The 53,601-nt window shown below is 68.8% G+C and carries 62 protein-coding genes, 1 tRNA gene and 1 other annotated feature (1 of these 64 only partly in view); of the genes, 34 read left to right on the top strand and 29 right to left on the bottom strand.

Annotation, left to right across the window (positions count from 1 at the left end; all coding sequences use genetic code 11):
- Together ACTJI6_RS16640 and ACTJI6_RS16635 are read right to left on the bottom strand one after the other, a co-directional pair.
- Positions 1–711, bottom strand: partial view of a COG4223 family protein gene (locus tag ACTJI6_RS16640; RefSeq protein ID WP_440802208.1) — the 5' portion only. It extends 627 nt beyond the left edge of the window; the window shows 711 of its 1,338 coding nt (coding positions 1–711); its start codon is at positions 709–711; its stop codon lies beyond the left edge, outside the window.
- Positions 712–798: 87 nt separating this feature from the next.
- Complete coding sequence (locus ACTJI6_RS16635; RefSeq protein ID WP_440802207.1) at positions 799–1,461, bottom strand: uroporphyrinogen-III synthase; 663 nt, start codon at positions 1,459–1,461, stop codon at positions 799–801.
- 65 nt (positions 1,462–1,526) lie between these two features.
- On the opposite strand from ACTJI6_RS16635, the gene tsaD reads away from it, so the two are divergent.
- From tsaD to truA, 9 genes are all read left to right on the top strand, one after another.
- Positions 1,527–2,597 (top strand): tRNA (adenosine(37)-N6)-threonylcarbamoyltransferase complex transferase subunit TsaD, encoded by a 1,071-nt coding sequence (gene tsaD, locus ACTJI6_RS16630; RefSeq protein WP_440802205.1) that lies wholly within the window; start codon positions 1,527–1,529, stop codon positions 2,595–2,597.
- On the top strand, positions 2,594–3,535 hold the full coding sequence (locus tag ACTJI6_RS16625) for an NAD(P)H-dependent glycerol-3-phosphate dehydrogenase (protein WP_440802204.1): 942 nt from the start codon (positions 2,594–2,596) through the stop codon (positions 3,533–3,535). The genes tsaD and ACTJI6_RS16625 overlap by 4 nt, the downstream gene beginning before the upstream one ends.
- A complete protein-coding gene (locus tag ACTJI6_RS16620) occupies positions 3,532–3,807 on the top strand; it encodes a YciI family protein (protein WP_440802202.1) in 276 nt (91 codons plus the stop codon). The genes ACTJI6_RS16625 and ACTJI6_RS16620 overlap by 4 nt, the downstream gene beginning before the upstream one ends.
- Positions 3,807–4,220: an EVE domain-containing protein gene (locus ACTJI6_RS16615; protein ID WP_440802223.1), complete on the top strand. Its 414-nt coding sequence runs from the start codon at positions 3,807–3,809 to the stop codon at positions 4,218–4,220. Before ACTJI6_RS16620 ends, ACTJI6_RS16615 begins: the two co-directional genes overlap by 1 nt.
- Positions 4,221–4,346: 126 nt before the next feature.
- A complete protein-coding gene (locus tag ACTJI6_RS16610) occupies positions 4,347–4,598 on the top strand; it encodes a DUF4170 domain-containing protein (RefSeq protein ID WP_126152891.1) in 252 nt (83 codons plus the stop codon).
- Positions 4,599–4,630: 32 nt separating this feature from the next.
- On the top strand, positions 4,631–5,788 hold the full coding sequence (locus ACTJI6_RS16605) for a 3-deoxy-D-manno-octulosonic acid transferase (RefSeq protein ID WP_440802199.1): 1,158 nt from the start codon (positions 4,631–4,633) through the stop codon (positions 5,786–5,788).
- On the top strand, positions 5,785–6,768 hold the full coding sequence (gene lpxK, locus ACTJI6_RS16600; protein WP_440802196.1) for a tetraacyldisaccharide 4'-kinase: 984 nt from the start codon (positions 5,785–5,787) through the stop codon (positions 6,766–6,768). Before ACTJI6_RS16605 ends, lpxK begins: the two co-directional genes overlap by 4 nt.
- A gap of 159 nt (positions 6,769–6,927) precedes the next feature.
- Complete coding sequence (locus ACTJI6_RS16595) at positions 6,928–7,902, top strand: 5-bromo-4-chloroindolyl phosphate hydrolysis family protein (RefSeq protein WP_440802195.1); 975 nt, start codon at positions 6,928–6,930, stop codon at positions 7,900–7,902.
- 7 nt (positions 7,903–7,909) lie between these two features.
- The gene (gene truA, locus ACTJI6_RS16590) at positions 7,910–8,689 is read left to right on the top strand and encodes a tRNA pseudouridine(38-40) synthase TruA (RefSeq protein WP_440802194.1); all 780 of its coding nucleotides are present in this window, start codon (positions 7,910–7,912) and stop codon (positions 8,687–8,689) included.
- Here truA and ACTJI6_RS16585 read toward each other — a convergent pair.
- Positions 8,686–9,429, bottom strand: a complete 744-nt coding sequence (locus ACTJI6_RS16585; RefSeq protein ID WP_440802193.1) for a sugar transferase — start codon at positions 9,427–9,429, stop codon at positions 8,686–8,688. The genes truA and ACTJI6_RS16585 overlap by 4 nt on opposite strands.
- Positions 9,430–9,594: 165 nt before the next feature.
- Here ACTJI6_RS16585 and ACTJI6_RS16580 point away from each other — a divergent pair, with 165 nt between their 5' ends.
- The 10 genes from ACTJI6_RS16580 to ACTJI6_RS16535 all read left to right on the top strand — a co-directional run bounded on the left by ACTJI6_RS16580 (position 9,595) and on the right by ACTJI6_RS16535 (position 17,877).
- Positions 9,595–10,050, top strand: a complete 456-nt coding sequence (locus tag ACTJI6_RS16580; RefSeq protein ID WP_440802191.1) for a universal stress protein — start codon at positions 9,595–9,597, stop codon at positions 10,048–10,050.
- A 64-nt stretch (positions 10,051–10,114) separates the two neighbouring features.
- Complete coding sequence (locus tag ACTJI6_RS16575; RefSeq protein ID WP_440802189.1) at positions 10,115–10,672, top strand: NifU family protein; 558 nt, start codon at positions 10,115–10,117, stop codon at positions 10,670–10,672.
- Complete coding sequence (gene tsaB, locus ACTJI6_RS16570) at positions 10,665–11,255, top strand: tRNA (adenosine(37)-N6)-threonylcarbamoyltransferase complex dimerization subunit type 1 TsaB (protein ID WP_440802187.1); 591 nt, start codon at positions 10,665–10,667, stop codon at positions 11,253–11,255. Before ACTJI6_RS16575 ends, tsaB begins: the two co-directional genes overlap by 8 nt.
- Positions 11,252–11,671, top strand: a complete 420-nt coding sequence (gene rimI / locus ACTJI6_RS16565) for a ribosomal protein S18-alanine N-acetyltransferase (protein WP_440802184.1) — start codon at positions 11,252–11,254, stop codon at positions 11,669–11,671. Before tsaB ends, rimI begins: the two co-directional genes overlap by 4 nt.
- 81 nt (positions 11,672–11,752) lie before the next feature.
- The gene (locus tag ACTJI6_RS16560; protein WP_126152899.1) at positions 11,753–12,736 is read left to right on the top strand and encodes a BMP family lipoprotein; all 984 of its coding nucleotides are present in this window, start codon (positions 11,753–11,755) and stop codon (positions 12,734–12,736) included.
- Complete coding sequence (locus ACTJI6_RS16555) at positions 12,737–14,383, top strand: ABC transporter ATP-binding protein (RefSeq protein WP_440802182.1); 1,647 nt, start codon at positions 12,737–12,739, stop codon at positions 14,381–14,383. It abuts the gene before it with no gap.
- Positions 14,384–14,461: 78 nt separating this feature from the next.
- Positions 14,462–14,941: a hypothetical protein gene (locus ACTJI6_RS16550; RefSeq protein WP_440802179.1), complete on the top strand. Its 480-nt coding sequence runs from the start codon at positions 14,462–14,464 to the stop codon at positions 14,939–14,941.
- 2 nt (positions 14,942–14,943) lie between these two features.
- On the top strand, positions 14,944–16,038 hold the full coding sequence (locus ACTJI6_RS16545) for an ABC transporter permease (RefSeq protein ID WP_440802177.1): 1,095 nt from the start codon (positions 14,944–14,946) through the stop codon (positions 16,036–16,038).
- Positions 16,038–17,090 carry an ABC transporter permease gene (locus tag ACTJI6_RS16540; protein ID WP_440802176.1) on the top strand — a complete coding sequence of 351 codons (1,053 nt, stop codon included), beginning with the start codon at positions 16,038–16,040 and terminating at the stop codon, positions 17,088–17,090. Before ACTJI6_RS16545 ends, ACTJI6_RS16540 begins: the two co-directional genes overlap by 1 nt.
- Positions 17,074–17,877: a purine-nucleoside phosphorylase gene (locus tag ACTJI6_RS16535; RefSeq protein ID WP_440802175.1), complete on the top strand. Its 804-nt coding sequence runs from the start codon at positions 17,074–17,076 to the stop codon at positions 17,875–17,877. The genes ACTJI6_RS16540 and ACTJI6_RS16535 overlap by 17 nt, the downstream gene beginning before the upstream one ends.
- Before the next feature lie 18 nt (positions 17,878–17,895).
- Here ACTJI6_RS16535 and ACTJI6_RS16530 read toward each other — a convergent pair whose 3' ends face one another.
- From ACTJI6_RS16530 to ACTJI6_RS16520, 3 genes are all read right to left on the bottom strand, one after another.
- Entirely contained in the window at positions 17,896–19,386 is a 1,491-nt protein-coding gene (locus tag ACTJI6_RS16530) for a SulP family inorganic anion transporter (protein ID WP_440802173.1), read from the bottom strand.
- Positions 19,387–19,442: 56 nt separating this feature from the next.
- Positions 19,443–19,500: a sequence feature (sul1 is cis-regulatory element that is thought to sense ions involved in sulfur or methionine metabolism; They are found in Alphaproteobacteria), on the bottom strand.
- A gap of 57 nt (positions 19,501–19,557) precedes the next feature.
- On the bottom strand, positions 19,558–20,610 hold the full coding sequence (gene mnmH, locus ACTJI6_RS16525) for a tRNA 2-selenouridine(34) synthase MnmH (RefSeq protein ID WP_440802172.1): 1,053 nt from the start codon (positions 20,608–20,610) through the stop codon (positions 19,558–19,560).
- Position 20,611: 1 nt separating this feature from the next.
- Positions 20,612–21,175 (bottom strand): L,D-transpeptidase, encoded by a 564-nt coding sequence (locus ACTJI6_RS16520; protein WP_440802171.1) that lies wholly within the window; start codon positions 21,173–21,175, stop codon positions 20,612–20,614.
- A gap of 389 nt (positions 21,176–21,564) precedes the next feature.
- Here ACTJI6_RS16520 and ACTJI6_RS16515 point away from each other — a divergent pair, with 389 nt between their 5' ends.
- On the top strand, positions 21,565–23,823 hold the full coding sequence (locus ACTJI6_RS16515; protein ID WP_440802170.1) for a heavy metal translocating P-type ATPase: 2,259 nt from the start codon (positions 21,565–21,567) through the stop codon (positions 23,821–23,823).
- Between the two features lie 55 nt (positions 23,824–23,878).
- Here ACTJI6_RS16515 and ACTJI6_RS16510 read toward each other — a convergent pair whose 3' ends face one another.
- The 5 genes from ACTJI6_RS16510 to meaB form a co-directional block, all read right to left on the bottom strand.
- The gene (locus ACTJI6_RS16510) at positions 23,879–24,337 is read right to left on the bottom strand and encodes a copper chaperone PCu(A)C (RefSeq protein ID WP_126152910.1); all 459 of its coding nucleotides are present in this window, start codon (positions 24,335–24,337) and stop codon (positions 23,879–23,881) included.
- A 15-nt stretch (positions 24,338–24,352) separates the two neighbouring features.
- Positions 24,353–24,703 (bottom strand): hypothetical protein, encoded by a 351-nt coding sequence (locus ACTJI6_RS16505; protein WP_440802168.1) that lies wholly within the window; start codon positions 24,701–24,703, stop codon positions 24,353–24,355.
- A gap of 100 nt (positions 24,704–24,803) precedes the next feature.
- Entirely contained in the window at positions 24,804–25,094 is a 291-nt protein-coding gene (rpmB, locus tag ACTJI6_RS16500) for a 50S ribosomal protein L28 (RefSeq protein ID WP_126152912.1), read from the bottom strand.
- Positions 25,095–25,314: 220 nt separating this feature from the next.
- Positions 25,315–26,379, bottom strand: coding sequence for a bifunctional transcriptional activator/DNA repair enzyme AdaA (locus tag ACTJI6_RS16495; protein ID WP_440802165.1), 1,065 nt, complete (start codon positions 26,377–26,379; stop codon positions 25,315–25,317).
- A gap of 51 nt (positions 26,380–26,430) precedes the next feature.
- The gene (gene meaB, locus ACTJI6_RS16490; RefSeq protein WP_126153001.1) at positions 26,431–27,399 is read right to left on the bottom strand and encodes a methylmalonyl Co-A mutase-associated GTPase MeaB; all 969 of its coding nucleotides are present in this window, start codon (positions 27,397–27,399) and stop codon (positions 26,431–26,433) included.
- Between the two features lie 64 nt (positions 27,400–27,463).
- Between meaB and ACTJI6_RS16485 the strand changes: the two genes are divergently transcribed.
- From ACTJI6_RS16485 to ACTJI6_RS16475, 3 genes are all read left to right on the top strand, one after another.
- The gene (locus ACTJI6_RS16485) at positions 27,464–27,811 is read left to right on the top strand and encodes a SoxS protein (RefSeq protein ID WP_440802163.1); all 348 of its coding nucleotides are present in this window, start codon (positions 27,464–27,466) and stop codon (positions 27,809–27,811) included.
- Positions 27,812–27,879: 68 nt separating this feature from the next.
- Positions 27,880–29,172 carry a serine--tRNA ligase gene (gene serS / locus ACTJI6_RS16480; RefSeq protein ID WP_440802162.1) on the top strand — a complete coding sequence of 431 codons (1,293 nt, stop codon included), beginning with the start codon at positions 27,880–27,882 and terminating at the stop codon, positions 29,170–29,172.
- Between the two features lie 53 nt (positions 29,173–29,225).
- Complete coding sequence (locus ACTJI6_RS16475; RefSeq protein ID WP_440802160.1) at positions 29,226–29,981, top strand: hypothetical protein; 756 nt, start codon at positions 29,226–29,228, stop codon at positions 29,979–29,981.
- Here the strand turns inward: ACTJI6_RS16475 and der are convergent.
- From der to ACTJI6_RS16450, 5 genes are all read right to left on the bottom strand, one after another.
- Positions 29,978–31,462 carry a ribosome biogenesis GTPase Der gene (der, locus tag ACTJI6_RS16470; RefSeq protein WP_440802158.1) on the bottom strand — a complete coding sequence of 495 codons (1,485 nt, stop codon included), beginning with the start codon at positions 31,460–31,462 and terminating at the stop codon, positions 29,978–29,980. The two genes, ACTJI6_RS16475 and der, sit on opposite strands and share 4 nt — an antisense overlap.
- Entirely contained in the window at positions 31,459–32,784 is a 1,326-nt protein-coding gene (locus tag ACTJI6_RS16465; protein ID WP_440802157.1) for an outer membrane protein assembly factor BamB family protein, read from the bottom strand. Before ACTJI6_RS16465 ends, der begins: the two co-directional genes overlap by 4 nt.
- 38 nt (positions 32,785–32,822) lie before the next feature.
- On the bottom strand, positions 32,823–33,491 hold the full coding sequence (locus ACTJI6_RS16460; RefSeq protein WP_126152918.1) for a tetratricopeptide repeat protein: 669 nt from the start codon (positions 33,489–33,491) through the stop codon (positions 32,823–32,825).
- 123 nt (positions 33,492–33,614) lie between these two features.
- The gene (locus tag ACTJI6_RS16455; RefSeq protein WP_440802154.1) at positions 33,615–34,214 is read right to left on the bottom strand and encodes a superoxide dismutase; all 600 of its coding nucleotides are present in this window, start codon (positions 34,212–34,214) and stop codon (positions 33,615–33,617) included.
- Between the two features lie 177 nt (positions 34,215–34,391).
- Positions 34,392–34,610 carry a hypothetical protein gene (locus ACTJI6_RS16450; protein WP_126152920.1) on the bottom strand — a complete coding sequence of 73 codons (219 nt, stop codon included), beginning with the start codon at positions 34,608–34,610 and terminating at the stop codon, positions 34,392–34,394.
- Positions 34,611–34,812: 202 nt separating this feature from the next.
- On the opposite strand from ACTJI6_RS16450, the gene ccmI reads away from it, so the two are divergent.
- The 6 genes from ccmI (at position 34,813) to plsY (ending at position 39,598) form a co-directional block, all read left to right on the top strand.
- Positions 34,813–36,024, top strand: a complete 1,212-nt coding sequence (gene ccmI / locus ACTJI6_RS16445; protein ID WP_440802152.1) for a c-type cytochrome biogenesis protein CcmI — start codon at positions 34,813–34,815, stop codon at positions 36,022–36,024.
- Positions 36,021–36,491, top strand: coding sequence for a Holliday junction resolvase RuvX (gene ruvX, locus ACTJI6_RS16440; protein WP_440802151.1), 471 nt, complete (start codon positions 36,021–36,023; stop codon positions 36,489–36,491). Before ccmI ends, ruvX begins: the two co-directional genes overlap by 4 nt.
- On the top strand, positions 36,488–36,655 hold the full coding sequence (locus ACTJI6_RS16435; RefSeq protein WP_440802150.1) for a DUF1289 domain-containing protein: 168 nt from the start codon (positions 36,488–36,490) through the stop codon (positions 36,653–36,655). The genes ruvX and ACTJI6_RS16435 overlap by 4 nt, the downstream gene beginning before the upstream one ends.
- 131 nt (positions 36,656–36,786) lie before the next feature.
- Complete coding sequence (locus tag ACTJI6_RS16430; RefSeq protein ID WP_440802148.1) at positions 36,787–37,749, top strand: aspartate carbamoyltransferase catalytic subunit; 963 nt, start codon at positions 36,787–36,789, stop codon at positions 37,747–37,749.
- Entirely contained in the window at positions 37,746–39,020 is a 1,275-nt protein-coding gene (pyrC, locus tag ACTJI6_RS16425) for a dihydroorotase (protein ID WP_440802146.1), read from the top strand. The genes ACTJI6_RS16430 and pyrC overlap by 4 nt, the downstream gene beginning before the upstream one ends.
- A complete protein-coding gene (gene plsY, locus ACTJI6_RS16420; protein ID WP_440802144.1) occupies positions 39,017–39,598 on the top strand; it encodes a glycerol-3-phosphate 1-O-acyltransferase PlsY in 582 nt (193 codons plus the stop codon). The genes pyrC and plsY overlap by 4 nt, the downstream gene beginning before the upstream one ends.
- Here plsY and ACTJI6_RS16415 read toward each other — a convergent pair.
- Positions 39,595–39,984, bottom strand: a complete 390-nt coding sequence (locus tag ACTJI6_RS16415) for a hypothetical protein (protein ID WP_440802143.1) — start codon at positions 39,982–39,984, stop codon at positions 39,595–39,597. The genes plsY and ACTJI6_RS16415 overlap by 4 nt on opposite strands.
- 223 nt (positions 39,985–40,207) lie before the next feature.
- Here ACTJI6_RS16415 and ACTJI6_RS16410 point away from each other — a divergent pair, with 223 nt between their 5' ends.
- From ACTJI6_RS16410 to ACTJI6_RS16400, 3 genes are all read left to right on the top strand, one after another.
- On the top strand, positions 40,208–41,272 hold the full coding sequence (locus ACTJI6_RS16410) for a glycerophosphodiester phosphodiesterase family protein (RefSeq protein WP_440802140.1): 1,065 nt from the start codon (positions 40,208–40,210) through the stop codon (positions 41,270–41,272).
- A 159-nt stretch (positions 41,273–41,431) separates the two neighbouring features.
- The gene (locus tag ACTJI6_RS16405; RefSeq protein WP_440802138.1) at positions 41,432–42,895 is read left to right on the top strand and encodes an amidohydrolase family protein; all 1,464 of its coding nucleotides are present in this window, start codon (positions 41,432–41,434) and stop codon (positions 42,893–42,895) included.
- Entirely contained in the window at positions 42,892–43,608 is a 717-nt protein-coding gene (locus ACTJI6_RS16400) for a hypothetical protein (RefSeq protein ID WP_440802136.1), read from the top strand. The genes ACTJI6_RS16405 and ACTJI6_RS16400 overlap by 4 nt, the downstream gene beginning before the upstream one ends.
- Before the next feature lie 28 nt (positions 43,609–43,636).
- On the opposite strand, the gene ACTJI6_RS16395 is transcribed toward ACTJI6_RS16400, so the two are convergent.
- The 10 genes from ACTJI6_RS16395 to ACTJI6_RS16350 all read right to left on the bottom strand — a co-directional run bounded on the left by ACTJI6_RS16395 (position 43,637) and on the right by ACTJI6_RS16350 (position 51,815).
- Positions 43,637–45,007, bottom strand: coding sequence for a glutamate--cysteine ligase (locus ACTJI6_RS16395; protein WP_440802134.1), 1,371 nt, complete (start codon positions 45,005–45,007; stop codon positions 43,637–43,639).
- A 66-nt stretch (positions 45,008–45,073) separates the two neighbouring features.
- On the bottom strand, positions 45,074–45,580 hold the full coding sequence (locus ACTJI6_RS16390) for a hypothetical protein (RefSeq protein WP_126152933.1): 507 nt from the start codon (positions 45,578–45,580) through the stop codon (positions 45,074–45,076).
- Positions 45,567–46,055 carry a molybdenum cofactor biosynthesis protein MoaE gene (locus tag ACTJI6_RS16385; RefSeq protein ID WP_440802133.1) on the bottom strand — a complete coding sequence of 163 codons (489 nt, stop codon included), beginning with the start codon at positions 46,053–46,055 and terminating at the stop codon, positions 45,567–45,569. Before ACTJI6_RS16385 ends, ACTJI6_RS16390 begins: the two co-directional genes overlap by 14 nt.
- Before the next feature lie 4 nt (positions 46,056–46,059).
- Entirely contained in the window at positions 46,060–46,311 is a 252-nt protein-coding gene (gene moaD, locus ACTJI6_RS16380) for a molybdopterin converting factor subunit 1 (RefSeq protein WP_440802132.1), read from the bottom strand.
- Positions 46,301–46,936, bottom strand: a complete 636-nt coding sequence (gene pgsA / locus ACTJI6_RS16375; RefSeq protein ID WP_440802131.1) for a CDP-diacylglycerol--glycerol-3-phosphate 3-phosphatidyltransferase — start codon at positions 46,934–46,936, stop codon at positions 46,301–46,303. The genes moaD and pgsA overlap by 11 nt, the downstream gene beginning before the upstream one ends.
- A gap of 79 nt (positions 46,937–47,015) precedes the next feature.
- The gene (locus ACTJI6_RS16370) at positions 47,016–47,393 is read right to left on the bottom strand and encodes a hypothetical protein (protein WP_126152937.1); all 378 of its coding nucleotides are present in this window, start codon (positions 47,391–47,393) and stop codon (positions 47,016–47,018) included.
- A 260-nt stretch (positions 47,394–47,653) separates the two neighbouring features.
- Positions 47,654–49,516 carry an excinuclease ABC subunit UvrC gene (uvrC, locus tag ACTJI6_RS16365; RefSeq protein ID WP_440802220.1) on the bottom strand — a complete coding sequence of 621 codons (1,863 nt, stop codon included), beginning with the start codon at positions 49,514–49,516 and terminating at the stop codon, positions 47,654–47,656.
- 287 nt (positions 49,517–49,803) lie between these two features.
- Complete coding sequence (locus ACTJI6_RS16360; RefSeq protein WP_440802128.1) at positions 49,804–49,935, bottom strand: hypothetical protein; 132 nt, start codon at positions 49,933–49,935, stop codon at positions 49,804–49,806.
- Positions 49,932–50,759: a S49 family peptidase gene (locus tag ACTJI6_RS16355; protein ID WP_440802126.1), complete on the bottom strand. Its 828-nt coding sequence runs from the start codon at positions 50,757–50,759 to the stop codon at positions 49,932–49,934. Before ACTJI6_RS16355 ends, ACTJI6_RS16360 begins: the two co-directional genes overlap by 4 nt.
- A 36-nt stretch (positions 50,760–50,795) precedes the next feature.
- Positions 50,796–51,815: a LacI family DNA-binding transcriptional regulator gene (locus tag ACTJI6_RS16350; RefSeq protein WP_440802124.1), complete on the bottom strand. Its 1,020-nt coding sequence runs from the start codon at positions 51,813–51,815 to the stop codon at positions 50,796–50,798.
- A 100-nt stretch (positions 51,816–51,915) separates the two neighbouring features.
- Here ACTJI6_RS16350 and ACTJI6_RS16345 point away from each other — a divergent pair.
- Positions 51,916–51,992: transfer RNA gene (locus tag ACTJI6_RS16345), tRNA-Arg, on the top strand.
- A 16-nt stretch (positions 51,993–52,008) separates the two neighbouring features.
- Here ACTJI6_RS16345 and ACTJI6_RS16340 read toward each other — a convergent pair.
- Positions 52,009–52,179, bottom strand: coding sequence for a hypothetical protein (locus ACTJI6_RS16340; protein ID WP_440802122.1), 171 nt, complete (start codon positions 52,177–52,179; stop codon positions 52,009–52,011).
- Between the two features lie 33 nt (positions 52,180–52,212).
- On the bottom strand, positions 52,213–52,908 hold the full coding sequence (locus ACTJI6_RS16335; RefSeq protein WP_440802121.1) for a hypothetical protein: 696 nt from the start codon (positions 52,906–52,908) through the stop codon (positions 52,213–52,215).
- 5 nt (positions 52,909–52,913) lie between these two features.
- Between ACTJI6_RS16335 and ACTJI6_RS16330 the strand changes: the two genes are divergently transcribed.
- A partial coding sequence (locus ACTJI6_RS16330; RefSeq protein ID WP_440802224.1) for a hypothetical protein occupies positions 52,914–53,601 on the top strand: 688 nt, incomplete at its 3' end.

Genomic DNA, 53,601 nt, shown 5'->3' with positions numbered 1-53,601 from the left:
GTCGGGGTCGATCTGCGGGCGGGCGCTCAGTTCGCGAATCTGGGCGGCCTGATCCTCGATCTGCTGGCGCAGCGCCGCCAGATCCTCGGCCGAGGCGCCGGTGGTCTGCGGGGCGGCATCGGGGGCAGCCGCAAGCTCGGCGCGCAGGGCGTCGATCTGTTCGGCGGTCGCGGCCTCGGCCGCGCTGACGGCCTCGCTGCGAATCGCTGCGACATCGACATCGGGGGCGGCTGCGGCGGGCTGTTCGGGCAGCCAGGCGGCGGGCAGATGCGGCAGCGCCCAGATCGTCGCCGCCGATCCCAGCCCGGCGGCGACGACGCCGCCCAGGACGACCGGCCAGAAGCCGGTCTTCTGCACCGTGACCTTCTGCGCAGGCGCCGCAGCCGCAGCCGCAACCTCGCGCACCGGCGGATCCTTCGGCGGGGCGTCTTTCGGCGCATCTTTCGCCCCGGCGGGGGTCTTGTCCTTGCCGGGCTTGTCGGCGGCCTTGCGCGCGGCCGCAGGGTTCTGGCCGGTCTTGTCGCCCAGAAGGGTGGACTCGATCGGCCTGATCTCTCCGCCCGTCGCGGCGGCCGACGAGCCGTCGCCCGCGCCGATGGGGGACCGGGCGATCACGCCCGGGTCGGCGGCGTCCTTTTTCAGCATCAGGGGCGTCTTGTCCTGCGGGGTTTCGGAATGGCTGTCGCTTTTGGTCTTGTCTGGCTTTTTCACGTCATGTCCCCGTCTCGCGGCGGCAGCATGGCCGCGCCTGGCCGCAGCCTAATGAGACGGGGGCCGCTTCTCAACCCGCCCTAAGCATCATTGTTCCGCCAAAGCCAGGGCGCGGACGGCCGCAGCCATCGCCGCCGCATCGGGCCGTTCGGCCACCGCATGACCGGCGGCGGGGCCGTCCCAGGCGGCCCAGGCGGCATCGCTGATCGCCGCCACCCGCAGCGGCGCCCGCGCCCCCCGCGCCGCATCCGCCACCAGCCGGGCACTGCGGGGCGAGAACAGCGGCAGCACGACCGGGCCGTCGCCCGCCAGCAGCGCCCGCGCCTGGGCCGTCAAGGGCACCGCCTGCTGGTCATAGACCACCATCCCCGGCACCGGCAGCCGCTTGGCCAGGTGACGGCCATGCGGATGGATCAGCGGCACCCCGGCGCCTTCGATCAACGGCAGCAGCCCTTCGGCGAAACCGTTGCCCGCGCGCACGTCGAACCCCGCCGCCCGTGCGACCCGCGCCGTATGCCCGCCCACGCACAGCGCCAGCCGCCCGCGCCCCGGCCCCGCCGCAGCCACCGCCTGGGCCGAGGTGAAGACCAGCCCCGGCGCATCCCGCAGCGCCGCGCCATCGTGATCCACCGCCACGATCCGCAGGATCGGAGAGATCGCCGCCCGCCATTCCGGCAGCATCGCCGCAAAGCGCCGCGAATCCGCCTGGGGGCGGGTCAGCAACAGGACCGGCCGCTTGGTGCTGGACATTGGCATCCCCCCTGTCCGATGCTAGGGCCATAGGCCTAAGCGCCATTCCCCCGCCCGGCAAGAGCATGGACGACACCCAGATTTTCCTTGGCATCGAAAGCAGTTGCGACGACACCGCCGCCGCGCTTGTGACGGGCGACCGGCGGATCCTGTCGTCGGTCGTCAGCAGCCAGACCGCGCTGCACGCCGATTTCGGCGGCGTCGTGCCGGAAATCGCCGCCCGCGCCCATGCCGAGCGGCTGGATCTGGTGGTCGAGCAGGCGCTGGCGCAGGCAGGTGTGGCGCTGTCCGATGTCACGGCGGTCGCCGTCACGGCGGGGCCGGGGCTGATCGGCGGGGTGATGGCGGGCGTGATGTGCGCCAAAGGCATCGCCGCCGGGGCCGGCCTGCCGCTGGTCGGCGTGAACCACCTTGCGGGCCATGCGCTGACGCCGCGCCTGACCGACGGCATCGGCTTTCCCTATCTGATGCTGCTGGTCTCGGGCGGGCATTGCCAGTTCCTGCGCGTGGACGGGCCGCAGGATTTCACCCGCCTGGGCGGCACCATCGACGACGCCCCCGGCGAGGCGTTCGACAAGCTGGCCAAGCTGTTGGCCCTGCCCCAGCCCGGCGGCCCCTCTGTCGAGGCCGAGGCCGCGAATGGCGATCCCGACCGCTTCGCCCTGCCCCGCCCGCTGCTGGACCGGCCGGGCTGCGACATGTCCTTCTCGGGGCTGAAAACCGCCGCCCTGCGGCTGCGCGACCAGTTGATCGCCGACCAGGGCGGATTGCGCCAGCAGGACCGCGCCGATCTTTGCGCCGCCTTCCAGCAGGCCGTGGCCGAGGTTCTGGCCGAGAAATCCCGCCGCGCCCTGGCCGCCCATCCGGTGCCGGTGCTGGCTGTGGCGGGCGGGGTCGCCGCCAACCGCACCATCCGCGCGGCCTTGCAGCAGGTGGCGCGGGACGCGGGCGCGCGCTTCATGGCCCCGCCGCTGGCGCTATGCACCGACAACGGCGCGATGATCGCCTGGGCAGGGGCGGAACGCTTTGCCCTGGGCCAGCGCGACGGCATGGACCTGGCCGCCCGCCCCCGATGGCCGCTGGACCGCGACGCGGCGCCAATGCTGGGCGGCGGCAAGAAGGGGGCCAAGGCATGAGCGTGGCGATCCTGGGCGCGGGCGCCTTCGGCACGGCGCTTGCGGTGGCGCTGTCGGCCAATGGCCCGGTGACGCTGTGGGCGCGCGACATCCGCTGGGGGCGCGACAACCCCCGCCTGCCGGGCGTGACGCTGCCCGACGCGATCCGCGTCACCGACGACCTGGGCACTGCCGCACGGGCCGACACGCTGCTGCTGGCCTTGCCCGCGCAGGCGCTTGGCGGCTTCCTGGCCGATCACGCGGGCCTGCTGGACGGCAGGACGCTGGTCAGCACCGCCAAGGGCATCGACCTGTCGCGCCTGACCGGCCCCTCGACCCTGCTGGCGGGGGCCTGCCCGCAGGCCACCATCGCCGTGATGACCGGCCCGTCCTTCGCCGCCGACATCGCGCGCGGGTTGCCCACCGCGCTGACCCTGGCCTGCGCCGATGCCGACGCGGGCCGGGCGCTGCAACACGCGCTGTCCACCCCGGTGCTGCGGCTCTACCGTACCGCCGACGTGACCGGCGCGGAACTGGGCGGCGCGCTGAAGAACGTCATCGCCATCGCGGCGGGCGTGGTGATCGGCGCGGGCCTGGGCGACAGCGCCCGCGCCGCCATCGTCACGCGCGGCTTCGCCGAAATGACCCGCCTCGCCGCACGGCTTGGCGCGCGGCCGGAAACGCTGACGGGGTTGTCCGGCTTGGGCGACCTGACGCTGACCTGCACCTCGGCGCAGTCGCGCAACTTCCGCTATGGCCAGGCGCTTGGCGCGCGCCAGCCCTTCGACAGCACCACGACCGTCGAAGGCGCCGCCACCGCCCGCGCGGTGGCCGCCCTGTCCGCCCGGATCCGCTGCGACATGCCCATCGCCGCGATGGTGGCGGCCCTTGCCGAAGGCCGGGTTTCCGTCGAAAACGCGTCCGAGATGCTGATGACCCGCCCCCTGAAGGAGGAATGATGCCCCTGTTCGCCCTGATCTGCCGTGACAAGCCCGGCGCCCTGGAAACCCGCATGGCCAACCGCGAGGCGCATCTGGCCTATGTCCGCGACACCGGCGTGGTGCTGTTCGGCGGCCCGATGCTGACCGACGGCGAAATGCGCGGATCGCTGCTGGTGCTCAAGGCCGACAGCCTCGACGCGGCGAAGGCCTGGTCGGACCGCGATCCCTATGCCCTTGCCGGGCTGTTCGATTCGGTCGAGATCACCGAATGGAAGAAGGTGATCGGCTGATGGCCTATTGGCTGTTCAAGTCCGAACCGGACGTGTTCGGCTGGGACGATCTTGTCGCGAAGGGCGACAAGGGCGAGGAATGGGACGGGGTCCGCAACTATCAGGCCCGCAACTTCATGCGCGCCATGAAGGCGGGCGACCTGGGCCTGTTCTACCATTCCAACATCGGCAAGGAAGCCGTGGGCATCGTCCAAGTCATCGCCGAGGCCCATCCCGACAGCACCACCGACGATCCGCGATGGGAATGCGTGGACGTGAAGGCCGTGAAGCCCCTGCCCCGGCCCATTTCGCTGGACCAGGCGAAACAGGAACCGGCGCTGAAGGACATGGTGCTGGTCAACAACTCGCGCCTGTCGGTACAGCCGGTGACAGATGCCGAATGGGCGACGATCATGAAACTGGCGGGGCTGTGACGGCCGCCCCTTCACCTTTGCCCAAATATCCCACGGGGGTCCGGGGGTGTGAAACCCCCGGCTTGCCGCTTCATCTCGCCGCGCCGCCGCATTAGGATCCGCGCGGCACAACCACAGGAAACACCCATGAGCCAGCGTCTGCATCTTGTCTTCGGCGGCGAATTGACCGACCCGCAGGGCACCCAGTTCCGCGACACGGACAATATCCACATCGTCGGCATCTTCCCCAACTACCAGACAGCCTATGATGCCTGGAAGGCCGAGGCCCAGCGGACCGTGGACAGCGCCCATACCCGCTATTTCATCGCCCACCTGCACCGCCTGCGGGACGAGGAAACCGCCGCCAGCGCAACCGAGGAGCTGGAGGTCAGGGGCTGATCGCCCGCGCCGGGCGCGCGCGGGGCGCTGTCATGGCCGGAACCGGGATCGGGCGGCTTGCCCTGTGGATGCGGCGCGCCCGGATCCCCGCACCGGACGACGCGGTCGCGCCCGAAATCCCCTCGGGGACCGGCCCGCTGCTGCTGGTCCAGATCGCCCCCGAGGCCCGCGCGGCCTTTGCCCAGGTGCAGCGCCGCCTGATGCGCAGCAGGCCCGACCTGCGGATTTTCGACGCGGGCGACCCTTCCCCCGCACAGGCCGAATTGCTGATGCAGGCCGGACCGGCTGCCGTGCTGCTGATGGGCACCGACCTGCCCGCCGCGCTGATCCAGGCGGCCAGCCGCCGGGGCCTGCCCATCGTCCTGGCCGAAGGACGCTTTTCCCCCGAGGATACCGCCTGGACGCTGAAGGCCAGCGCGCGGCGCGAATTGCTGCGCCAGGTCCGGGCGATCCTTGTCACCGACCCGGCCAGCCGCTTGGTCGCCCTGCGCATGGGCGCGGACCGCAAGCGCGTGACCCTGACCGGCCCGGTCGCCGAAATCCGCGACCCCCTGCCCTGTTCCGAGGCCGAGCGCAGCGTCATCGCCCAGCTTCTGCGCGGCCGCCACGCCTGGCTTGCCGCCTCGGTCCCCCCGGACGAGGAACAGGCGGTCCTGACCGCCCATCACGCGGCCCTGGCCCAGTCGCATCGGGCGCTGCTGTTCCTCGCCCCGCGCGATCCCGACCGCATCGCCCCCCTGGCCGAGGCGATCGAGGCCAGCGGCCTGACCGTCGCCCGCCGGTCCCTGGAAGAGGATCCGACCGACGACGTGCATGTCATGCTGACCGACGGCCCGACCGAGATGGGCCTGTGGTATCGGCTGGCCCCCGTCACCTATCTGGGCGGCACGCTGGGAGGCGACGACGCCGCCGCGCGCCACCCGTTCGAACCCGCAGCCTTGGGTTCGGCCATCGCCCACGGTCCCCATACCGACCGTTTCGCAGCCGAATGGCAGCAGTTGCGCGGCGCGGGCGCGGCGCGCCAGGTCGCCGATGCGGACGACCTGGCGGCCGCCATCGCCGAACTGTCCCAACCCGACCTGATCGCGACGCTGGCCAGCAACGCTTGGACCGTCAGCACCGGCGGCGCGGACGTGACGCTGCGCATCTGCGCCCCGGTCCTGGACGCCATCGGAAAGGCCACGCCATGAGACGCGCACCCGCCTTCTGGTATCAGCGCCCGCCCAGCCTGGCCGCGCGCCTGCTGTCGCCGCTGGGTGCAGCCTATGCCCGCGCCACTGCGCGGCGCCTGGCGGGCGGGGTACGGGCGACGGTCGGTGTGCCGGTGATCTGCGTCGGCAACCTCAATGCCGGGGGCACCGGCAAGACGCCCACCGTCATCCACCTGCAACAGGCGCTGCAAGCGCGCGGCGTCGCGGTGCATGTCGTCTCGCGCGGCTATGGCGGCAGCGCGGCAGGACCGCTGCGGGTGGTCGAATCCTCTCACGATGCCGCGCTGACCGGGGACGAGCCGCTGCTGATGGCCGCTTTCGGTCCGGTCTGGGTCGCCAAGGACCGGCTGGCGGGCGCGCGCGCGGCGGTGGAGGACGGCGCGCAGGCGATCATCCTTGACGACGGCTTCCAGGATCCCGCCTTGGCCCATGACCTGTCGCTGGTGGTCGTCGACGCCGCCAAGGGCTTCGGCAACGGGCTGTGCGTCCCCGCCGGGCCGCTGCGCGAACCCGTGGCGGCGGGCCTGGCGCGCGCCGACCTGCTGCTGTCCATCGGCCCGGCGGACGCCCAGGCCCGTTTCACCGCCCCCCCAGGCCCGCCGCATCTGCGCGGCGCCCTGGCCCCCCTGCCCATGGGCATGGACTGGCAGGGTCACCGCGTCCTGGCCTTCGCCGGGATCGGCCACCCCGAGAAATTCTTCGCCACCTTGACCGGCTTGGGCGCCGAGTTGGTCCGGGCCGAGGCGTTGGAGGACCACCAGCCCTTCACTCCGGCCCTGCTGACCCGGCTGGAGACCGAATCGCGGCTTCTGGGCGCACAGCTTGTCACCACCGAAAAGGATGCGGCACGCCTGCCCCGGTCCTTCCGGTCCAGGGTGATGACCCTGCCCGTGCGCCTTGCCATCGACGACCCCTCGCCCCTGGACCAGGCGCTGGACCGGCTGTTTCCGCGCGGCTGATCTTTGCAATCCGCGCGGCAATTCCGATATAGGGCGGGACCGGGCCATCACGGCCCACAGGGAAAGACACAGGCATGTCGCAGAACGCCATTCAACGGCTGGGCTTCTATCTGCTGGTTCTGGTGACGCTCTATGCTTCGTTCGGGGCGGGGTAAGGATATGGCGCAGCGTTTTGGCGGACGGTATTCGCCCGGCCTGGGATCGCAGGACGACAACCGCAACCCCCCGCCTGCGGCGCAGATCCGGCACCCGCTGGCGTCCCGCCCCAAATATGTGACCATCGCGGCGCTGCCGTTCCTGTTCGGGGCCTTCTTCCAGGATCCGGCGGGCATGGCGGGCAACTTGGCGGCCTTTGGCGTGATCGCCAGCGGCATGTGGATGACCCGCGAAGGCCTGGCCGCCGAAGCCGCCTATCAGGTGCGCCGCGTCGCCCGCCGCCCGGCGATCCCGCGCAAGCTGTTCGGCAGCGTCCTGACCGGCCTCGGCCTGGGCCTGGGGATGGCCGAACCCGGCAGCCTGGCGGGCGCGGGCATCGTCGGCGCGACCGGGATGGTGCTGCACTGGCTGGCCTTCGGGGCCGATCCGATGCGCGACAAGGGCATCGCCGCGACCGACGGCTTCCAGGGGGAACGCGCCCAGAAGATGATCGACGAGGCCGAGGGCCACCTGGCCCAGATGCGCGACGCGATCCGCGCCGTCGGCGACCGCCAGCTGGACGCGCGGGTGGAGCGGTTCGCCGCCACGGTCGGCGACCTGTTCGATCGCGTGCGCAGCAATCCCGGCGATCTGTCGGCGGCGCGGCGATACCTGGGCGTCTACCTGATGGGCGCGCGCGACGCGACGGTCAAGTTCGCGGACCTCTATCGCCAGACCTGGGATCCGAAGGTTCGGGCGTCTTACGGAACGTTCCTGGACGATCTGGAAAAAGATTTCAGTGCCAAGTCGCGCCGCCTGCTGGAAGGCGACCGGACCGATCTGGAAATCGAGATCTCGGTCCTGCGCGAAAGACTCGCGCGCGAGGGGGTGCGCACCGCCGAGGCAACGGGCGACCCCGCGCAACTGGACGCGCCCCGCACGGAAACCGCGCGCTTCCTGGACGGCCTGCTGACCCCCGACCGGGACAAGGCGCGCTGATCCGGCGATGCCGCGCTTTGTGTTGAAGATCGAATACGACGGCCGTCCCTTTGCCGGATGGCAGGCCCAGGCCGATCAGCCCTCGGTCCAGGGCGCGGTCGAGGCTGCCCTGGCCCGGCTGGACCCCGGCTTTGCGTCAGGCGCGCGGATCGCGGCGGCAGGGCGGACGGATGCGGGCGTCCATGCGACGGCGCAGGTCGCCCATGCCGATCTGGCGCGCGACTGGGATCCGTTCCGGCTGGCCGAGGCACTGAACTTTCACCTGAAACCCGCGCCGGTCGCCATCTTGGCCGCCGCCCGCGTCTCCGAGGATTTCCACGCCCGCTTCTCGGCCACCGAGCGGCGCTATCTGTTCCGCCTGCAAGCCCGCCGAGCCCCCGCGACACATGATCGCGGTCTGGTCTGGCAGGTGCTGCACCCGCTGGACGCGGACGCGATGCGGCAGGCGGCGGCGCATCTGGTCGGGCGGCACGATTTCACGACCTTCCGGTCCGCGATGTGCCAGTCGGCCAGTCCGGTCAAGACGCTGGACGAGATCCGGGTCGAGGAAAGCCCGATTCCCCATGGCCGGGAATACCGCTTTCACCTGCGCGCCCGGTCGTTCCTGCACAACCAGGTCCGGTCCATCGTGGGGACATTGGAACGCGTCGGGGCCGGGTCGTGGCACCCGGACCGCGTGGCCCAGGCCCTGTCGGCCCGCAACCGCGCCGAATGCGGCCCGGTTTGTCCGCCGCACGGGTTGTATCTGTGCGGCGTCGGATACCCGCGCGATCCGTTCGCGGCCTAGGACCGGCCCCGCCTTCTGGGCCTTTCGTCCTTGTATCCGAGGACGATCTTGAGAGTGTTCCACATGATCCACAGGTCCAGGCGGATATCGCGGTGGCGCTGATAGATCAGGTCGATCTTCAGCTTGGCGGGCAGGCAGCGGCGGTAATAGGCCCGCTCGGTCGCCTCGGCGCTTGTGCAGCGCGCCAGGATCCGATCCTCGTGGCGGTGATAGATCAGCGTCGCCAGCCCGGTCACGCCGGGGCGGCTTTTCAGCACCTGCGCATAGACCGCCGGAAAGCGTTCGACATATTCGCGCAGCGGCGGGCGGGGGCCGACGAAGCTCATGTCGCCGCGCAGGATGTTGAACAGCTGCGGCAGCTCGTCGATGCGCGTGCGGCGCAGGAAATGGCCCAGCGGCGTGATGCGCCAGTGCTTGTGCGCGCCGGTGGCGCCGAAATCCTCGTTCTCGGGGATCATGGTGCGGAATTTCAGCTGCCGGAACGACCGGCCCGGCGCCCGCATCCGTTCGGCCGAATAGAAGATCGGCCGGCCCTGCTGGATCAGCATCAGAACCGCCACGACCCCGATGATCGCGGACACCGGGATCAGCAGGATCAGCGCCAGGGCCAGATCGAACAGCCGCTTGCGGCGGGGCGAGGGCTTGCTGATCTGGGAGTGGCCGTCGACCGCGAACCAGGCCATTTCCGGCACGGCGAGGCGTGCCGATCTTGTCTTGTCCCAGTCGTGGTGGATCGTCACGATGCCTGCCCTGTGCCGCCCTGCGAACGTCTCGTTCTTGTCAAGCGGAGTAGCACAGCCGCCGATCCAAGAAAACCGCAACCGCGCCGATCCCCCCGAATGACTTGCGCCACCATGGCAAAGGGGTCACTGTCAGCGCGGAAAAGAACGACACGAAAGCGGATGATGCGGAAATTTCTTGTCATGCTGGACGACAGCCGGGAATGCCTGAACGCAATGCGCTTTGCAGCCATGCGGGCATCGAATTCCGGCGGCGCGGTGACGGTGCTGGCGGTCATCCCCCCCAACGAGATCCAGCACGGCTTCGGCGTCGCCGACGTCATGCGCGCCGAGGCCTATGAACGGATCGAGGCGCATTTCGAAGTTTACGCCAAGTGGATGAGAATGCGCCCGAAAGTCGAGCCGGAACTGGTCATCCGCGAGGGCGACCCGGCCGAACAGCTGCTGGCCTATCTGAACGAAGACCCGACAGTGGGCATCGTCGCCATGGGGCTGGGATCGGACCGCTCGGCCCAGAATCCGGTGCTGACTCGGCTGATGCGCGATGCCGCGACCCTGCCTTGCCCCATCACCCTGGTGCCCGCCGACATCTCGAAGGAACGGCTGGAGGCGATCACCTGACCCCCCGCCGCGCTTGACCTGCAGGCCCGCCATAGCCATATCCGGTCCAAAGGAGCCTTGGCCAATGTTCATCCAGACGGAAACCACACCGAACCCCGCGACGTTGAAGTTTCTTCCCGGCGAAATCGTGATGGAGGACGGCACCGCCGACTTCCCCGCCCCCGACAATGCCGCCGGCTCTCCCCTGGCGCGCCGCATCTTCGCGGTGGGCGGGGTGACCGGCGTGTTCCTGGGCCGCGATTTCGTGACCGTGACCAAGGAAGACGACCAGCCCTGGGACCATCTCAAGCCCTCGATCCTGGGCGCCATCATGGAGCATTTCCAGTCCGGCGCCCCTGCCGTCGAGGGCAAGGCGGAACAGTCGGGCCATGCCAGCCATGACGGTCCCGATTCGGACATCGTGGTCCAGATCAAGGAACTGCTGGACACCCGCGTCCGCCCGGCGGTGGCGCAGGACGGCGGCGACATCACCTTCCACGGCTTCGACCGGGGCGTGGTCTATCTGCACATGCAGGGTGCCTGCGCGGGCTGCCCGTCCTCGACCCTGACGCTGAAGATGGGGATCGAGAACCTGCTGCGCCATTACATCCCCGAGGTGGTCGAGGTCCGGCCGGTTGCCTGATCCGATCGCCCTTGGCTTCGACACATCGGCCGCGCATTGCGCGGCCGCTTTGCTGCGGGGCGACACCATCCTGGCGCAGGCGTCCGAGGCGATGGCCAAGGGCCAGGCCGAACGGCTGTTTCCGCTGCTGGAAGACCTGCTGGCCCAGGCGGGGCTTGCCTGGCGCGACCTGGACGTGATCGGCGTGGGCATCGGGCCGGGGAACTTCACCGGCATCCGCATCGCCGTCGCCGCCGCGCGCGGGCTGGCGCTGTCGCTGGGCATCCCGGCGGTGGGCGTCGCCGCAACCGAGGCGGCGGCGCTGGATCTGCCCCGCCCCTGCCGCGTGGTGCTGCCCTTGCGCGCGGACCAGGTGGTCTGGCAGGACTTTGGCACCGGCGGGGGGGACCGCCCGCAGCAAGCTGCGGCCGGTTCGCTGCCGCCCGGCCCCGCGCAGGCTGCGCCTGCGGTCCCGCCTGCGGTGGCCATCGCGCGCATCGCCCTGGCCCGCCGCGCCGATCCCGGCCCGCGCCCGGCGCCGCTGTATCTGCGCCCCGCCGACGCCGCCCCCGCCCGCGACGCGGCGCCCTTGATCCTGCCGTGACGCCCGACGACCTCGCGGCGATTCACGCGCGCTGCTTCACCCGCCCGCGCCCCTGGTCCGCCGCCGAATTCGCCGCGCTTCTGGACAGCCCCCGCGCCTTCCTGCTGACCCGCCCCCAGGGCTTTCTGCTGGGCCAGACCGTCGCGGACGAGGCCGAGCTGCTGACCCTGGCCGTCGCCCCCGACGCGCGCCGCCAGGGAATCGCCCGCGATCTGGTCGCGGAATTTGCCGCCACGTCACGGGCACGCGGTGCGGCCCAGGCCTTCCTGGAGGTTGCGGCCGACAACGCCGCCGCGCAGGCCCTCTATCATGCGGCGGGGTGGCGGGAATCCGGGCGCAGGCGGCGCTATTACGGCCCGGATCTGGACGCCCTTGTGATGACCCTGCGGCTGGCGCCCGGCCAAGAAGGCGGTTGACCGGCTGCGGGCGATGCGCCCTAATCGGGCCATCACGCGGGCGGCTTGACTCGCCTGCAAACAACAGGATGAGGTTTCCTTATGTCCCTGACGACATCGCTGCTTGCAGGGGTCGCGTTGACGGCATTGACGGGCGGCATGGCCCTGGCCGAACCGGCGTTGATCTTCGACCTTGGCGGCAAGTTCGACAAATCCTTCAACGAGGCCGCCTTCGCGGGCGCGCAACGCTGGGTCGAGGAAACCGGCGGCAGCTACAAGGAACTGGAGATGCAGTCCGAGGCGCAGCGCGAACAGGCCCTGCGCCGCCTGGCGGAAACCGGCGCCAATCCCATCGTCATGACCGGCTTCGCCTTCGGCGACGTGCTGAACCAGGTGGCCCCCGATTACCCCGACACCCAGTTCGCGATCATCGACATGGTGGTCGAACAGCCCAACGTCCAGTCGGTCGTCTTCACCGAGGAGCAGGGCAGCTATCTGGCCGGGATCATGGCGGCGCAGGCGTCGAAATCGGGCACGGTGGGCTTTATCGGCGGCATGGACATTCCGCTGATCCACAAGTTCGAATGCGGCTTCGCCCAGGGCTTCAAGGCCGCCAAGCCTGATGGCCGCGTGCTGATCAACTATACCGGCACCACCCCCGCCGCCTGGAACGACCCGGTCAAGGGAGGCGAGCTTGCCAAGGCCCAGATCAGCCAGGGCGCGGACGTGATTTATGCGGCGGCGGGCGGCACCGGCATCGGTGTGCTGCAGGCGGCGGCGGATGGCGGCATCCTGTCGATCGGCGTGGACAGCAACCAGAACCACCTGCATCCGGGCAAGGTGCTGACCTCGATGGTCAAGCGGGTTGACAACGCGGTCTACGACGCCTTCAAGAACGGCGTCCAGCCCGGCGTCAAGGTCATGGACCTGAAGGCCGAGGGCGTGGACGTGGCCATCGACGACAACAACAAGGCCCTGATCACCCCCGAGATGCAGGCCGCCGTGGACGAGGCCCGCGCCGGCATCACCGGCGGGCAGATCGCGGTCCACGACTACATGACCGACAACGCCTGCCCGGTTCAGTAAATGGCGGCGACGGTGGACCCACGGGGGCGGCTGGAAACGGCCGCCCCTGCGGCGATTGAACTGCGCGGAATCTCCAAGGCCTTCGGCCCCGTGCAGGCCAATCGCGACATCGACCTGCGCGTGGAACGCGGCACGATCCACGGCATCATCGGCGAGAACGGCGCGGGGAAATCGACGCTGATGTCGATCCTCTATGGCTTCTACAAGCCCGATGCGGGGGACATCCTGGTGGGCGGCCGCCCCCTGACCATCGCCGACAGCCAGACCGCGATCCGCGCGGGCATCGGCATGGTCTTTCAGCATTTCAAGCTGGTCCCGAACTTCACCGTGCTGGAAAACATCATCCTGGGCGCCGAGGAGGGGCGGCTGCTGCGCCCCTCGCTGGCCAGGGCGCGCGGCGTGCTGCGGCAACTGGCCCAGGAATACGAATTGAACGTCGATCCCGACGAGACGGTCGAGAACCTCTCGGTCGGCCACCAGCAGCGGGTCGAGATCCTCAAGGCGCTGTATCGCGAGGCCGACATCCTGATCCTGGACGAACCGACCGGCGTGCTGACCCCGGCCGAGGCCGACCACCTGTTCCGCATCCTGGAAGGCCTGCGGGCCGAGGGCAAGACGATCATCCTGATCACCCACAAGCTGCGCGAGATCATGGAGATCACCGATACCGTATCCGTCATGCGGCGGGGCGAGATGGTGGCCTCGGTCAGGACGGCGGACACCAGCCCCGAGAAACTGGCCGAGCTGATGGTGGGCCGCAAGGTGCTGCTGAACGTCCAGAAGGCGCCTGCCACGCCCGGCCAGCCGGTCCTGGAAATCCGCGGCCTGCGTATGGTCGATGCGACGGGGGTGGAGCGCCTGCGCGGCATCGACCTGGAGATCCGCGCGGGCGAGATCCTGGGCATCGCGGGCGTCAGCGGCAATGGCCAGACGCAGCTTCTGGAAATCCTGGGCGGCTATCCGGAAAAGGGCAGCCGCCTGTCGGGCGAGATCCGCATGAACGGCGCCCCCCTGACGCTGTCGGGCGGCGCCTGCAACGCCGCCGAGCGCCGCCGCCGGGGCATCGGCCATATCCCCGAGGACCGGCAGGCCGAGGGCCTGATCATGGATTTCGCCGCCTGGGAAAACGTGGCCTTCGGATACCATGACGCCCCGGAATACGGGCGCGGCCCGCTGATGGACCGCGACGCGATCCGCCGCGACGCCGAAGGCAAGATCGCGCGCTTCGACGTGCGCCCGCCGACCTGCGACCTGGCCGCCCGGAACTTCTCGGGCGGCAACCAGCAGAAGATCGTCGTGGCCCGAGAGATCGAGCGCAACCCCGACCTGCTGCTGATCGGCCAGCCGACGCGGGGCGTGGACATCGGCGCCATCGAATTCATCCACAAGCGCATCGTGGAACTGCGCGACGCGGGCAAGGCGATCCTGCTGGTCTCGGTCGAACTGGACGAGATCATGTCCCTGTCGGATCGCATCGCCGTGATGTTCGACGGCCGCATCATGGGCGAACGCCTGTCCGGCCAGGCCGCCACGGGCGAACTGGGCCTGCTGATGGCCGGGATCGACCCTGCCTCCGCCCCTCCGCAGGACGGGAACGCCCCGGCCCGCCACCCTTCAGAAGACCCCAAGACCCCTCGAGTATCCTGAATGACCCCGAAAGCCTGCCTTCTTTCCGTTCTGCTTCTGACCGCCTGCGGCGCCATGCCCGCGCCCCGGATGCCCAAAATGGACATCTGGCCCGATGGCGACGCGCCCGACCGCCTGGTGATGGCGGCCGAGGCCCGCGCCCAGACCCGCGCCCGCAACCCCGACGGAACATGGGCCGTCGCCGATCCGGTCCGGGATTCCGATTACGAGGACGATTTCCCCGGCAGCTGCACCAGCGACGCGCGCGGCACCGCCTGCGCCGACCACGCCCCGGTTCAGGCCCCGGCGGGCGAGGCGACGGCGCCCCAGACCGCCGGACGCGTCGCCATCGCCTTCGCCAGCCTGGCCGACGACAGCCGCTGCACCGCCGAGGCGCGGCAGGGCCGGACGCGGGCCGAGGAAAACCTGCTGGTGGTGCGCGGCTTTCCCGGCGCGGGCGGCGCGGTCCCCCGTGCCCGCAGCCTGGCGCGCATGGCGGGCAACGGCGACGCGATCACCTGGGACCAGATCGCCGATCCGCGCGCCTTCCTGGCCCTGTGCCACGGCATGAAAGGCTGAGCATGGAAAAGATGCCGAAATGGGCCGATGTTCTGCTGACACCGCTGATCTCGCTGGTGCTGGCGATGGCGATTTCGGCGCTTGTGATCCTGGCCATCGGCGAAAGCCCGGCCCTCGCGCTGACGACGATGATCGACGGCGCCCTGGGCTCCAGCTATGGCTGGGGCTTCACGCTGTATTACGCGACGAACTTCATCTTTACCGGGCTTGCGGTAATGGTCGCCTATCACGCCAGCCTGTTCAACATCGGCGGCGAGGGGCAGGCGGCGATGGGCGGACTGGGCGTTGCCTTGGTGCTGCTGTCGCTGCCCCTGCCCCATTGGGCGCTGGCCCTGCCCGCCGCGATGATCGGCGCGGCGCTGTTCGGCGCGGCCTGGGCGCTGATCCCCGCTTGGCTTCAGGCGAAGCGCGGCAGCCACATCGTCATCACCACGATCATGTTCAACTTCATCGCCGCCGCGCTGCTGAACTATGTTCTGGTGAACCTGCTGCGCCCGGTGGGCAGCATGGACCCGGCCTCGGCCCGCTTTCCGAATGAAACGCATCTGCCCAAGCTGTCGGACATGGCGCTGTCGCTGGGCTTCGAATGGGGCAAGAACACCCCCGCCAACATCAGCTTCTTCGTGGCGGTCGCGGCCTGCCTGCTGGTCTGGCTGCTGATCTGGCGCACCCGCCTGGGGTTCGAGATCCGCGCCTTCGGCAAATCCGAACCCGCCGCGCTTTACGCGGGCATCAGCCCGGTCCGCATTACGATCATCGCCATGCTGATTTCCGGCGGGCTGGCGGGCATGATGGCCATCAACAACGTCATGGGAGAGGCCGAGCGCCTGGTCCTGAACGCGGTCGAGGGCGCGGGCTTCATCGGCATCGCCGTGGCGCTGATGGGCCGCAACCATCCGCTGGGCGTGTTCCTGGCCGCGCTGCTGTTCGGGTTCCTGTATCAGGGCGGGGGCGAACTGGCACTGTGGACCAGCATCCCGCGCGAGTTGATCGTCGTCATCCAGGCGCTTGTGATCCTGTTCACCGGCGCGCTTGACAACATGGTGCGGGGACCGTTGGAGCGGATGTTCATGGCGATGCGGAAAAGGGGCGCGTGATGGATCTGAACACCGTCCTGCAAATCCTGGACAGCGCCGTGCGGTTGATGACGCCCTTGCTGCTGGCCTGTCTGGCCGGGCTTTATTCCGAACGCGCGGGCGTCTTCGACATCGGGCTGGAGGGCAAGATGCTGATGGCGGCCTTTACCGCCGCCAGTGTCGCCGCACTGACCGGCAATGTCTGGCTGGGGCTGATCGCCGGGCTGGCCGGGTCGCTGGCCCTGGCGGCGGTCCATGGCGCGGCCTCGATCACCTTCCGGGGCAACCAGCTGATTTCCGGGGTGGCGATCAACTTCCTGGCCTCGGGGCTGACGGTGCTGCTGGGCCAGAAGATCTTCGGCCTGGGCGGGCGCACGCCCAGCCTGACGCTGGGCGCGGAACTGGACGCGCAGGTAACGCCCTTCCGCGCCTGGCTGTCGGGGATCGCCGGCCCGGACACGGCCGCAGCGCTGACCGCCGCGCCCCGCTTTGGCGAGATCACCCTGCCGCTGGCCGAGACCCTGCGCGGCCTGCCGGTGATCGGCCCGCTTTATGCCGAGGTGATCTCGGGCCACACGATCCTGGTCTATGTGGCCTTCGCGATGGTGCCGCTGACCTGGTGGGTGCTGTATCGCACCCGCTTCGGGCTGCGGCTGCGGGCGGTGGGGGAAAACCCGGCCTCGGTGGATACGGCGGGCGTGTCGGTCACACGGCTGCGCTTTGCCGCCGTCGCCATTGCCGGGCTGCTCTGCGGGTTGGCGGGGGCCTATCTGGCGACCGGACTGTCGGCGGGCTTCGTCAAGGAAATGACCGCCGGGCGCGGATTCATCGCCTTGGCGGCGCTGATCTTCGCCAAATGGCGGCCCTGGGGGGCGCTTGGCGCCACTTTCCTGTTCGGCCTGCTGGAGGCCATCGCCAACCGCTATCCGAACCTGGATCTGGGCATCGTCACGGTACCGTCGATGCTGATGAACGCGCTGCCCTATATCCTGACGGTCATCATCCTGGCGGGCTTCGTGGGCCGCGCCGTCCCGCCCCGAGCCGGAGGAGAACCCTATGTCAAAGAGCGGTGATCTTGCCCGCCTGATCCGCGACCGCGCGGGGGATCAGGCGCCGGAATACGGGCTGATCCTGGGATCGGGCCTGGGCCACCTGTCCGCCACGGTAGAGGGCGTGGCGATCCCCTATGACGACCTGCCGGGCTTTCCCCATGCAGGCGTGTCGGGCCATGTCCCGCAATTGGTGATCGGGCAGTTGGAGGGCCGCCGGGTGGCGGTCTTCGGCGGCCGGTCGCATTATTACGAATCGGGCCGCGCCGACGCCATGCGCCTGCCGCTGGAAACCCTGGCCGCGCTTGGCTGCGACCGGCTGATCCTGACCAATGCCGCCGGATCGCTGCGCCCCGACATCCCGCCCGGCGGGCTGATGCTGCTGGGCGACCACATCGCCTTCGCGGGCACCAATCCCCTGATCGGCGAAAAGACCGACGCCCGTTTCGTGCCCATGACCCACGCCCATGACGCGGACCTGCGCGCGGCCTTGGCCGCCGCCGCCCAGGCGGAAGGGATCGCGTTGCCGCAGGGCGTCTACTGCTGGTTTTCCGGCCCCAGCTTCGAGACTCCGGCCGAAATCCGCGCCGCCCGGATCCTGGGGGCCGATGCCGTGGGCATGTCCACCGTGCCGGAAATCATTCTGGCCCGGTTCCTGGGGCTGCGCTGCGCCGCGATCTCGGTCGTCACCAACATGGGCGCGGGCCTGTCGGACGAGGCGATCAGCCACGACCACACCAAGGCGATGGCCCCGCTGGGCGCCGCCAAACTGGAACGGATCCTGCGCCGCTTCCTGCGGGACGCCGCGTAAGGGCGGCGCCCTGGCCCGTCAATGGGCCAGCAGCTTGTCCATGGCGCCCGGCTTGTCATGCAGGGCCAGCTTATCCACGATCGTCTCGGACGCGGCATTCATGCCGATGATCGTGACCTGCGCCCCGGCGCGGCGGAACTTCATCACTGCCATGTCCAGGGCCTGCACCGACGAGATGTCCCAGATATGCGCGTCCGACACGTCGATCACGACCCGCGCGGGCACGTCGCGGAAATCGAAGGCGGTCATGAAATCCTCGACCGATCCATAGAACAGCTGGCCCTCGACCCGGTAGGTCAGGGTGCCGCCGTCGGGCGAACGCTTGGACGTGACGCGGAACAGTTGCGCGATCTTGGCGGCGAAGAAGATGCCCGACAGCAGCACCCCGGTCAGCACGCCGATGGCAAGGTTGTGGGTCCAGACGACCGCAACCACGGTTGCCAGCATCACCAGTGACGAGGACCGGGGATGGGTGCGCAGCGACCGGATCGAGGCCCAGGAAAAGGTGCTGATCGACACCATGATCATGATCGCCACCAGGGCGGGCATCGGGATCCGCGCCACCCACGGCCCCAGGAAGACGCAGAAGATCAGCAGCATCACCCCGGCGAAGCAGCAGGACAGCCGCCCCCGGCCGCCGGATTTCACGTTGATCATGCTCTGCCCGATCATGGCGCATCCCGCCATGCCGCCGATGAAGCCGGTGGCCGCGTTGGCAAGCCCCTGGCCGATGCATTCCTGGTTGCGGCTGGTCCGGGTATCGGTCAGTTCATCCACGAGGTTCTGGGTCATCAGGCTTTCCAGCAGGCCCACCACGGCCACCGCCATCGCATAGGGAAAGATGATGGTCAGCGTCTGGAAATTCAGCGGCACCTGCGGGATCAGGAACACCGGCAGCGTATCGGGCAGCGCCCCCATGTCGCCCACCGTGCGCACGTCCCAGCCGAAGGCCATCGCCAAGGCCGTCAGCACGACGATGGCGACAAGGGGCGAAGGAACGGCGCGGGTCAAGCGCGGGACCAGATAGATGATCGCCAGCCCGGCGGCGGTCAGCGCAAAGGTCACGGGCGTGACCTTGGCCGGATCCAGTTCGGGCAATTGCGCCAGGAAGATCAGGATCGCCAGCGCATTGACGAACCCCGTCATCACCGATTTCGAGACATAGCGCATCACGAAGCCCAGCCGCAAAAGCCCCATGCCGATCTGCAACAGGCCCGCCAGCACGGTGGCGGCCAGCAGGTATTGCAGCCCGTGGTCGCGCACCAGCGTCACCATCAGCACCGCCGTGGCGGCGGTCGCGGCCGAGATCATGCCCGGCCTGCCGCCCGCGATGGCGGTGATGACGGCGATGGAAAAGCTGGCGTAAAGCCCGACCTTGGGGTCCACGCCCGCGATGATGGAAAAGGCGATGGCCTCGGGGATCAGCGCAAGCGCGACCACCAGGCCCGACAGCAGGTCACGGCGGACATTGCCCAGCCATTGCTGCTTGTAAAGGGTCCAGGAAAGCATGTTCATTGTCCTGACCGGCGCTGCGATGCGCCGGAATCCGCAAGGGGTTTTGTTCAGGTTGTCCGGCGGATCGGCGGCCGGAAGAGCCACCCGGGGATCGCACCCGGGTCCATGTTCGCTGCCCGCCTGATAAGGGGAACCGCCGGGAACCGCAACCCGCCTCTCGCGCTTTCAGGGCGCCAGCCGGGCAAGCGCCGCCTCGACATGCCCCGCCGCCGCGTCCAGGTCATCCAGATCGTCCAGCGCGACGACCGCCCTTTCGCCCGCCGCATAGCGCAGCCGGTGCTTCAGATAGCGGGGGTCGTAATGGTCGCGCAGCAGCCCTTCGGCCAGGCCGCGCCAGTCGCCCGCCGCGACCGCCGCGCGCCAGCCTTCGATCCGCTGGGCCGGATGCAGCGGCGACAGCGCGGCCACGATCGCCTCGACCCGCGTGGGATCGTCCACCATGTCGCCATATCGGGCAGCGGTATAGGCGGCCCGCGCGCCGACCGGCACCTCCAGCCGCAGCCGGGGCGCGGCGCACAGCGCCTGCCACATCGACTTGGGCAGCACAAGGTTGCCGATCCGGCTGCTCTCGGCCTCGACCACGACCGGGCGGGCGGGGTCCAGTCCTTCCAGCGCAACCGCCAGACGCCCCTCGAACAGCTTCTGGCCGGGCTGGGGATCGGCGCGCCCGCCGAACAGGCTGCCGCGATGGTTGGCCAGCCCTTCCAGGTCGATCACCTGCCAGCCGCGCGCGGCCAGCCGCGCCAGGATCGCGGTCTTGGCGCTGCCAGTATTGCCGTCCAGCACGATCACCGGCGCGGGCACAGGCCGGTTCTGCACCCGGTCCACGACCAGGGCGCGCCAGGACTTGTAGCCGCCCTCGATCCGGTCCACCCGCCAGCCGATCTGCGACAGGATCGTGGTGAAGCTGCCCGACCGCTGCCCACCGCGCCAGCAATAGATCAGCCCCCGCCAGCCGCCGCCGCGATCCGACAGCGGCCCGGCGATATGGCGCGCGGCATTCGCGGCGACCAGGGCGCCGCCCAGCTTGCGCGCGTCGAACGGGGAAACCCGCTTGTAGATGGTGCCCACCTGCGCGCGTTCGGCATCGTTCAGAACCGGCAGGTTGATCGCGCCGGGCAGGTGATCCTCGGCATATTCCGCGGGCGAGCGCACGTCGATGATGTCGTCGAACCCCGCAAGCGCAGGGTCCGCAACGCGCGTCAGCCTCAGCGCCAAGTCAGTAGACGTAGACCGGCGTCCCGATCGGCACCTGGTCGTACAGCGCCATCACCGCCTCGTTGCGCATCCGCAGGCAGCCGTTCGAGACGGCCCGGCCGATCGAGTTCGGCTCGGTCGTGCCATGGATGCGGATCGCGGTGTCCTGGCCCTTGTCGTTGTACAGATACAGCGCCCGCGCGCCCAGCGGGTTGGTCGGGCCGCCCGGCATCCCGTTGGCCCATTTGCCGTATTGCTGGGGCTTGCGCTTGATCATGTCCGGCGTGGGGGTCCAGGACGGCCATTCGACCTTGCGGCCCACCGTGGCGCGGCCCCTCCACACCAGTTCGGCGGCGCCCACGGCCACGCCGTAACGGACCGCCCGGCCCGGCGCGATGACATGGTACAGGAAGAAATCCTTGCTGACCACGACGATGCTGCCGACCTCGAAATCGTTGCGGATGGCGACCTCGGTGGGGGCATAGGGGTCGCGCGCGGCGGCTTCCTGCGCGAAGACCAGCGAGGGGGCGAAATAGGCGGCCGCCATCAGCGGCACGGCCAGCGACATCACTTCACGGCGGTTCATGGCGATCCTGCGTTCTTCTGCTCTGATCCCGCCCATAGCAAGGGAGGGGGCCTTGTTGCAACTCACGACGGCGTATCGGGGGCGATTTGCCCTTGACCGGGGAAGGTCCAGCGCACATCTGCTGGGCATGGACCCTGCATCCCGCCCCTGCTGCCATGCCCGACGCCCGCTGCGGCGGCCCGCGCATCTGTGCCGGGGCCGGGGCGACCGCGCCTGCCGCTGTCACCAGGATGCGCGCCCCGCCGTTGCCCGCCCCCGCCGCAGCCTGCGGCTGGATCCGCGTGCGCTGATCGCCGCGCTGTTTCCACGGCAGCCGCCCATGCGGCCGCAGGCGCCGCCCCGTTTCCTGAACCCGTCCCGCATCCTTGGCACGATTTCAGGAAACCATCATGACCGTTCAATCCGCTGATCTGCCCGCCTTGGGCGATCCGTCCGACCTGATCACCACCCGCCTTTCGATCGAAGGGATGAGCTGCGCCGCCTGTTCTGGCCGCGTCACCCGCGCGCTGTCGGCGCAGCCCGGCGTCCGCGATGCGCAGGTGAACCTGATGACGGGTTCCGCCCGCATCCGCCACAGCCCCGCCCTGCCGCCCGCCGATCTGGCGGCGGCGGTGACGAAGCTGGGCTATTCGGCGACCATCCCCGCCGCTGCCGCCCCCGCCCCTGCCCCCCGCACCGACGAATCCGCCGCGCTGAAGCGCGCCTTCCTGACCGCCCTGGTCCTGACCCTGCCGGTCTTCCTGGCCGAGATGGGCGGCCATCTTGTCCCGGCCTTCCATCACTGGCTGCACGCGGCGGTGGGCACCGCGCCGCTGAACTGGGCGCAGATGGTCCTGACCGCGCTTGTCCTGGCCGGGCCGGGGCGGCGCTTCTTCGCGACCGGCATCCCCGCCCTGCTGCGCGGCGCCCCCGAGATGAACAGCCTCGTCGCGCTTGGATCGGGGGCGGCGTTCCTGTTCTCGGCCGTGGTGGTGCTGCTGCCGGGCCTGATCCCGCCCGCCTCGCGCCATGTCTATTTCGAGGCCGCGGCGGTCATCGTCACCCTGATCCTGATGGGCCGCTGGCTGGAGGCCCGCGCCAAGGGCCAGGCGGGCGCCGCGATCCGGGCGTTGATCGACCTCGCCCCAGACCAGGCGACGATCCTGCAGGACGGCAAGCCCGCGCGCATCGCGGTGGCGGACCTGCAACCCGGCGATCTGGTGCTGCTGGCGCCGGGCGAACGGGTGGCGGTCGACGGGATCGTGACCGAAGGGCGCGGCCATGTCGACGAAGCCATGCTGACCGGCGAGCCCGTCCCGGCCGAGAAATCGCCCGGCGATCCGGTCACCGGCGGCACCGTCAACGGCAGCACGGCGCTGACCTTCCGCGTCACTGCCACCGGCGCCGACACCACCCTGTCGCGGATCGTCGGCATGGTCGAAAACGCGCAGAACGCGCGCTTGCCGGTGCAGGCCCTGGTGGACCGGATCACCCGCGTCTTCGTGCCGGTGGTGATCGGGCTGGCGGTCCTGACCTTCGTGCTGTGGCTGGTCTTCGGTCCCGACCTGGCCCATGCGGTGGTCGCGGGCGTGGCCGTGCTGATCATCGCCTGTCCCTGCGCGATGGGGCTGGCGGTCCCGGTCTCGATCATGGTCGGCACCGGGCGCGGCGCGCAGCTGGGCGTGCTGTTCCGGCGGGGCGAGGCGTTGCAGCGGCTGTCGAACGCCCGGCTGATCGGCTTCGACAAGACCGGCACCCTGACGCGCGGACATCCCGAACTGGTCGCCATCCAAACCGACGGCATCGACGAGGCCCAGGCCCTGCGCGTTGCCGCCTCGGCCGAGGCGCGGTCCGAACATCCCCTTGCCGCCGCCATCGTCGCCGGTGCCGCCGCGCGCGGGCTGGATCTGCCGCCCGCAACGGACGTTCAGGCCAATGCCGGGCGCGGCCTGTCCGCCACGGTCGAGGGGCGGCGCCTGCTGATCGGAAACCTGGCCGCCCTGACCGAAGGCGGAATCGCGCCGTCGGCCATCCTTTGCGATCAGGCCGAACAGGCGGCGGCGCAGGGCGCCACACCTGTTCACCTGGCCGTGGACGGCCGCCACGTCGCCAGCTTCGCCCTGGCCGACCGGATCCGCCCCGAGGCCGCGCAGACCATCGCAGCGTTGCATGGCATGGGACTGAAGACGGCGATGCTGTCAGGCGACGTTCCCGCGACCGCGCAGGCGGTCGGCGGACAACTGGGCATCGACCGGGTCCAAGGCGGCCTGATGCCCGGCGACAAGCTTGAGGCGATCCGGGCGATGGGGACGGGTTCGGTCTTCGTGGGCGACGGCATCAACGACGCCCCGGCCCTGGCGGCGGCCGAAACCGGCATCGCCGTCGGCACGGGCACCGGCATCGCCATCGAATCGGCCGATCTGGTGCTGATGTCGGGCGATCTGGGCGGGGTGCCGCGCGCGATCCGGCTGTCACGCGCGGTGATGCGCAACATCCGGCAGAACCTGTTCTGGGCCTTCGCCTATAACGCCGCGCTGATTCCGATCGCCATGGGCGTGCTGGTGCCCTTTGGCGGCCCGCAGCTTTCGCCGATGCTGGGGGCGGCCGCGATGGCACTGTCCTCGGTCTGCGTGGTGGGCAATGCGCTGCGGCTGCGGACCGCAGGCTAAGGGGGGACATGCCGCAGCCATCAGGCCGATGGCTGCGGCATTCGTTCGAGGGCGGTCAGTGGCTCTTGTGGCCGTGCCGAGCCTTTTCGGGCGCGCGGTCATTGTCCAGCGTGACGTCCAGTTGCTGTGTGCCGCAGGGGCCGAAATCCAGCGTCAGCGCGACGATATCGCCGTCGGTCAGCGGCTTTTTCAACCCCATCAGCATCACATGGTCGCCGCCCCGCGCCAGCGTGTGTTCGCCGCCAGCGGGGATGGCGATCCCTCCGTCGATCTTGTGCATCTTCATCACCCCGTCCTGTTCGGAATGAGTGTGCAGTTCGACCATATCGGCCGCGTCCGAGGACACGCCGGTCAACTGGCAATCCACGTCGCGATGGTTCTCCACCACCATGAAAGCGGCGGCGGTCTGCGGATTGGCGCTGCGCGCATAGGCGTCGCGGATCTCCAGCCCGTCATGGGCAAGGGCTGCGGCAGGGGTCATGACGGCCAGAATGGCCAAGGTCTTGCGGATCATCGTCTCATCCTCGGTTCAAACAGGTTTCGATGCGGAACTCTGTCTTGCCGGAGGATCACGCGCCGCGGGCCGGGGCGGTTCACGCCCCTCGGGTACCGTCGGGACGACGTGCGGATCAAGCCGCGCCGCCGTCGCGGCGGGACCGAAGGCGGGCGGCGCGACAGCCGTCGCTGCCAGCAGCGACAGCGCCATGTCGGGGCACAGATGCGGCCGCTGGGGCGCGCCGGGATGGTCGACCACCACGATGCCCGTGCCGCTGCACAGCACGACCCGCCCGTCCAGCATCACGGTGCCCCGCGCGGCGCCCAGACCGATTCCGGTCAGGGCGAGGCACAGGATCAGCGCAAGGAAAAGCGGGCGTCGCATGGTGCCGCGACCATCACCGAAGCGCCGCGCGAAGGCAACAGAAACGCGAAAGCCCCGCCGTGGGAACGACGGGGCATATTGCCGCAGTGTCAGGACGGGATCAGGCCTGGGGCGCCTCGGCCTTGGCGATCTCGCGCTTGATCTTCAGGGCGCGGTCCGACAGTTCCGTGTCCTTGGCTTTCGCCAGGAAGGCGTCCAGCCCGCCCCGGTGATCGACCGAACGCAGCGCCGCGGCCGAGATGCGCAGTGAATAGCCGCGGCCCAGCGTGTCGGACAGCAGCGTGACCTCGTTCAGGTTCGGCAGGAACCGGCGACGGGTCTTGTTGTTGGCGTGGCTGACATTGTTGCCGGTCATCGGGCCTTTGCCGGTCAGTTCGCAGACGCGCGACATGGTGTTGATCCTTCGTCTTTGCTATGCGGGCGGTCCCGGCGGGGGTGCCGTCCCAAAGTGAAAGGGCGCCGCGAGGCAGCGCCCGGAATTCCGTTTGCGCGTCCCTAATGGAACCGGCAGCCCCCGTCAACCGGGAATCACCGCGCTGGCGCTTTGCCTTGGTTTAAATATCCTCTGGGGGTCCGGGGGGCGAAGCGCCCCCGGCCATCGCGGACGCACTTCAGGCATAGGACCGCTCGATGGCGATCAGCCTTTCCTTGCGCCACAACCCGCCCGCATAGCCCGTCAGCGTGCCGTCCGCGCCGATCACCCGGTGGCAGGGCACCACCAGGGCGATGCGGTTGGTGGCATTGGCGCGCGCCACCGCGCGGGTTGCCGTGGGACGGCCGATCCCTGCGGCCAGTTGCAGATAGCTGCGCGTCTGCCCGGCCGGGATCTGCTGCAAGGCGCTCCAGACCTGCTGCTGGAAGGGGGTGCCATGCAGCACGACCGGCACGTCCAGAAGCGGCGCCCGGCCCGCGAAATAGGCGGCAAGCCGCGATTCGGTCAGGTCGTGGACGGCGGTGCGGCCCAGCCCGACGCGCCCGCCCACATGGGCCGACAGGCGCCGCAGCCCTTCGGGCAGGGCCTTGCGGTCGATGAATTCCAGCAGGTGCAGCGCCCGATCGTCGGCAATCGCGATCATGCCCCCCAGCGGCGTGTCGATCCAGTCGGCCAGCACGCCGCCGCCCTGCCGCATCTGGTGGGGCGCATGGCCGAACAGCCGCGCGAAGGCCGTCCGAAACCCCGAGGCCGAATCGAATCCCGCGTCCAGTTGCGCCTCGATCATCGTCGATCCTTTCGTCAGGCTGGCCACGGCCCCCCGCAGCCGCGCCGCGCGGGCCATGTCCAGGAAGCTTTGCCCGAAATGCCGCTTGAAGGCGCGGCGCACGGTCGAAGGGTCGTGCCCCAGTGCCAGCAGGTCGGATTCGGACCAGCGGTGGTCGGGCCGCGCCTCAAGCCGGGTCATCAGGTCGCGCACCAGCGGCTCGCCCTCGGCGGTGGCGCCCAGCGGATGGCAGCGGCGGCACGGGCGGAAGCCCGCGGCCTGCGCGGCATCGGCATCGGCGAACCAGCGGCAGTTCTGCGGCAAGGGCTTTCGCGCCGGGCAGGTCAGGCGGCAGAAGATCCCGGTGGTGGTCACGCCGACCAGGGCGCGCCCCTCCCAAGCCGGGTCGCGCGCCAGCAGCGCGGCATAGAGCGTATCGGTATCCGGCAGATCCAGCATGTCACTCACCTTGTCCATGCCCCCGACCCTAGCCGATTCGCCGCCCCGATGGGCCGCGAAATCGGGCGTTTATTTCTGCCCTGCCAGCCAGTCCAGCATCTCTTGCGCGGCCTCGGCCGGGGCCTTGCCGCCGCCGGCCACCGCATCGCCCAGCCGGGCCAGCCGGTCGCGCGCGGCAGGCGTTTCCAGCCGCGCCAGCAGGCCCGCGCGCACATCGGCCAGGAACCAGTGCCGCGCCTGTTCCGCGCGGTTGGCCGCGAAATGCCCTTGCTCGCGCCGCCAGGCGGTCAGCGCCTGCATCTCCTCCCACGCCTTTTCCAGGCCGTCCCCCGTCGCGGCCGACACCGGCAGCGCCTTGGGAAAACCCTGCGGATCCTGGGGGCGCTTGCGCAGCAGCCGCAGCGCGCCCGCGTAATCAGCGACGGTGCGGCGCGCGGTGCCCAGCAGGTCGCCATCGGCCTTGTTGACCAGGATCAGGTCGGCCATCTCCATGATGCCGCGCTTGACCCCCTGCAATTCGTCGCCCCCCGCCGGGGCCAGCAGCAGCACGAACAGGTCGCACATCTCGGCCACCAGGGTTTCGGACTGGCCGACGCCCACCGTCTCGATCAGCACCACGTCGAAGCCCGCCGCCTCGCACAGCCGGATCGCCTCTCGCGTGCGGCGCGCCACGCCGCCAAGCTGCGCGTTGGACGGCGTGGGCCGGATGAAGGCCAGCGGGTTGCGCGACAGCGTTTCCATCCGCGTCTTGTCGCCCAGGATCGAGCCGCCCGACCGGGCCGAGGACGGATCGACCGCCAGCACCGCGACCCGCAGCCCCTGTTCGGTCAGCATCGTCCCGAAGGCCTCGATGAAGGTGGACTTGCCGACCCCCGGCGTCCCCGACAGCCCGATCCGCAGCGCCTGGCCGTCCGGCAGGTCGGCCAACAGCGCCACGGCGCGGGCACGGTGATCGGGCCGCGTCGATTCGATCAGCGTGATCGCCCGCGACAACGCGCGGCGGTCCTTGGCGACCAGGGGTTCCAGAAGCTCGTCCATGGGCACAGGGATAGGGGGCCGCGCGGCGATTGCCAAGCCGTCCCAGCGGCCCGATAATGGCGCCATGATCCGCCTTCTTGCCGCGCTTGCCCTGATCCTGACCGCCCTGCCCGCCGCCGCAGGGCCGCTGCGGCTGCTGATGGTGGAAAAGCAGGGCTGCGTCTATTGCGCCGCCTGGGACCGCGCGATCGGGCCGGGCTATGCCGCGTCCGACGCGGGTCGCGCCGCACCGCTGATGCGGGTGGACATCCACGGCCCCTGGCCGGACGGCCTGGCCCTGGCGCGCAGGCCCTTCGTCACGCCGACTTTCATCCTGCTGGATGGCGGGTCCGAGGTCGGGCGGCTGGAAGGCCACATGACGGCGGCGCAATTCTGGCCCGCCCTGTCAGCCCTGCTGGCGCAGGCGCGATGACCGGGCTTTCGCCCCGGCCCCGCATCGGCTAGGCAACGGCCAGCCAATCTCAAGCGACGGTGACGATCATGCATGACATCCGTGCCATCCGGGACAATCCCGCAGCCTTCGACGCCGCCCTGTCGCGCCGTGGGCTTCAGCCGATGTCCGACCGCATCCTGTCGCTGGACGCCGACCGCCGCGCCCGGATCGTCGCGGCCGAAACAGCCCAGGCCGACCAGAACCGCGCCAGCAAGGATGTGGGCGCAGCCAAGGCGCGCGGCGACGATGCCGAGTTCGAACGCCTCCGCGCCCTGGTCGCGGAAAAGAAATCCGACGTGACCAAGTTGCAGGCCGAGGCCTCGCTGCTGGACGGCCGGTTGCGCGACCTGCTGATGGAGATCCCGAACCTGCCGCTGGACGGCGTTCCCGAGGGCCGCGACGAATCCGACAATGTGGAACTGCGCCGCTGGGGCAATCCGCGCAACTTCGACTTCGCCCCTGTCGAGCATTTCGAGATCGCGGGCGTTCGTCCCGGCATGGATTTCGAGACGGCGGCAAAGCTGTCGGGCAGCCGCTTCGTCGTGCTGAAGGGCGGCGTCGCCCGTATCCACCGGGCCTTGGCGCAGTTCATGCTGGACCTGCATGTGACCAAACACGATCTTCAGGAAACCTGGACCCCGGTCCTGGTGCTGGAAAACATGATGGTCGGCACCGGGCAGCTGCCGAAATTCGGCGAGGACAGCTATCTGACCCGCGAAGGCTATTGGCTAATCCCCACCTCGGAAGTCACGCTGACCAATACTGTCAACGGCGATCTGGTGGACCATGCCAGCCTGCCCCGCCGCATGGTCGCGCATTCCCAGTGCTTCCGGTCCGAAGCCGGCAGCGCGGGCCGCGACACCACCGGCATGCTGCGCCAGCATCAGTTTGAGAAGGTCGAGATGGTCTCGATCACCGATGCCGACACGGGCGTCGCGGAACACGACCGCATGACCCGCTGCGCCGAAGCCGTGCTGGAGGCGCTGGAACTGCCCTATCGCACCATCGTGCTGTGCACGGGCGACATGGGCTTCGGGGCGCGGATCACCCATGACCTGGAAGTCTGGCTGCCCGGCCAGGACAAGTATCGGGAAATCAGCAGCGTCAGTTACTGCGGCGACTTCCAGGCGCGGCGGATGAACGCGCGATACAGGTCCGACAAGACCGGCAAGCCGGAATTCGTCCATACGCTGAACGGATCGGGCCTGGCGGTGGGCCGCACGCTGATCGCGGTGCTGGAAAACGGCCAGCAGGCGGACGGATCGGTGGTGCTGCCCGCCGCGCTGCACCCCTATCTGGGCGGGGCAACGCGTCTGGGGGCGGACGGCAGGCTGGCCTGACAAAAGCGCCGTGATCGCGCCGGTGGTCGGCAACTGCGGCGCCGATTGCCGCGTTGGCGATCATGGCGCGCGCGGCGGACATTCTGTATCTGGGGTCGGTGACGATATTCGTCGCCAGCGGGATCTCGCTGGCGACGCTGGGCCGTCCGGCCATCCAGATCGCCGCGCCCAGCCTGCTGAACGCGCCCGGCCTCGATCTGTTCGCGCATGGGATCGCCAAGCCCCTCGCCAGCCTGCCGCAGCTTTACATCCAGCCGCAAAACCCGCTGATGTGGGCGCTGCTGATCACGCTGTGGGCGCTGCTGCTGCTGGACGGGGTGGGGGAATTCCTGGACCCTGCCGACCATGGCACACGCCCCGCCTGGCATCCGCTGACCCTGGCCCTGGCCGTGGGGGCGGTCTGGCCCTGGCTGGTCGGGCTGCACAAGCCGCTGGCGACGCTGGGGGCGCTGCTGATGCTGACCGCCGCGCTGAGCGGGGCGATCCGCGCGCGCGGCCAACGCCGCCCCGCCCCGGCCTTCCTGGCGGGATGGAGCCTTGCCCTGGGGACCGCCACCCTTGCCACGCTGATCGGCGCGCCCCTGTCGCTGACCACGCCGCAGACCGCGATCCTGGCGATCCTGCCCGGTGCGGTGATCGGCATGATCGCCCAGGAACGGCTGGACGGCAGCCTGGGCTTTTCGCTGGCGATGATCTGGGCCTTCTGCGCGGTGGCCATCTCGACCATGGGCAGCAGCCCCGGCGTCGCGCTGGCCGCGATCATCGGCATATCCGGCATGGGCGTCGTGCTGGTCCGCGCCGCGACCTAGGTTCCCTTGGGCTTCTGCCGGTTCTTGTGCTTGGACAGCGCACCCGACTGGCTGATCTTGTTGGCTTTTTCCTTGAAGGGGTTGTCGCCCCCCTGGTCGCGGAAGAACAGCCGGATCGGCGTGCCCGGCATGTCGAAATCGGTCCGCAACCCGTTCACCAGATAGCGCTGATAGCTGTCGGGCAGCTTGTCGGTATGGGTGGCCTTGACCACGAAGGCCGGGGGCCGGGTCTTGACCTGCGTCATGTAACGCAGCCGGATCCGGCGCCCGCCCGGCGCGGGGGGCGGGTGGCTTTCGGTCATCGCGGCCAGCCACTGGTTCAGCCGCGCGGTGGAGATGCGGCGGTTCCAGACCTCGTGCGCCTTCAGGATCGCGGAATGCAGCCGGTCCAGCCCCTTGCCCGTGCGGGCCGAGACCGTGACCAGCGGCGCGCCCTTCAACTGCGGCAGCAGCTTTTCGAAATTGGCGCGCAGTTCGTTCAGCTTCTGGGGCTTGTCGTCCTCCAGATCCCACTTGTTCGCGGCGACGACGACCGCGCGGCCCTCGGTTTCCGCGAAATCGGCGATGCGCAGATCCTGCTGTTCGAACGGGATCGCCACGTCCAGCAGGACCACCACCACCTCGGCAAAGCGCACGGCGCGCAACCCGTCGGCCACGGACAGCTTTTCGACCTTGTCGGTGACCTTGGCGCGCTTGCGCATCCCGGCGGTATCGAAAATCCGCATGGGCGTGCCCATGAACTCGGTCGCGACGCTGATCGAATCGCGGGTGATCCCCGCCTCGGGTCCGGTCAGCAGCCGGTCCTCGCCGATGATCTTGTTGATGAGGGTGGACTTGCCCGCATTGGGCCGCCCGATCACCGCCAGTTGCAGCGGACGCGCGGCGGATGGGCGCCAATCCTCGGCGCCCTCGCCGGACTCGGCGTCTTCCTCGGTCAGGTCGATGTCGGTTTCAGCCGCCACGGGGGCGGGGCGTTCGGCCTCGATCCGGTCGGCCAGGGGGACCAGGGCGCGATACAGGTCGTCCATGCCCTCGCCATGCTCGGCCGAAATGCGCAGCGGTTCGCCCAAGCCCAGGCCCCAGGCCTCCATCGCGCCCGCTTCGCCCGCGCGGCCCTCGGCCTTGTTGGCGGCGACGATGACGTGGCGCGCGCGCTTGCGCAGGATGTCGGCGAAATATTCGTCCGCCGCCGTCACCCCCGCGCGGGCATCGACCACGAACAGGCAGATGTCGGCCTCGTCCACGGCGCGTTCGGTCAGGCGGCGCATCCGGCCTTGCAGGCTGTCATCCTCGGCCATTTCCAGGCCGGCGCTGTCGATCACGACGAAACGCAGGTCGCCCAGCCGCCCCGCGCCCTCGCGCAGGTCGCGGGTCACGCCGGGCTGGTCGTCGACCAGGGCCAGCTTCTTGCCGACCAGGCGGTTGAACAGGGTCGATTTGCCGACATTGGGACGGCCGACGATGGCGAGCGTGAAGGTCATCGGAATGCGTGCAACTGGCCGCTGCGCGAGACGACATAGATCGTCTGGCCCGCAACGGCGGGGGCGGCGGCGGCACCGCCGGGGATTTGCGCCTGGCCGACAAGGCTGCCGGAATTCGGATCGAAGACCCGCATCACCCCGTCCGAGGACACGACGAACAGCCGCCCGCCCGCCAGGACCGGGCCGAAATGGGCATGGATGCGGTCCTGCCGCTTGATCTTCTGCGTGGTGTAATAGGGCATCGGGACGCGCCAGATCACCCCGCCCGTGGCGGCGTCCAGACGGATCAGTTCGGCCTCGTCATTCACGGCGAAGACCGACCCGCCCGCCACGACGACCGGGCTGTTGGCGCCATCGCGCGCCGACCAGGCCTGGATGCCGCTGTCCAGTTCCACGGCGTTGATGCGCCCCGACGAGGTGCCGCCATAAACCATGTTGCCCGCGATCACCGGATCGCCGGTCATGTCGCGGATATTGGCGATGGCCCGGCCGATGCGCGTCCCGCCGATCTGCGCCGTCCACAAGGTCGCGCCGGTTTCCCGGTCGGCGGCCAGCAACTGCCCCGAAGCGAACGGAAAGATCACCGTATCGCCCTGCACCGCCGGGACCGACACCCCCATCACCCCGGCGGTCGAGGGCGTCCCCGCCGTCTGCCACAGCACCTTGCCGTCCGTGGCGCGCACCGCCCAGCCGATGTCGTTGCGGCCCAGGACATAGACCACGCCGTTCTGCACCGCCGGTCCGCCGCCGATCGGCGCATCGACGCGCTGCCGCCACAACACCCGCCCCGAGGCCGCGTCCAGGGCAACCAGTTCGCCAAAGCCGCTGGTGGCATAGACGCGCCCGCCTTCGTAGGCCAGGCCGCCGCCCGACACGCTGTCGCGCGTTTCCAGGGCCGGGGCGATGTCGCTGGTCCAGGCGGTGGCGCCGCCGGTGGTGGTCGCCGTCACGCGGGTGCGGCTGTCCAGGGTAAAGACCAGCCCGCCTCCGACCACCGGATCGGCGCTGATGCGATGGCGCTTTTCGCTGCCCTGGCCGATATTCGCGGTCCAGATGCGGTTCGTCCCCGCGCCCACCGCCAGATGGCCCGGCTGATGGGCGGCATTGCCCGCGCGATGGGTCCATTCGCCGTTCGTCACCGGCGCCGCCAGCCGCAGCGCGGTCGAGGCGACGGGCGCCGGCCCTTCCACCGCCGGACCGTCGGGCGAAGTCACGGCCAGCGGGTCAAGCCGCTGCCCCGGCAGGATCGTTTCGCGTTCGCCGCAGGCCACCAGGCCCAGCGTGGCCGCCAGGGCCAGGGTCAGTCGCAGCGTGGCGGTCATTCCTCGCCTCTCCCTCGTATCGTTCATCGGCCAGGCAATCAGCCGGCGGGCATGTTGTCGGACGGTTCGGGTTCGACGCCCAGGGCGATCATCATCTCGGACAGGCGCAGGCGCAAGGCCTCGGACAGGCCGTCCTTGTCCTGGATCTGACGGATCAGGTTGACCGCGTCATCGGGCCGGCCCGCGCCGATCAGGGCGACGGCCTTCTGTTCCAGGGCCAGCAGCTCGAAAGGCGCGCCGGCGCGCGACAGGCGCGACAGGATCTCGTCGCGCTGCGCGGGGTCCATCCGGTCCCCTTGCAGCATCACCAGCTTCAGTTCGGCCAGGTCGTGCAGGACCGTGCCCGCCGCCGCATTGCCCGCGACATCGCGCAGCGCATCGGCCGCCGCATCTCGGCCGCCGCGTTCGGACCATTCCGACGCCGCGATCAGCGCCGCAAGGACGCGGCGGGATTCGGCGCCCTGCGGATCGACCTGCATGACCGCCGCCGGATCGCCCGACGCCTCGGCCGCAAGGATCGCATCGCCCCAGGCGCGGGCCTGCGCCTGGTCGCGCGCCTGGCTGTATTCGCGCCAGACCACGCCCGCGACGATGCCCAGGATCACCAGCCCCGCGACCCAGCCCCAGCGACGGAACAGCCGGAACAGGCGTTCGCGGCGCAGGTCGTCGAAAACCTCGTCGATGAAATTGTCGTTCTGGTTGGCCATGCCCGTCTTCCGCAGCTTTCTTGCGCCTGTCTTATACCGGCGTGGGTCGGAAAGCCAATGCCGCCTTGCGCAACGAAAAAGGCCCGGCGCAATGCCGGGCCTTCCAGTCCGTCAGGACCGGGATCACAGCCGCGAGGCGACGTTTTCCCAGTTCACCAGGTTGTTGAGGAAGTTTTCCAGGTATTTCGGACGCGCGTTGCGGAAGTCGATATAATAGCTGTGTTCCCACACATCGACGCCCAGCAGCGCGGTCTGGCCCGAGACCAACGGGTTCACGCCGTTTTCGGTCTTGGTCACTTCCAGCTTGCCGTCGGCGTTCTTGACCAGCCAAGCCCAGCCCGAACCGAACTGGCCGACGCCCGCCTCGGTGAACTTCTTCTTGAAATCGTCGACCGAGCCGAAGGATTCGGTGATCGCCTTTTCCAGTTCCGAGGGCATTGCGCCGGGCTTGGGGGTCATCCATTCCCAGAACTGCGCATGGTTCCAATGCTGGCTGGCATTGTTGAAGATGCCGTTCTGCGCCACGGCGCCCTTCTGGTAGGTACCCTTGACGATATCCTCCAGCGATTTGCCTTCCCATTCGGTCCCCGCGACCAGCTCGTTCAGCTTGTCGACATAGGCCTTGTGATGCTTGTCGTGGTGGTATTCCAGCGTTTCCCTGGACATGCCGCCTTCGGCCAGTGCGTCATGCGCATAGGGAAGATCGGGAAGCGTGAAAGCCATTTTCTGTCCTTTCGTAAGGGGTTGGGCCATGGTCAGGCGCACAGTCCCGCATTCGGCGGATCAACGCAAGGGGGACGGGCCGGTTCCTGCGGAACGCCGCAGGCCGGGGGACTTCACGTCCCCCGGACCGCTGCGGGATATTCGGGCCGGAACGAAAGGCCCCATGAGGCCACCTGATCAGTTGGCGGGCGCCGGCGTGGCGGGCGTGGTGGCGGTGTCGGCAGGCTCGACATCGACGGCGCCGTCGACGGCGGGATCGGCCGGGGTCGTCACCGCCGCATCCGGGGCGGTATCCGTGGCGGGGTCGCTGCCCGACATGAAGAAGAACAACAACGCCACCACAACGACGATGGCACCGATGATGATATACATGCGATTGCTGTTCGGCTCGGCCATTCTGTTCCCTTTCGGTCAATCTTTTGATACCCGGACAATGAGAGCCAGGCCCTTCCGGTTCCCGCGGAATTCCCGGCGCGCGGACCCGTGGCCGATCCGCCGCACCCGCCGGTTGCGCCGCCCGGAACCGGAATGCGACAGGCTGACGCTTTCCGTCGGGACCAAAGCGCCCTAAAAGACGGGGCCGAATGAAGGGGGTGGCATGTTCTGGATCATTTGCGCCGCGCTGACGGGTGCCGTGGGCCTGGCCATCATGGCCCCGCTGCTGCGAGGGCGCGGTCAGGTCGCGCAGCCTGCGGCGGCCTTCGACCTGCGCGTCTATCGCGACCAGCTGCAAGAGGTCGAGCGCGACCTGGAACGCGGCGTGATCGCACCCGAGGATGCCGCCCGCCTGCGGACCGAGATCGGGCGCAAGGTTCTGGACGCCGACCGCCGCCTGTCCCAGGCCGCATCGGGCGGCGCGGGCGGGCGCGGGCTTCTGGCCCTGGCCATTCTGGCGGTCCTGTTCGCCGGGGCGGTGGCTCTGTACCTGCGCGAGGGCCAGCCGGGGCGCGGCGACCTGCCGATCATGCAGCGCATCGCCGAATCCCAGCGGGTCTATGAAAACCGTCCCAGCCAGGCCGAGGCAGAGGCCAGGGCCCCCGCCCCCGTCGTGCCCGACGTGCCCGAAGACTTCGCCTCTCTGATCGACCAGCTCCGCGAGGCCGTGGCCCGCAATCCCGACGATCCGCAGGGCCTGGCGCTGCTGGCCACGAACGAGATCCGGCTGGGCAATTTCGCCGCCGCCCGCCAGGCGCAGCAGCGGCTGGTGGAACTGCGCGGCGATCAGGTCACGGCCGCCGAACTGGTGCGCCTGTCGGCCCTGATGATCGAGGCCGCGGGCGGCGTCATCACCCCCGAGGCCGAGGCCGTTCTGACCCGCGCCCTGCAAGCCGATCCGCACGATCCTCAGGGTCGTTACCTGCTGGGGATGCTGCAATTGCAGAACGACCGCCCCGACCGCGCCTTCCCGATCTGGCGCCGCCTGCTTGAGGAAGGCCCCGAGGACGCCCCCTGGATCGCGCCGATCCGCGCCGCCATCGCCGACCTGGCCTGGCTGGCAGGCCAGCCGGATTACGTCCCGCCCACCCTCCTGCCCGGCCCCGATGCCGAGGCGATGGCCGCGGCCGAGGACATGTCGCCCGAGGATCGCCAGCAGATGATCGCCGGGATGGTGTCGCAACTGGAAGCCCGGCTGGCCCAGCAGGGCGGCACACCCGAGGAATGGGCGCAGCTGATCTCCTCGCTGGTGGTGATCGGCAACGCCGACCACGCGCGCGACATCTGGACCGAGGCGCAGACCCGCTTCGCCGCCCAGCCCGAGGCGCTGGAGATCGTGCGCCAAGCAGCCGTCCAGTCGGGACTGGCCGAATGATCCATGCAGAGATCGCCGATTTCGCGGCCAGCCTGCCTCCGGTCGGCGGCATCGCCGGGCTGGACCTGGGTACCAAGACCATCGGCGTGGCGGTCAGCGACGGGCTGCGGCAGGTCGCTTCTCCGCTGACGGTGATCCGGCGGCAGAAATTCACCCTGGACGCCGCCGAATTGCTGGCCGTCGCCAGGGATCGCGGGCTGGTGGGCCTGATCCTGGGCCTGCCGCGCAACATGGACGGCAGCGAAGGTCCGCGCGCCCAATCGACCCGCGCCTTCGCCCGCAACCTGGAACGGCTGAGCCCCCTGCCCATCGGCTTCTGGGACGAACGCCTCTCTACCGTCGCCGCCGAACGCGCCCTGCTGGAGGCCGACACATCCCGCAAGCGCCGGGCCGAGGTGATCGACCAGGTGGCGGCGGGCTATATCCTGCAAGGCGCGCTGGACCGGCTGCGCTATCTGGCGCGATGACCCTTAGCCCCTGCATCAAGGTCTGCGTGATCGACCCCGCATCCGGGCTTTGCACCGGCTGCTGGCGCACCCTGGACGAGATCGCCGCCTGGGCCACGCTCTCGCCCCAGGCGCGGCAGCGCATCATGGCCGATCTGCCAGCCCGCAGGCAGCAGAAGGCCTGATCCCTCTCTTGTGCCGAAATATCCCCGGGGGAGTCGCGCGGAACGCGCGGCGGGGGCAGGCAGCCCCCTGCCCGCTTGCCGCCCCTACCGCCATCTGCGATAGAAACGCGACCCCGACCAAAAGGCCCGCCATGACCTTTCGCGCCCGCCACCTGCTTGGCATCGACCACCTAGCCCCGCCCGAGATCGTCACGCTGCTGGATCTGGCCGAGGATTACGTCGCGCTCAACCGCCGCACTGTCAAGCATTCCGACGCGCTGGAGGGGATGACCCAGATCAACATGTTCTTCGAGAACTCGACCCGCACCCAGGCCAGCTTCGAGCTGGCGGGCAAGCGGCTTGGGGCGGACGTGATGAACATGGACGTCGCGCAGTCCTCGGTGAAGAAGGGCGAGACGCTGATCGATACGGCGTTGACGCTGAACGCGATGCAGCCCGACCTGCTGGTGGTGCGCCATCCGAACAGCGGCGCGGTGAACCTGCTGGCCGAAAAGGTGAACTGCGCGGTGATCAACGCGGGCGACGGGCGGCACGAACACCCGACGCAGGCGCTGCTGGACGCGCTGACCATCCGCCGCGCCAAGGGTCGTCTGCACCGCCTGACCATCGCCATCTGCGGCGACATCGCCAACAGCCGGGTGGCCCGGTCGAACCTGCTGCTGCTGGGCAAGATGGAAAATCGCCTGCGGCTGATCGGCCCGGCGACGCTGATGCCCTCGGGTGCGGGCGAGATGGGGGTCGAGTTGTTCGAGGACATGCGCCAAGGCCTGAAGGGCGCCGATGTGGTGATGATGCTGCGGCTTCAGAAGGAACGCATGGACGGCGGCTTCATCCCGTCGGAACGCGAATATTTCCACCGCTTCGGCCTCGACGCCGAAAAGCTGGCCTGCGCTGCGCCCGACGCCATCGTCATGCATCCCGGCCCGATGAACCGGGGGGTCGAGATCGACGGCACCATCGCCGACGACATCAACCGCAGCGTGATCCAGGATCAGGTGGAGATGGGCGTGGCCGTCCGCATGGCCGCTCTGGACCTGCTAGCGCGGAACCTGCGGGCGGAGCGGGGACGGGCAGCGGCGGGGGTGATGGTATGAGCGCAACCCTGTTCACCAACGCCTGCCTGATCGACCCTGAGGCCCAGACCGACGCCCCCGGCAGCCTGCTGGTCCGCGACGGCGTGATCGAGGGCATCGGCCTTGACGCCCCCAAAGGCGCCACGGTCATCAACTGCAACGGCCGCGCCCTGGCGCCGGGGATCATCGACTGGGGCGTCAAGATCGGCGAGCCGGGCGAGCGGCACAAGGAATCCTTCCGCAGCGCGGGCCTTGCGGCGGCGGCGGGGGGCGTGACCACCATCGTCGCCCGCCCCGACACGCTGCCGCCCATCGACACGCCGGAATCGCTGGAATTCGTGACCCGCCGCGCCGCCGATGCGCCCGTCAACATCCGCCACATGGCCGCCCTGACCAAGGCCCGCGAAGGGCGCGAGATGGTCGAGATCGGATTCCTGACCGACGCGGGCGCGGTGGCCTTTACCGATGGCGTGCGGCAGGTCGCGGATACCCGCCTTCTGTCGCGCTGCATGACCTATGCGCGGGGCCTCGGCGCGCTGATCGTCGGCCATCCGCAGGACGCGGGCCTGTCGCGCGGGGCGGCGGCGACCAGCGGCAAGTTCGCCTCTATCTATGGCATCCCCGCCGTCTCGCCCATGGCCGAGGTGATCGGGCTGGACCGCGACCTGGCGCTTGTGGCGATGACCGGCTGCCGCTGGCACGCCGACCAGATCACCACGGCCCGCGCCCTGCCCGCCCTGCGCCGCGCGCGGGATGCGGGCCTGGACGTGACGGCGGGGATCTCGATCCACCACCTGACGCTGAACGAATACGACGTGGGCGATTACCGCACCTTCTTCCGCTTCACGCCGCCTTTGCGATCGGAAGACGACCGGCTGGCCATGGTGCAGGCCGTGGCGGACGGGCTGATCGACGTGATCGCCAGCTTCCACACGCCCCAGGACGAGGAATCCAAGCGCTTGCCCTTCGAGGCCGCCGCCCCCGGCGCGGTCGGCTTGCAGACCCTGCTGCCCGCCGCGATGCGGCTGTATCACCAGGGCGGGCTGTCGCTGCCGCAACTGTGGCGGGCGATGTCGCTGAACCCCGCGAAGCGGCTGGGCCTGCCGGGCGGGCGGCTGTCAGCGGGGGCGCCCGCCGATCTGGTGCTGTTCGATCCCGACGCGCCCTTCGTGCTGGACCGCTTCACGCTGCTGTCGAAATCCAAGAACACCCCCTTCGACGGCGCCCGGATGGAGGGCCGGGTGCTGGGCACCTGGGTCGCGGGCCGCTGCGTGTTCGGAGGACAGCCATGATCGCGCTTTGGGCCGTGTTCGGCTATCTGCTAGGGTCGATCCCCTTCGGGCTGGTCATCGCCCGCGCCCTGGGCCTGGGCGACCTGCGCAAGATCGGATCGGGCAATATCGGCGCGACCAATGTGCTGCGCACCGGCAACAAGCCCGCCGCGCTGGCGACGCTGCTGCTGGATTCGGGCAAGGGCGCCATCGCCGTGCTGATCGCCCGGCATTTCGGAGGCGACATGGCGGCGATGCTGGCAGGGGGCGCGGCCTTCCTGGGCCATTGCTTCCCGGTCTGGCTGGGCTTCAAGGGCGGCAAGGGAGTCGCGACCTTCCTGGGCACGCTGATCGCGCTGCATTGGCCGCTGGGGCTGATCGCCTGCGCCATCTGGCTGCTGACCGCCCTTGTCAGCCGCATCAGCAGCCTGTCGGCGCTGCTGGCCGCCGCGCTGTCGCCGGTCTTTGCTTGGGGCTTGGGCCGCGCCGACCTGATCGCCGTCAGCCTGTTCATGGCGGTGCTGATCTTTCTGCGCCACCGCCCGAACATCGCCCGCCTGCTGGACGGAACCGAACCCCGGATCGGCAGGAAGGGTTAGCGTTCCGCCACCAGCGTCCGGCCCATCGGGCGGGCGGGCCGCGCGGGTGCCGGTTCCGGCTGCGCTTCGCTGGCAACCTCGCGCAGCGGCGGCTGGCTGAACGGGCGGGCCGGTGCGGCGACGGGCGCGGACAGGCCCTGACCGGCGATGCGACGCAGCGCCTCGGCCCCGCGCCGGGCCGAAATCGCGACCGAGATCAGCGCAAGGCATCCCGCCGACACCAGCAGCAGAACCACGATCCCCAGCAGGCCGAGAAAGATCGGCAGCGGCGGCCAGCCCTCGGCCTGGCCGACCTGAGTGACGATGGCGCCGATCAGCGCCAAGACGCCCACCGCGAAAACCGCGCCCACAACGCGCTGCACCCAAACCATCCCGTCCGCCTTCATCGCCCGCCCCTTTCCGGTTTGCCCCTGCCCTGCCACCGGCGCGGCTGCCGCGCAAGACGCCAGCCCTTCATATTGTCGTGCGCCGCATCGCCCGCCCCGAACCGTAAATTTTTATCGAAATAAAACAGAACTGTCGCAGAAGCGTTAACCATTATGAACAGATTGACAGGACCGCGCGCCATCCGGCCGCGCGGATGTAATGATCAAAGATCGGGATCCTGTCATGACCCTACGGTTCGCCGCCATCGCGGCCTTTTCGGCATTTGCCGCCCTTGCCCCCGCGGCCCATGCCGCCAGCTACAACACCCTGACCGGCGAGGCGCCGATCGTCGTCGCCCATCGCGGCGCCAGCGGCTATCTGCCCGAGGAGACGCTGGGCAGCTATGAACTGGCGATCAAGCTGGGCGCCGATTACATCGAGCCCGACGTGCAGATGACCAGCGATGGCCATCTGGTCGCGATGCACGACACCACGCTGAACCGCACCACCAATGCCGCCGAGATGTTCGCGCCGCGCAACGGCGGCTATCGCGTCAAGGACTTCACCCTGGCCGAGATCAAGCAGCTGACCGTCAAGCCGACCGGCGCGCTGTCGGGCGACAAGTCGCCCCATCAGGATTTCGTGCCCAGCATGGGCGACCCCTACAAGGTGCCGACGCTGGACGAGGTGCTGACCTATCTGAAGGACTACAACACCGCCAACGGCACTTCGGTCGGGATCTATCCAGAGGCCAAATCGCCCTTCGATTCCGTCAAGGAACAGAAGATCATCGACAGCCTGAAAAGCCACGGCTTCACCACCGCCGCCGACAAGGTGATCCTGCAATCCTTCGCCTATGAATCGGTCGTCAACCTGACCAGCTTGCTGGAAACCAGCGGCATGGAGGCCGAGGTCGCCCAGTTGGGATCGGTCCGCCTGCAGGACGGCGTCTATGGCGTCTCGGGCAGCGACGGCTTCAACAGCCTGGAGAAGCTGGCGGAGGTCGCGACCGGCGTCGGCGTCAGCTATGGCGGCATCACCGAAGCCTTCATCAAGGCCGCCCATGACCTGGGCCTGAAGGTCCATGCCTATACCTTCCGCCCGCTGAGCGAGGAGGAAGCCTTCGCGATGATCCAGCCGATGCTGGACTGGGGCCTGGACGGGTTCTTCACCGACTATACCGATTTCGGTCGCACGGTCGTCGACGCCCAGCAGCCCGCGCCGGTGCCGCTGCCTGCCGCCGCGCCGCTGATGCTGGCGAGCCTGGGCGGCCTGGCACTGCTGCGCCGCCGCCGCAAGGCCGCCTGAACCCTGAAAGCCGACGGGGGCGAGCGATCCCGCCCTCGTCGATCCGCTGCGCCATTTTCGCCGCAATCGAAGGCCAGCATGACGCGGGGACAACACGTCCCCTTGCCAGACGCCCTTTCTTGATAAACATCAACTCAGGCGTTCCAAAGGTGATCTTCCATGTGTCAATCCTGCGTCTCGGCGGCCAGCGGCCTTGCCCCCCTGCATTTCTGCCATTGCGGCACCCCTGAAACACTGGCGGCCATGCGCCGGATCGAGGCCGACATTTCCCGCCGCCAGATGCTGGGCGGCATGTCCGCCGTGGTCGGCATGTTCGCGGGCTTCGGCCTGGCGCCGAAGCAGGTCCGCGCCCAGACGCCCGCCCGTCCGCTGCTGCTGACCAACCTGCGGCTGTTCGACGGCACCACCCTGTCGATGCGCGAGGGCACCGACATCCTGGTCGAGGGCGGCCGGATCGCTGCCCTGCCCGCCGCCGGACAAGGCCCCGAGGATGCCGAGCGGATCGACTGCGGCGGGCGTGCCGTCATTCCCGGCTTGATCGACACGCATTGGCACGCAACCCTGTGCGGCGTCAGCCAGATCGCCGCGATGACCCAGGATATCGGCCTGGTCCACCTGATCTCGGGACGCGAGGCCGGGAACGCCCTGATGCGCGGCTTCACGACGGTGCGCGACGTGGGCGGGCCGGCCTTCGGCCTGCAAGCCGCGATCGACCGGGGCGTCGTGACCGGGCCGCGCATCTTCCCGTCCGGCGCGATCCTGTCGCAGACCTCGGGGCATGGCGATTTCCGCTTTTCGAACGCGCTGCCCGCCATGCCCTCGGACCCGGCCGATTACGCCACGCGCCAAGGCATGACCGCCCTGGCCGACGGCGTGCCCGAGGTTCTGCGCCGCACGCGCGAGCAGTTGATGAAGGGCGCCAGCCAGATCAAGATCAGCGCGGGCGGCGGCGTCGCCTCGCAATACGACCCGCTGGAATCGCTGCAGTTCCGGCTGGACGAGATGAAGGCGGCGGTCGATTGCGCCGCCGATTGGGGCACCTATGTCTGCGCCCATGTCTATACCTCGCCCGGCATCCGCCGCTGCATCGAGGCGGGCGTGAAATCCATCGAACACGGCCAGCTTGCCGACGAGGATACCGTGCGGATGATGGCCGATAACGGCACCTGGTGGTCGATCCAGCCCTTCCTGCAAGACGAGGACGCGAACCAGTATACCGACCCCAAGGCCGTCGCCGCGCAAACGGCGGTGGCCGAAGGCACGGTCCGCGCGTTCGAGATGGCCGACAAGCACAAGGTCAACTGGGCCTTCGGGACCGATATCCTGTATAGCGGCGCGGACAGCCAGGGGCGGCAACTGGCGAAGCTGGCGCGCTATATGTCGCCCCTTGCGGCGCTGCACCGCGCCACCGGCGCGGCCGGAGAGATGCTGGCCCTGTCGGGCGCGCGCGCGCCCTATCAGGGTCGGCTGGGGGTGATCGCGCCGGATGCGCTGGCGGACCTGCTGGTGATCGACGGCGATCCCGAGGCGAACCTGGACTGGCTGGCCGATACCGCCAATCTGCGGCTGATCCTGAAGGGCGGCCGCGTCTTCAAGAACGAGCTTGCGGGGGATACGATATGATCCGGGTCATCGCAGCCCTGGCCCTGCTGGCCGCGACGCCCGCCGTGGCGGACGAATGGCGCGCGCAGATCACGCCCTATGTCTGGGCCTCGGGTCTGGGGGGCGATATCGCCCCCTTTACCGGCGCGCCCACCCTGTCCTTCGACAAGAGCTTTTCCGAGGTGCTGGAGGATCTGGACACGGCCTTCTTCCTGTCGGGCTATGCCCGCAAGGACCGCTTCGTGGTGCTGGGCGATCTCAGCTATTCGGCCAGTTCAAAGGACGGGCTGATCCCGCCGGGCCTTCCGGCCGAGGGAGAATTGACCCAGCGGTCGCTGACGCTGGCGGCGGGCTGGCGGGCCATCGACGACGGCGGGCTGGCGCTGGACGTGCTGGGCGGTGTGCGCGCCTGGAAGATCAAGGCCGAGGTGTCGGTGGCGGGCGGGCTGATCAGCCGGTCGGGCGACAAGGACTTCGTCGATCCGATCATCGCGCTGCGGGCGAATTACCGGCTGGCGCCCCGCTGGTCGGCCATCGCCTATCTGGACCACGGCATCACCGGCATGGGGTCGGAAAAGACCACCCAGGTCGTCGCCACGGTGAATTACCAGATGACCGACCACGCCTTCCTGTCGGTCGGCTATCGGCGGCTGGACGTGGATTACCGCAGCGGCGGCACGCGGGTGGATGCGACCATGGCCGGGCCGCTGCTGGGCCTGACCTGGCGGTTCTGACGGCAATTCAGACCGGGGGCGGCCCCGGTCAATAGGAATATTCGCGATAGATGGGGGTCAGGTCGCCCGCCCATTCGCCGTGGTATTTCTCCAGCAGTTCGTCGGCCAGAACCTTGCCGCTGTCCACGCTTTCCTTCAGCGCGTTGAGGAAATGCGTCTCGTCCGGGACCATCCCGCCGGCCCCGGCGCGGGCGCGGTTCTTCAGGCCCTGCTCGGCGATCTCTAGCACCTGCCGGGCCAGATCCCGCATCCGGGTGCCGCCCACCTGCGCATCCAGCGCGTGGATCCCGGCCTCGCGCCGCCAAGATTCGCGGGTCCCGTCGTCCCAGTCCTTGACCAGATCCCAGGCGGCATCCAGCGCGGACTGGTCATAGATCAGCCCGACCCACAGCGCGGGCAGCGCGCACAGGCGGCGCCAGGGACCGCCGTCGGCGCCGCGCATCTCGATGTATTTCTTGACGCGGGCTTCGGGGAAGACGGTGGTCATGTGGTCGGCCCAGTCCGACAGGGTCGGCACCTCGCCCGGCAGGGCAGGCAGGCGACCGTCCAGGAAATCGCGGAAGGACTGGCCCAGGGCGTCGATATACTTGCCATCCCGATAGACGAAATACATCGGCACGTTCAGGACGTAATCGACCCAGGCGTCATAGCCGAACCCGTCCTGGAACACGAAGGGCAGCATCCCGGTCCGTGCGGCGTCCAGGTTCTGCCAGATATGCGCGCGCCAGCTTTTCCAACCGTTCGGCTTGCCGTCCAGGAAGGGCGAATTGGCAAACAGCGCATTGGCGACGGGTTGCAGCGACAGCGCCACGCGCATCTTCTGCACCATGTCGGCTTCGCTGCCGAAATCCAGGTTCACCTGCACGGTGCAGGTGCGGTACATCATCTGCTTGCCCAGCGTGCCGACCCGGTCCATGTAGTCGGTCATCAGCCTGTAACGCCCCTTGGGCATCATCGGCATCTGGTCCTGGGACCAGATCGGCGCCGCGCCCAGACCGATGAAGCCCGCGCCGATGCGGTCGGCGACCTCCTTCACTTCGGCCAGGTGCTGGTTCACCTCGTCACAGGTCTGGTGGATGGTTTCCAGGGGCGCTCCGGACAGTTCCAGCTGCCCGCCCGGCTCCAGGCTGATATTGGCGCCGTCGCGTTCCAGGCCGATCAGCTTGTCCTGTTCCATCACCGGGGTCCAGCCGAAGCGTTCCTGAAGGCCCGTCAGCATCGCCTGGATCGAACAGGCGCCCTCATAGGGCAAGGGCAACAGATTCGCCTTGTCATAGCCGAACTTTTCATGCTCGGTGCCGATGCGCCAGGCGTCGCGGGGCTTTTCGCCGCTGGCGATATAGGCGGCAAGCTGGTCGCGGCTTTCGATCGGGCCTCCGCCCTGTTGTGGTATCGACATGAGGCGGGGCCTTTCGAGACGTTGCCGGTCACAGGTGACGCGCGGCGTTGTCCAAGTCAACCCGCCTCAACCGGCCCTCCGCCAAACGGTGCGCACGGCATCCGGCTGGTCGGCCACATGGGCCAAGGCAGCGGAGACGGTTCCCATGTCCAGCCCCGGCAGGGCGGTGAAGGCATGGGCCAGGGCCTCGGCCCCGGCCGCGTCCACGGGGACCAGCAGCGCCTCGCCGCTGGCGCTGCGCAGCCGCCAGTGACCGCGTCCCTTAAGCCGCAGCAGGCGGATCTCCACCAGATCGCGCAGGGCGATCTCTCCTCCCAGAACGGCGGCGCCGTAATAGCGGATAGCGCCCTCGTCCACCTCGACCACGCCGGGCGCGGCGATCTGGCGGCGGAAGGGCAGCCTGCGGATGGCGCCGATCAGAAGGGACAGGCCGACCAGCAGGACAAGCCCGCCCAGGGCCGCGAAGAACCAGCCGCCGCGCAGGGCCAGCCACAGGCCCGCCAGCAGGACCGCGCCGGCCACAAGGGCCTCGGACTGGCGTGCGGTCCAGGCGCGCAATTCAGGCCGGATCATCGGCGGCAGCCGGGGATGGGTATTTGGGCAAAGAAGAAGCCTGCCATCGCGACAGGGCGTCCTCGTCGCTGGATTTCGCCTCGACCCAGCGGGCGGCGCCGTCATGGCCTATTTCGCGCTTCCAGAAGGGGGCGCGGGATTTCAGCCAGTCCATCAGGTAATCTGCGGCCTGGAAGGCGGCGGCGCGGTGACGGGCGGCGGTGGCGACCATCATGATCGGCTCTCCGACCGCAAGCCGCCCGTGGCGGTGGAGGATGCGCCAATCGGTCAGGCCGAAGCGGGCGGCGGCCTGCGCGCCGTAATCCGACAGCGCGCGTTCGGTCATGGCGGGGTAATGCTCGATTTCCAGGGCGGCCATCTGGCCGGTGTCGTCGCGCACGATGCCTGTGAAGGTGACGACGGCCCCCGCGCCCGCGCCGAAGCCCGCCAGTTCGGCGGCCAGGTCGAAGGGGGCAGTCTGGACGCGGGCAGACATGGGATCAGCCGCCGGTCATTGGGGGGAAGAAGGCGACCTCTAGGGCACCGGCCAGGGGCGCGTCCAGAGTGGCCAACTGCTGATCGACGGCGCAGCGCACGGCAGCCAGGTCGGAAAAGGCCGCCGCATGCCAGTCGTCGCGGGCGGCGAGATCCGCGATCAACTCGCGGACGGTGGCGGCGTCGGTGTCGATCCGTTCGCGTGGCTGGCCGATGCGTTCGCGCAGCCAGGCGAAATACAGCACGTCAAGCGTCATGGCCCGGCTCGCGCAGATAGGGGCGCGCCTTCACGAAATAGTCCCAGCCGGTCCAAGCCGTCAGGATCGCCGCGATCCAGATCAGCAGCAGCCCCACCTGCGTCGCCAGATCCGCCCAGGAGGACGAGAACCACGGCAGCCGCGATTCCCCCACCAGCGGCGGGCGGCCATGCTGGACATAGGCCAGCCCGGTCCCCAGGAACAGGACCGAGATCGCGACCATCTGCGTCGTGGTTTTCCACTTGGCCAACTTCGTGACCTTCAGCAGGCGCGCATTGGCGCCCAGGAATTCGCGCAGGCCGGACACGAAGACCTCTCGGAACAGGATCAGCGTGGCGGGCAGGATCAGCCAGGGGTTCATGCCCGAATAGCCGGTGATGACGACGATGGCGATCACCACCATGGCCTTGTCGGCGATGGGATCCATGGCCGCGCCGAAGCGGCTTTCCTGCTGCCAGCTTCGCGCCAGATAGCCGTCGAACCAGTCGGTCACGGCGGCCAGCAGGAACAGCGCCAGCGCCGCCCAATCCGCGAAGGGGCGGCTGAAATACAGAAACATCAGCGGCACGGCAGGTGCCGCGATCAGCCGAAGCAGGGTCAGGATATTGGGGACGGTCCAGCGCATGAGCCGCAGGCTAGTCGTTGCCGCCGCGCTTTGGAAGGGGCAGCGCGCTGAATTGCGCCACCCCGGCCGGTTCCGCCTGTCAGCCCAGGGCGCCGGGATAAAGCTCGAACGGGCGGTCGGCGATGGTCAGGTGGACCGCCTTGATGCGCTGTTCGCCGAACCGGCGGGTGCGGCGGCCGATGACCTGTACCGGATCGCCCGGCAGCGCGGCGCTGTCGGTCAGGCCGATTTCGGTATTGCGCGCGCGCCCGGCCAGTTCGATCGTCCAGTTGCGGCCGTCCTGGTCGCGCACGCAGATCACCGGGTCGCTGCCCGAGATGTAGTTGTCCGTGACCACGGCCTCCAGCCGGGTCAGATGGGGTTTGAACTCGTCCCAGTCATCAGTGTCGAAGGACTTCGGCAGATCGAAAGCAGGGGTCCGTGAGTCGGCGATGCTGTGTTCTAGCACGCGGGGCATGAGGGCCTCCTTGGGTTGAGCAAGTCACAACCTTAGCGTGACCTTGCGTCAGCGCGGCGGTAATTTCCTACCGCGCGGCAAGCTGCCCTTCCCGTCGCTGCATCGCGCGAATAACAGGGACGTTTTCAAGGCCTTGTTATGCCTTGGCAAAAAACATGGCAGATCCATGTCGCCGATCCGGTGTTCCACGGCAGCACCAAACTTCAGGAAATCATTCTACAGGAATTTGGTGGTTATTTGCCGGTTTCCGCGCTGCGGCATCAGCCCCGAACGTTGAAATGGTCGTGGACCTTCTGCGCCATCGCGGCCGAGATTCCCTCGACCGCCTGCAAATCGGCCAGACCGGCGCGGCTGACGGCCTTGGCGCTGCCGAAATGGGCCAGCAGCGCGCGCTTGCGGGCCGCGCCGATGCCCGCGATCTCGTCCAGGGGGTTCGCCATCACGGACTTGGCGCGCTTGGCGCGGTGGGTGCCGATGGCCCAGCGATGCGCCTCGTCGCGCAGGCGCTGGATGAAATACAGCACCGGGTCGTTCATGCGCAGCGCAAAGGGCGGGCGGCCGGGGCGGTGGAATTCCTCTTTGCCCTGGTCGCGGTCGATGCCCTTGGCGACGCCGACGATGGGAATATCCTCGACCCCCAGTTCGGCCAGGATGCCATCGACCGCCGACACCTGCCCTGCCCCGCCGTCGATCAGCAGCAGGTCGGGCCAGGCGTCCGTCTGACGGTCGGGATCCTCTTTCAGCAGGCGGGTGAAGCGGCGGGACAGAACCTCTTTCATCATGCCGAAATCGTCGCCCGGCGTGATCTCGGTGCCCTTGATGTTGAACTTGCGGTACTGGCTTTTGATGAAGCCCTCTGGGCCGGCCACGATCATGCCGCCCACGGCATTGGTGCCCATGATGTGGCTGTTGTCATAGACCTCGATCCGGCGCGGGGGCGCGGGCAGGTCGAAGGCCGCGCCGACCCCGTCCAGCAGGCGCAGCTGCGTGGCGCTTTCGGACATGCGGCGGGCCAGGCTTTCGCGGGCGTTGCGCAGCGCGTTCTCCACAAGCTCGAACTTCTCGCCCCGTTGCGGCACGCCGATGACGATGCGGCGGGCGGCGCGTTCGGACAGAACCTGCTGGGTCAGGGCGGGTTCGTCGGGCGAATGCGACAGCAGGATCATCCGAGGCGGCGGCTTGTCGTCGTAGAATTGCAGCAGGAAGGCCTGCATCACCTCGGCCGGGGATTCGACGCCGCCCAGCCGGGGATAGAAGTCGCGGTTGCCCCAGCTTTGATTGCCGCGAATGAAGAAGACCTGCACGCAGGCCTGGCCGCTGTCCATGTGCAGGGCGACGATATCGGCCTCGGCCACGCGCTTGGGGTTGATGGCCTGGACCGATTGCACGGCGGTCAGCGCCTTGATCCGGTCCCGCAGGGCGGCGGCACGTTCGTATTCCATGTTTTCCGCCGCCGCCGCCATGTCGCGGGCCAGGTTCGCCTGAATGACGGTGGTCTTGCCTTGCAGGAAGCGTTCCGCGTCCGACACGAGCGCGCCATAGTCCGCCTCGCTGATCCGGCCCACGCAGGGCGCGCTGCACCGCTTGATCTGGAACAGCAGGCAGGGCCGGGTGCGGGATTCGAAGGTGGCGTCCGTGCAGTTGCGCAGCAGGAACACCCGCTGCAACTGTGTCAGCGTCCGGTTCACCGCGCCCGCGCTGGCGAAGGGGCCGTAATAATCGCCCTTTTCAGACTTGGCGCCGCGATGCTTCTTGATCTGCGGAAAGGCATGGGACTTGGCCACCAGGATATTCGGAAACGACTTGTCGTCGCGCAAAAGCACGTTATAGCGCGGCTTCAGCTGCTTGATGAGGTTCTGTTCCAGCAGCAGCGCCTCGGTCTCGGTCCGCGTGGTCAGGAACATCATCGAACAGGTTTCGCGGATCATCCGGGCGATCCGCGCCGAATGCCCCGAGGGCCGGGCATAGTTCGACACCCGCGCGCGCAGGTCGCGCGCCTTGCCGACATACAGCACCCCGCCCTGCGCATCCAGCATCCGATAGACGCCGGGGCTGCGGTCCAGCTGGCGCAGATAGTCCTGGATCAGCGCGTGGCCGGTCTTGGGGGGCGTGCCTTGGGTCATGTCCGTCAACAAAGTGATTCCCGTCGCGGGCTGCAAGTTCCGGGGCGCGATTACAAGATCAAAGCTGTCCACCGCCGCTGTGGATAACTCTGTGAGAGTCCTGTGAGGCAGACCCGTCCGATCCAGCAATCGTTACAAAAGCGTGACTTTGCCCATGTTTTAGGCAGATTTTCAAGGGATTGTTTTCATTGTGAAAATTTATATCGCTGCGTTTCAGAAAGGAAACTTGCGCAGTTTCAGGCCCTTGCTTGCCGAATCTTGCCCCGACGGGGACAACCTGCCGCAGCCTAGCCGCGCGGGCCCCGGCGCGAGGGCGGGATTCCCAAAATGCGCGCGATGGCGCGGCCGAAGGCCGGGCCGCGCAGCAGCGCCAGACCGACCATCACCAGCAGGAACAGGATGACGACGCGGACGCTCATCCCCCCGCACCGAAGCGGGCGAAAGCGGCGCGTTCCTGGGCGGCGTCCAGGACGGTGCCTGCGGACAGGCCCAGCCTGCGGAACAGCGACTGGCGGGGGCTGTGGACGACGAAGCGGGTCTTGTCGCCGTAAAGCGCCTTCATCTGCGGCACCAGATGGCCGATGCCGTCGGCAAGGCCCAGGGCGACCGACTGCCGCCCCGCCCAGAATTCGCCGGTGAACAGATCGCGGTCCGCAGCCAGCCGGTCCCCCCGGCGGGCCGTCACATGATCCTTGAAGGCCTGATGGATCGGCTCCAGCACGTTGTGCAGGCGCTCCACATCCTCGGGGCGTTCGGGACGGAACGGGTCCAGCGTCGATTTCGACCGGCCCGCCGTATGCACCCGCCGCTCGATCCCCCAGCGGGCGATCAGATCCTGGAACCCGAACCCGGCCGAGATCACCCCGATCGACCCCAGGATCGAGCTTTCGTCAGCCCAGATCCGGTCCCCCGCACAGGCCAGCCAATAGCCGCCCGAGGCCGCCACATCCTCGACGAAGGCGTGGACGGGGGTTCCGGTCTCATCCGCCAGCCGCCGGATCCGCGCGGCGATCAGCGAGGATTGCACCGGCGATCCGCCGGGCGAATTGATCGACAGCGCCACGGCCGCAGGCTTGCCCTTGCGGAAGGCGCGCTCGATCACCGGGGCAAGCGCCGTATCGGACAGCGCGCCGCCGCGCCCCGCCATGCCGATGGCGCCGTGCAGGCGGATCACCGACACGCGGGGGCCTTTGTTCGTCAGACGGTCAAGAAAGGGAATACGCATGGCGGCAGACTTAATCATGCGCCTGCGCCATCACAAGCATCGCTGGCACAAGCGTCAGCCATGCCGGATCGTGTCGCCCGGCAGGAAGGTCGGCGTCAGCGCGACGATGCGATCCTCGGGTATGGCATCCTTGCCTGCGACCAGCCGCGCCGCCCGCCGGCCGATATCGACGCGTCGCGCGTCCGTGGTGGCCAGCCGCACCGGCAGCCCGTCCAGCAGATCGACGCCGTTGAACCCCGCCAGCCCGATCCGGTTCGGGATGTCATAGCCCTTGTCCAGGCAATACAGCAGCCCCCCGGCCCCGATCATGTCGTTCGAGAAATACAGGAAATCCAGATGCGGCGCGCGGGTCAGGATGCGTTCGGTCAACTCGCGCCCTTTCAGCAGCGACGAGCCGCCCTGGTAATATTCGCGCGCCTCCAGCGGCACGCCCGTCTCGGCCAGGCCCTCCTCGAACCCGGCAAGGCGTTTGCGGGCGCGGTGATCCTCGGGCATGTGGGTGCCGACAAAGCCGATCCGGCGGTATCCGGCGGCGAGGATCCGCGCCGCCATCTCGCGCCCCGCGCGGCGGTGGGAAATGCCGACGATGGTGTCGATCCCCTCTCCGTCCACATCCATGATCTCGACCACCGGGATGCCGGAATTGGCCAGCATCGCGCGCGAGGCCTTGCTGTGTTCCAGCCCCGCCAGGATCACCCCGGACGGACGCCAGGACAGCATGTCGTACAAAACCATCTCCTCTCGCGCGGGGGAATAGTTTGTGACGCCGATCACGGGTTGCAGGCCGGTGTCGTCCAGTTCGGCGGAAACCCCGCCCAGCACGTCGGGAAAGACCAGGTTCGACAGCGACGGGATCACCACCGCGACCAGGTTGACCCGCTGGCTTGCCAGCCCGCCCGCGATCTTGTTTGGGACATAACCCAGCGTCTTCGCCGCCGTCAGCACCTTTTCCCGCGTCGCCGCCGACACGTCGCCCCGGTTGCGCAGGACCCGGCTGACGGTCATCTCCGACACGCCCGAGGCTTCGGAAACGTCGCGCAGGGTCAGCGGACGGCGGGGTCGGGGAACATTCATCGGGCACCGGATGGATCAGGTCTTTGCCCGATGTTAGCGTCCGCCGAACCCCGCGACAACCTTGCCAAACCGCCCGCCAGCGGTCAAAAGGACCAAAGGCGGCCCCGTGGCTCAACTGGATAGAGCAGCCCCCTCCTAAGGGGCAGGTTACAGGTTCAAGTCCTGTCGGGGTCACCACAGACCGCCTTCGCGGTCAAATCCCCAGCATCCTTTGGAAGATCGTGCGATGCCGGTTCTTCAACTGGCTCAGCATCGCCAAGGCCGCCTCGGGCTTCAACTCGCCGCGCTCCTCGCGTTCGCGGATGATGCGCGCCTCGTCCATCAGCGTTCTCAGCCGCAGGGATTGCGGGCTGTGACGGGGCATCGGGCTGACCAGGATGGGCCTTGGGAAGTGCCGTCACGGATGGGCCTCCTGCATCAGCTTCTTCAGGCGCGCGATGATGCTTTCGCATTCAACCGCCAGAACGTTTGCTCGGTTCCCATAGAACTCGTATGGCCGGGTGCTGTCAATCGACAGATAGCCCAGGGGAATCAGCCCGTCCCGCCGGGCCGTGCAGATCGGCACGATGAAGAAGGACCGATAGGGCGTCTTCGATCCCGTCGGACTGCGGAACGCCTCGGCGCCGAAGGCCCGGATGTCATAGACGGCGCGCGGATCGTCCCCGGCCATGCAGGCATGGTGGCCGATCACGAAGCGGCCCGAAAAGGTCACGCCCATCTTCCGAAGGCTTCCGGCGTTGCGTTCGTCTATCCGAAGCATTGCGGGCTGGCCGGGAACGTAGCGAGCCAGCGATACGCCGATCTCGCCTCGGGCGGCGTTGGTCAGGCTGCGGACATAAACCTCGATGATGCTGAGGCAGGCATTCCGGGCGGCGGGGCGGTTCGCCGCGACGATCGCGTCGTCGCCGCACAGCCGCAGCAGCTCGCAGGAGCGCATCATCAGTTCCTCGGCCGCAGTGCCGTCGTTGTGCTTCAGCGACAGCAGGGTCTGTACAAAATCGACCGTGACCGCGACGGCGAAGATCATCCCTGACCACAGCATCGCCGACGGGAATGTCAGCGCGGCATTGGCCCGGACATGGTAGGCCAGCACCGCCGGTGATCGTCTGTCGCGATGCGAATGGGCTTGAAGACGGGGCGATCCTGTTCCGCTATCCGGGTCAGTCTGGAAAGATCAAATTCGGTGATCTTCTGACCATGCTGCGCGAACGCGACCGGGCGGCGACGCACAGCTTGCTGGCCAGCGCGTCGCGCCTAAGCGAAATCGGAGCGGATCGGGCGTTGATCGTAGACACTGAAAAGGGAGAGATGGACGCAGGATCAAAGCGTATCGTTATTGACCGTGCCTTGGCCGATCAACTTGATTTCATTCGTGAAGGAGAGTTTGAGGAACGCGCTGGCGCTCGTGCTTTGAGGCTGGTCGGTGATGTTCATGCCGTGGACCCTGAGGGGCAAGCCGTCGAGCGCGTTGAGGGGCGGGCGCTGGACGCTGACGCCGTGCTGAGGGCCTACCTGAGCCATGATGCAGTCCGCGCCCCACTCGAATATGTCTGCATATCAGCTAAAGTTCAACGGCAATGGCTGCCGCTTTTCTACTTCGTCAAGCTAGCGGGCGGGAACATCGACGGAGCAATCGAGGGGGAGTGTCCTGAACTTTGTGTATCTGGCCCGGTCCATGCAGTTTCAGATACTCAAGCGTCGAAGCGCTCGCCGAACATTATGGCGAACTGGTTGCGGGCCGCAAACCATTCCCGGACGTTCCGGCCGTCTTTCTCGAAGCTGCGGA

Source organism: Paracoccus sp. 22332, assembly GCF_052045125.1.
Classification (GTDB): Bacteria; Pseudomonadota; Alphaproteobacteria; order Rhodobacterales; family Rhodobacteraceae; genus Paracoccus; species Paracoccus haematequi_A.
The sequence above is the reverse complement of the archived record's forward strand: the minus strand, read 5'-3'. Positions and strand labels throughout refer to the sequence as shown.

Bases quoted from the DNA above. Each gene is read 5' to 3' on its own strand.
- ACTJI6_RS16635 (WP_440802207.1), bottom strand. From the start codon at position 1,461: ATGTCCAGCACCAAGCGGCCGGTCCTGTTGCTGACCCGCCCCCAGGCG.
- tsaD (WP_440802205.1), top strand. From the start codon at position 1,527: ATGGACGACACCCAGATTTTCCTTGGCATCGAAAGCAGTTGCGACGAC.
- ACTJI6_RS16625 (WP_440802204.1), top strand. From the start codon at position 2,594: ATGAGCGTGGCGATCCTGGGCGCGGGCGCCTTCGGCACGGCGCTTGCG.
- ACTJI6_RS16620 (WP_440802202.1), top strand. From the start codon at position 3,532: ATGATGCCCCTGTTCGCCCTGATCTGCCGTGACAAGCCCGGCGCCCTG.
- ACTJI6_RS16615 (WP_440802223.1), top strand. From the start codon at position 3,807: ATGGCCTATTGGCTGTTCAAGTCCGAACCGGACGTGTTCGGCTGGGAC.
- ACTJI6_RS16610 (WP_126152891.1), top strand. From the start codon at position 4,347: ATGAGCCAGCGTCTGCATCTTGTCTTCGGCGGCGAATTGACCGACCCG.
- ACTJI6_RS16605 (WP_440802199.1), top strand. From the start codon at position 4,631: ATGGCCGGAACCGGGATCGGGCGGCTTGCCCTGTGGATGCGGCGCGCC.
- lpxK (WP_440802196.1), top strand. From the start codon at position 5,785: ATGAGACGCGCACCCGCCTTCTGGTATCAGCGCCCGCCCAGCCTGGCC.
- ACTJI6_RS16595 (WP_440802195.1), top strand. From the start codon at position 6,928: ATGGCGCAGCGTTTTGGCGGACGGTATTCGCCCGGCCTGGGATCGCAG.
- truA (WP_440802194.1), top strand. From the start codon at position 7,910: ATGCCGCGCTTTGTGTTGAAGATCGAATACGACGGCCGTCCCTTTGCC.
- ACTJI6_RS16580 (WP_440802191.1), top strand. From the start codon at position 9,595: ATGCGGAAATTTCTTGTCATGCTGGACGACAGCCGGGAATGCCTGAAC.
- ACTJI6_RS16575 (WP_440802189.1), top strand. From the start codon at position 10,115: ATGTTCATCCAGACGGAAACCACACCGAACCCCGCGACGTTGAAGTTT.
- ACTJI6_RS16560 (WP_126152899.1), top strand. From the start codon at position 11,753: ATGTCCCTGACGACATCGCTGCTTGCAGGGGTCGCGTTGACGGCATTG.
- ACTJI6_RS16555 (WP_440802182.1), top strand. From the start codon at position 12,737: ATGGCGGCGACGGTGGACCCACGGGGGCGGCTGGAAACGGCCGCCCCT.
- ACTJI6_RS16550 (WP_440802179.1), top strand. From the start codon at position 14,462: ATGGACATCTGGCCCGATGGCGACGCGCCCGACCGCCTGGTGATGGCG.
- ACTJI6_RS16545 (WP_440802177.1), top strand. From the start codon at position 14,944: ATGGAAAAGATGCCGAAATGGGCCGATGTTCTGCTGACACCGCTGATC.
- ACTJI6_RS16540 (WP_440802176.1), top strand. From the start codon at position 16,038: ATGGATCTGAACACCGTCCTGCAAATCCTGGACAGCGCCGTGCGGTTG.
- ACTJI6_RS16535 (WP_440802175.1), top strand. From the start codon at position 17,074: ATGTCAAAGAGCGGTGATCTTGCCCGCCTGATCCGCGACCGCGCGGGG.
- ACTJI6_RS16530 (WP_440802173.1), bottom strand. From the start codon at position 19,386: ATGCTTTCCTGGACCCTTTACAAGCAGCAATGGCTGGGCAATGTCCGC.
- ACTJI6_RS16520 (WP_440802171.1), bottom strand. From the start codon at position 21,175: ATGAACCGCCGTGAAGTGATGTCGCTGGCCGTGCCGCTGATGGCGGCC.
- ACTJI6_RS16515 (WP_440802170.1), top strand. From the start codon at position 21,565: ATGACCGTTCAATCCGCTGATCTGCCCGCCTTGGGCGATCCGTCCGAC.
- ACTJI6_RS16510 (WP_126152910.1), bottom strand. From the start codon at position 24,337: ATGATCCGCAAGACCTTGGCCATTCTGGCCGTCATGACCCCTGCCGCA.
- ACTJI6_RS16505 (WP_440802168.1), bottom strand. From the start codon at position 24,703: ATGCGACGCCCGCTTTTCCTTGCGCTGATCCTGTGCCTCGCCCTGACC.
- rpmB (WP_126152912.1), bottom strand. From the start codon at position 25,094: ATGTCGCGCGTCTGCGAACTGACCGGCAAAGGCCCGATGACCGGCAAC.
- ACTJI6_RS16495 (WP_440802165.1), bottom strand. From the start codon at position 26,379: ATGGACAAGGTGAGTGACATGCTGGATCTGCCGGATACCGATACGCTC.
- meaB (WP_126153001.1), bottom strand. From the start codon at position 27,399: ATGGACGAGCTTCTGGAACCCCTGGTCGCCAAGGACCGCCGCGCGTTG.
- ACTJI6_RS16485 (WP_440802163.1), top strand. From the start codon at position 27,464: ATGATCCGCCTTCTTGCCGCGCTTGCCCTGATCCTGACCGCCCTGCCC.
- serS (WP_440802162.1), top strand. From the start codon at position 27,880: ATGCATGACATCCGTGCCATCCGGGACAATCCCGCAGCCTTCGACGCC.
- der (WP_440802158.1), bottom strand. From the start codon at position 31,462: ATGACCTTCACGCTCGCCATCGTCGGCCGTCCCAATGTCGGCAAATCG.
- ACTJI6_RS16465 (WP_440802157.1), bottom strand. From the start codon at position 32,784: ATGACCGCCACGCTGCGACTGACCCTGGCCCTGGCGGCCACGCTGGGC.
- ACTJI6_RS16460 (WP_126152918.1), bottom strand. From the start codon at position 33,491: ATGGCCAACCAGAACGACAATTTCATCGACGAGGTTTTCGACGACCTG.
- ACTJI6_RS16455 (WP_440802154.1), bottom strand. From the start codon at position 34,214: ATGGCTTTCACGCTTCCCGATCTTCCCTATGCGCATGACGCACTGGCC.
- ACTJI6_RS16450 (WP_126152920.1), bottom strand. From the start codon at position 34,610: ATGGCCGAGCCGAACAGCAATCGCATGTATATCATCATCGGTGCCATC.
- ccmI (WP_440802152.1), top strand. From the start codon at position 34,813: ATGTTCTGGATCATTTGCGCCGCGCTGACGGGTGCCGTGGGCCTGGCC.
- ruvX (WP_440802151.1), top strand. From the start codon at position 36,021: ATGATCCATGCAGAGATCGCCGATTTCGCGGCCAGCCTGCCTCCGGTC.
- ACTJI6_RS16435 (WP_440802150.1), top strand. From the start codon at position 36,488: ATGACCCTTAGCCCCTGCATCAAGGTCTGCGTGATCGACCCCGCATCC.
- ACTJI6_RS16430 (WP_440802148.1), top strand. From the start codon at position 36,787: ATGACCTTTCGCGCCCGCCACCTGCTTGGCATCGACCACCTAGCCCCG.
- pyrC (WP_440802146.1), top strand. From the start codon at position 37,746: ATGAGCGCAACCCTGTTCACCAACGCCTGCCTGATCGACCCTGAGGCC.
- plsY (WP_440802144.1), top strand. From the start codon at position 39,017: ATGATCGCGCTTTGGGCCGTGTTCGGCTATCTGCTAGGGTCGATCCCC.
- ACTJI6_RS16415 (WP_440802143.1), bottom strand. From the start codon at position 39,984: ATGAAGGCGGACGGGATGGTTTGGGTGCAGCGCGTTGTGGGCGCGGTT.
- ACTJI6_RS16410 (WP_440802140.1), top strand. From the start codon at position 40,208: ATGACCCTACGGTTCGCCGCCATCGCGGCCTTTTCGGCATTTGCCGCC.
- ACTJI6_RS16405 (WP_440802138.1), top strand. From the start codon at position 41,432: ATGTGTCAATCCTGCGTCTCGGCGGCCAGCGGCCTTGCCCCCCTGCAT.
- ACTJI6_RS16400 (WP_440802136.1), top strand. From the start codon at position 42,892: ATGATCCGGGTCATCGCAGCCCTGGCCCTGCTGGCCGCGACGCCCGCC.
- ACTJI6_RS16395 (WP_440802134.1), bottom strand. From the start codon at position 45,007: ATGTCGATACCACAACAGGGCGGAGGCCCGATCGAAAGCCGCGACCAG.
- ACTJI6_RS16390 (WP_126152933.1), bottom strand. From the start codon at position 45,580: ATGATCCGGCCTGAATTGCGCGCCTGGACCGCACGCCAGTCCGAGGCC.
- ACTJI6_RS16385 (WP_440802133.1), bottom strand. From the start codon at position 46,055: ATGTCTGCCCGCGTCCAGACTGCCCCCTTCGACCTGGCCGCCGAACTG.
- moaD (WP_440802132.1), bottom strand. From the start codon at position 46,311: ATGACGCTTGACGTGCTGTATTTCGCCTGGCTGCGCGAACGCATCGGC.
- pgsA (WP_440802131.1), bottom strand. From the start codon at position 46,936: ATGCGCTGGACCGTCCCCAATATCCTGACCCTGCTTCGGCTGATCGCG.
- ACTJI6_RS16370 (WP_126152937.1), bottom strand. From the start codon at position 47,393: ATGCCCCGCGTGCTAGAACACAGCATCGCCGACTCACGGACCCCTGCT.
- uvrC (WP_440802220.1), bottom strand. From the start codon at position 49,516: ATGACCCAAGGCACGCCCCCCAAGACCGGCCACGCGCTGATCCAGGAC.
- ACTJI6_RS16360 (WP_440802128.1), bottom strand. From the start codon at position 49,935: ATGAGCGTCCGCGTCGTCATCCTGTTCCTGCTGGTGATGGTCGGTCTG.
- ACTJI6_RS16355 (WP_440802126.1), bottom strand. From the start codon at position 50,759: ATGATTAAGTCTGCCGCCATGCGTATTCCCTTTCTTGACCGTCTGACG.
- ACTJI6_RS16350 (WP_440802124.1), bottom strand. From the start codon at position 51,815: ATGAATGTTCCCCGACCCCGCCGTCCGCTGACCCTGCGCGACGTTTCC.
- ACTJI6_RS16340 (WP_440802122.1), bottom strand. From the start codon at position 52,179: ATGCCCCGTCACAGCCCGCAATCCCTGCGGCTGAGAACGCTGATGGAC.